The sequence below is a fragment of the Cupriavidus sp. SK-3 genome (genome assembly GCF_000611145.1).
GTDB lineage: Bacteria > Pseudomonadota > Gammaproteobacteria > Burkholderiales > Burkholderiaceae > Cupriavidus.
The window spans coordinates 25,853-82,209 of sequence record NZ_JFJV02000210.1; the positions used below are offsets into that span (position 1 = coordinate 25,853).

The 56,357-nt window shown below is 66.5% G+C and carries 55 protein-coding genes (1 of these 55 cut by a window edge); 24 read left to right on the plus strand and 31 right to left on the minus strand.

Translation table 11 applies throughout. From position 1 onward, the window contains the following. Positions 1-17 precede the first annotated feature (17 nt). Entirely contained in the window at positions 18-1,457 is a 1,440-nt protein-coding gene (tldD, locus tag CF70_RS20170) for a metalloprotease TldD (protein ID WP_035868794.1), read from the plus strand. A 36-nt stretch (positions 1,458-1,493) separates the two neighbouring features. Here the strand turns inward: tldD and CF70_RS20175 are convergent, their stop codons facing one another. Then, positions 1,494-2,549, minus strand: coding sequence for a class I SAM-dependent methyltransferase (locus CF70_RS20175; protein ID WP_035868528.1), 1,056 nt, complete (start codon positions 2,547-2,549; stop codon positions 1,494-1,496). Between the two features lie 216 nt (positions 2,550-2,765). On the opposite strand from CF70_RS20175, the gene CF70_RS38085 reads away from it, so the two are divergent. Together CF70_RS38085 and aroG are read left to right on the plus strand one after the other, a co-directional pair. Beyond that, positions 2,766-3,077, plus strand: coding sequence for a helix-turn-helix domain-containing protein (locus CF70_RS38085; protein ID WP_081862256.1), 312 nt, complete (start codon positions 2,766-2,768; stop codon positions 3,075-3,077). Between the two features lie 314 nt (positions 3,078-3,391). Further along, on the plus strand, positions 3,392-4,471 hold the full coding sequence (gene aroG, locus CF70_RS20185) for a 3-deoxy-7-phosphoheptulonate synthase AroG (protein WP_035868531.1): 1,080 nt from the start codon (positions 3,392-3,394) through the stop codon (positions 4,469-4,471). A 144-nt stretch (positions 4,472-4,615) separates the two neighbouring features. On the opposite strand, the gene CF70_RS20190 is transcribed toward aroG, so the two are convergent. Together CF70_RS20190 and CF70_RS20195 are read right to left on the minus strand one after the other, a co-directional pair. Further along, positions 4,616-5,014 (minus strand): c-type cytochrome, encoded by a 399-nt coding sequence (locus tag CF70_RS20190; RefSeq protein ID WP_035868534.1) that lies wholly within the window; start codon positions 5,012-5,014, stop codon positions 4,616-4,618. A gap of 12 nt (positions 5,015-5,026) precedes the next feature. Then, positions 5,027-5,374, minus strand: coding sequence for a c-type cytochrome (locus CF70_RS20195; RefSeq protein ID WP_035868537.1), 348 nt, complete (start codon positions 5,372-5,374; stop codon positions 5,027-5,029). Between the two features lie 409 nt (positions 5,375-5,783). Between CF70_RS20195 and CF70_RS20200 the strand changes: the two genes are divergently transcribed. Genes CF70_RS20200 through CF70_RS20210 form a run of 3 tightly spaced genes read left to right on the plus strand, consistent with a single transcriptional unit; the run spans position 5,784 to position 8,544 of the window. Continuing rightward, a complete protein-coding gene (locus tag CF70_RS20200) occupies positions 5,784-6,662 on the plus strand; it encodes an AAA family ATPase (RefSeq protein WP_035868540.1) in 879 nt (292 codons plus the stop codon). A gap of 39 nt (positions 6,663-6,701) precedes the next feature. Continuing rightward, entirely contained in the window at positions 6,702-7,316 is a 615-nt protein-coding gene (locus tag CF70_RS20205; protein ID WP_035868543.1) for a GNAT family N-acetyltransferase, read from the plus strand. Between the two features lie 52 nt (positions 7,317-7,368). Continuing rightward, positions 7,369-8,544 carry a vWA domain-containing protein gene (locus CF70_RS20210; RefSeq protein WP_035868545.1) on the plus strand — a complete coding sequence of 392 codons (1,176 nt, stop codon included), beginning with the start codon at positions 7,369-7,371 and terminating at the stop codon, positions 8,542-8,544. Positions 8,545-8,591: 47 nt separating this feature from the next. On the opposite strand, the gene CF70_RS20215 is transcribed toward CF70_RS20210, so the two are convergent. From CF70_RS20215 to gcvA, 3 genes are all read right to left on the minus strand, one after another. Beyond that, a complete protein-coding gene (locus CF70_RS20215) occupies positions 8,592-9,740 on the minus strand; it encodes a DUF1501 domain-containing protein (RefSeq protein WP_035868547.1) in 1,149 nt (382 codons plus the stop codon). Between the two features lie 5 nt (positions 9,741-9,745). Beyond that, positions 9,746-11,119 carry a DUF1800 domain-containing protein gene (locus CF70_RS20220; RefSeq protein ID WP_035868550.1) on the minus strand — a complete coding sequence of 458 codons (1,374 nt, stop codon included), beginning with the start codon at positions 11,117-11,119 and terminating at the stop codon, positions 9,746-9,748. A 406-nt stretch (positions 11,120-11,525) separates the two neighbouring features. Beyond that, a complete protein-coding gene (gcvA, locus tag CF70_RS20225; RefSeq protein WP_035868553.1) occupies positions 11,526-12,428 on the minus strand; it encodes a transcriptional regulator GcvA in 903 nt (300 codons plus the stop codon). A gap of 132 nt (positions 12,429-12,560) precedes the next feature. Here gcvA and CF70_RS20230 point away from each other — a divergent pair, with 132 nt between their 5' ends. The 3 genes from CF70_RS20230 (at position 12,561) to CF70_RS20240 (ending at position 15,553) form a co-directional block, all read left to right on the plus strand. Further along, entirely contained in the window at positions 12,561-13,547 is a 987-nt protein-coding gene (locus tag CF70_RS20230) for a tripartite tricarboxylate transporter substrate binding protein BugE (protein ID WP_035868556.1), read from the plus strand. 12 nt (positions 13,548-13,559) lie between these two features. Continuing rightward, on the plus strand, positions 13,560-14,432 hold the full coding sequence (locus CF70_RS20235) for an N-formylglutamate amidohydrolase (RefSeq protein WP_035868559.1): 873 nt from the start codon (positions 13,560-13,562) through the stop codon (positions 14,430-14,432). A gap of 293 nt (positions 14,433-14,725) precedes the next feature. Beyond that, complete coding sequence (locus CF70_RS20240) at positions 14,726-15,553, plus strand: BspC domain-containing protein (RefSeq protein ID WP_414629465.1); 828 nt, start codon at positions 14,726-14,728, stop codon at positions 15,551-15,553. Between the two features lie 78 nt (positions 15,554-15,631). On the opposite strand, the gene CF70_RS20245 is transcribed toward CF70_RS20240, so the two are convergent. Both CF70_RS20245 and yaaA read right to left on the minus strand, forming a co-directional pair. Continuing rightward, complete coding sequence (locus tag CF70_RS20245) at positions 15,632-16,774, minus strand: M14 family metallopeptidase (RefSeq protein ID WP_035868565.1); 1,143 nt, start codon at positions 16,772-16,774, stop codon at positions 15,632-15,634. Between the two features lie 111 nt (positions 16,775-16,885). Further along, a complete protein-coding gene (gene yaaA, locus CF70_RS20250; RefSeq protein ID WP_035868568.1) occupies positions 16,886-17,671 on the minus strand; it encodes a peroxide stress protein YaaA in 786 nt (261 codons plus the stop codon). Positions 17,672-17,710: 39 nt separating this feature from the next. On the opposite strand from yaaA, the gene CF70_RS20255 reads away from it, so the two are divergent. Beyond that, positions 17,711-18,250 (plus strand): putative toxin-antitoxin system toxin component, PIN family, encoded by a 540-nt coding sequence (locus tag CF70_RS20255; RefSeq protein WP_035868571.1) that lies wholly within the window; start codon positions 17,711-17,713, stop codon positions 18,248-18,250. A gap of 54 nt (positions 18,251-18,304) precedes the next feature. Further along, entirely contained in the window at positions 18,305-19,501 is a 1,197-nt protein-coding gene (locus CF70_RS20260) for a pyridoxal phosphate-dependent aminotransferase (protein ID WP_035868573.1), read from the plus strand. A gap of 143 nt (positions 19,502-19,644) precedes the next feature. Here CF70_RS20260 and CF70_RS20265 read toward each other — a convergent pair whose 3' ends face one another. Next, positions 19,645-20,286: a glutathione S-transferase gene (locus CF70_RS20265; RefSeq protein ID WP_035868577.1), complete on the minus strand. Its 642-nt coding sequence runs from the start codon at positions 20,284-20,286 to the stop codon at positions 19,645-19,647. 222 nt (positions 20,287-20,508) lie between these two features. Here CF70_RS20265 and CF70_RS20270 point away from each other — a divergent pair, with 222 nt between their 5' ends. From CF70_RS20270 to CF70_RS20290, 5 genes are all read left to right on the plus strand, one after another. Then, complete coding sequence (locus CF70_RS20270) at positions 20,509-22,032, plus strand: 3-hydroxyacyl-CoA dehydrogenase (protein WP_035868579.1); 1,524 nt, start codon at positions 20,509-20,511, stop codon at positions 22,030-22,032. Between the two features lie 93 nt (positions 22,033-22,125). After that, the gene (locus CF70_RS20275) at positions 22,126-22,905 is read left to right on the plus strand and encodes an oxepin-CoA hydrolase, alternative type (protein WP_035868581.1); all 780 of its coding nucleotides are present in this window, start codon (positions 22,126-22,128) and stop codon (positions 22,903-22,905) included. A 78-nt stretch (positions 22,906-22,983) separates the two neighbouring features. Beyond that, positions 22,984-23,718 carry a histidine phosphatase family protein gene (locus CF70_RS20280; protein WP_035868584.1) on the plus strand — a complete coding sequence of 245 codons (735 nt, stop codon included), beginning with the start codon at positions 22,984-22,986 and terminating at the stop codon, positions 23,716-23,718. Between the two features lie 66 nt (positions 23,719-23,784). Next, complete coding sequence (locus CF70_RS20285; RefSeq protein WP_035868587.1) at positions 23,785-24,861, plus strand: phosphotransferase; 1,077 nt, start codon at positions 23,785-23,787, stop codon at positions 24,859-24,861. 405 nt (positions 24,862-25,266) lie between these two features. After that, on the plus strand, positions 25,267-26,280 hold the full coding sequence (locus tag CF70_RS20290) for a Bug family tripartite tricarboxylate transporter substrate binding protein (RefSeq protein WP_035868589.1): 1,014 nt from the start codon (positions 25,267-25,269) through the stop codon (positions 26,278-26,280). Positions 26,281-26,379: 99 nt separating this feature from the next. On the opposite strand, the gene ggt is transcribed toward CF70_RS20290, so the two are convergent. After that, complete coding sequence (gene ggt, locus CF70_RS20295; RefSeq protein WP_035868592.1) at positions 26,380-28,242, minus strand: gamma-glutamyltransferase; 1,863 nt, start codon at positions 28,240-28,242, stop codon at positions 26,380-26,382. A gap of 266 nt (positions 28,243-28,508) precedes the next feature. Here ggt and CF70_RS20300 point away from each other — a divergent pair, with 266 nt between their 5' ends. From CF70_RS20300 to CF70_RS20310, 3 genes are all read left to right on the plus strand, one after another. Then, complete coding sequence (locus tag CF70_RS20300; RefSeq protein WP_035868595.1) at positions 28,509-30,275, plus strand: vWA domain-containing protein; 1,767 nt, start codon at positions 28,509-28,511, stop codon at positions 30,273-30,275. A gap of 92 nt (positions 30,276-30,367) precedes the next feature. Beyond that, positions 30,368-30,988, plus strand: coding sequence for an RNA polymerase sigma factor (locus CF70_RS20305; protein ID WP_051648690.1), 621 nt, complete (start codon positions 30,368-30,370; stop codon positions 30,986-30,988). Next, positions 30,985-32,427 carry a hypothetical protein gene (locus tag CF70_RS20310; protein ID WP_035868598.1) on the plus strand — a complete coding sequence of 481 codons (1,443 nt, stop codon included), beginning with the start codon at positions 30,985-30,987 and terminating at the stop codon, positions 32,425-32,427. Before CF70_RS20305 ends, CF70_RS20310 begins: the two co-directional genes overlap by 4 nt. A 52-nt stretch (positions 32,428-32,479) precedes the next feature. Here CF70_RS20310 and CF70_RS20315 read toward each other — a convergent pair whose 3' ends face one another. Further along, the gene (locus tag CF70_RS20315; RefSeq protein ID WP_035868799.1) at positions 32,480-33,415 is read right to left on the minus strand and encodes a LysR family transcriptional regulator; all 936 of its coding nucleotides are present in this window, start codon (positions 33,413-33,415) and stop codon (positions 32,480-32,482) included. 193 nt (positions 33,416-33,608) lie between these two features. Between CF70_RS20315 and CF70_RS20320 the strand changes: the two genes are divergently transcribed. Beyond that, positions 33,609-34,871, plus strand: coding sequence for an acyl-CoA dehydrogenase family protein (locus tag CF70_RS20320; RefSeq protein ID WP_035868603.1), 1,263 nt, complete (start codon positions 33,609-33,611; stop codon positions 34,869-34,871). Between the two features lie 159 nt (positions 34,872-35,030). Beyond that, positions 35,031-35,723 (plus strand): glutathione binding-like protein, encoded by a 693-nt coding sequence (locus CF70_RS20325; protein WP_035868606.1) that lies wholly within the window; start codon positions 35,031-35,033, stop codon positions 35,721-35,723. A gap of 42 nt (positions 35,724-35,765) precedes the next feature. Here the strand turns inward: CF70_RS20325 and CF70_RS20330 are convergent, their stop codons facing one another. Beyond that, positions 35,766-36,599: a hypothetical protein gene (locus tag CF70_RS20330; RefSeq protein ID WP_035868609.1), complete on the minus strand. Its 834-nt coding sequence runs from the start codon at positions 36,597-36,599 to the stop codon at positions 35,766-35,768. A gap of 468 nt (positions 36,600-37,067) precedes the next feature. Between CF70_RS20330 and CF70_RS20335 the strand changes: the two genes are divergently transcribed. Then, positions 37,068-37,454, plus strand: a complete 387-nt coding sequence (locus CF70_RS20335; RefSeq protein WP_035868611.1) for a helix-turn-helix domain-containing protein — start codon at positions 37,068-37,070, stop codon at positions 37,452-37,454. 45 nt (positions 37,455-37,499) lie between these two features. Here CF70_RS20335 and CF70_RS20340 read toward each other — a convergent pair whose 3' ends face one another. The 15 genes from CF70_RS20340 to CF70_RS38090 form a co-directional block, all read right to left on the minus strand. Next, on the minus strand, positions 37,500-38,519 hold the full coding sequence (locus tag CF70_RS20340; RefSeq protein WP_035868614.1) for a threonine ammonia-lyase: 1,020 nt from the start codon (positions 38,517-38,519) through the stop codon (positions 37,500-37,502). Between the two features lie 353 nt (positions 38,520-38,872). Further along, positions 38,873-39,502, minus strand: coding sequence for an urease accessory protein UreG (gene ureG / locus CF70_RS20345; RefSeq protein WP_035868617.1), 630 nt, complete (start codon positions 39,500-39,502; stop codon positions 38,873-38,875). 47 nt (positions 39,503-39,549) lie between these two features. Continuing rightward, a complete protein-coding gene (locus CF70_RS20350; protein WP_035868801.1) occupies positions 39,550-40,242 on the minus strand; it encodes an urease accessory protein UreF in 693 nt (230 codons plus the stop codon). A 30-nt stretch (positions 40,243-40,272) separates the two neighbouring features. Continuing rightward, positions 40,273-40,908, minus strand: coding sequence for an urease accessory protein UreE (gene ureE, locus CF70_RS20355; RefSeq protein WP_035868620.1), 636 nt, complete (start codon positions 40,906-40,908; stop codon positions 40,273-40,275). A 9-nt stretch (positions 40,909-40,917) separates the two neighbouring features. After that, complete coding sequence (ureC, locus tag CF70_RS20360; protein WP_035868623.1) at positions 40,918-42,636, minus strand: urease subunit alpha; 1,719 nt, start codon at positions 42,634-42,636, stop codon at positions 40,918-40,920. Beyond that, positions 42,636-42,941: an urease subunit beta gene (locus CF70_RS20365; RefSeq protein ID WP_035868626.1), complete on the minus strand. Its 306-nt coding sequence runs from the start codon at positions 42,939-42,941 to the stop codon at positions 42,636-42,638. The genes ureC and CF70_RS20365 overlap by 1 nt, the downstream gene beginning before the upstream one ends. 19 nt (positions 42,942-42,960) lie before the next feature. Continuing rightward, a complete protein-coding gene (locus CF70_RS20370; RefSeq protein WP_035868628.1) occupies positions 42,961-43,584 on the minus strand; it encodes a HupE/UreJ family protein in 624 nt (207 codons plus the stop codon). A 69-nt stretch (positions 43,585-43,653) separates the two neighbouring features. Continuing rightward, positions 43,654-43,956 (minus strand): urease subunit gamma, encoded by a 303-nt coding sequence (locus CF70_RS20375; protein ID WP_035868631.1) that lies wholly within the window; start codon positions 43,954-43,956, stop codon positions 43,654-43,656. 55 nt (positions 43,957-44,011) lie between these two features. Next, the gene (locus CF70_RS20380; protein ID WP_035868635.1) at positions 44,012-44,890 is read right to left on the minus strand and encodes an urease accessory protein UreD; all 879 of its coding nucleotides are present in this window, start codon (positions 44,888-44,890) and stop codon (positions 44,012-44,014) included. A gap of 250 nt (positions 44,891-45,140) precedes the next feature. Continuing rightward, positions 45,141-45,833, minus strand: a complete 693-nt coding sequence (gene urtE / locus CF70_RS20385) for an urea ABC transporter ATP-binding subunit UrtE (protein WP_035868638.1) — start codon at positions 45,831-45,833, stop codon at positions 45,141-45,143. 31 nt (positions 45,834-45,864) lie between these two features. Further along, on the minus strand, positions 45,865-46,713 hold the full coding sequence (gene urtD / locus CF70_RS20390; protein WP_035868640.1) for an urea ABC transporter ATP-binding protein UrtD: 849 nt from the start codon (positions 46,711-46,713) through the stop codon (positions 45,865-45,867). After that, a complete protein-coding gene (gene urtC / locus CF70_RS20395) occupies positions 46,710-47,915 on the minus strand; it encodes an urea ABC transporter permease subunit UrtC (RefSeq protein ID WP_035868643.1) in 1,206 nt (401 codons plus the stop codon). The genes urtD and urtC overlap by 4 nt, the downstream gene beginning before the upstream one ends. Continuing rightward, on the minus strand, positions 47,915-49,552 hold the full coding sequence (gene urtB / locus CF70_RS20400) for an urea ABC transporter permease subunit UrtB (protein WP_081862261.1): 1,638 nt from the start codon (positions 49,550-49,552) through the stop codon (positions 47,915-47,917). The genes urtC and urtB overlap by 1 nt, the downstream gene beginning before the upstream one ends. 190 nt (positions 49,553-49,742) lie before the next feature. Next, positions 49,743-51,008 carry an urea ABC transporter substrate-binding protein gene (gene urtA / locus CF70_RS20405; protein ID WP_035868649.1) on the minus strand — a complete coding sequence of 422 codons (1,266 nt, stop codon included), beginning with the start codon at positions 51,006-51,008 and terminating at the stop codon, positions 49,743-49,745. A gap of 166 nt (positions 51,009-51,174) precedes the next feature. Then, complete coding sequence (locus CF70_RS38090; RefSeq protein WP_035868652.1) at positions 51,175-51,534, minus strand: hypothetical protein; 360 nt, start codon at positions 51,532-51,534, stop codon at positions 51,175-51,177. Between CF70_RS38090 and CF70_RS39010 the strand changes: the two genes are divergently transcribed. Then, a complete protein-coding gene (locus CF70_RS39010) occupies positions 51,449-51,655 on the plus strand; it encodes a hypothetical protein (protein ID WP_414629467.1) in 207 nt (68 codons plus the stop codon). The genes CF70_RS38090 and CF70_RS39010 overlap by 86 nt on opposite strands. Before the next feature lie 84 nt (positions 51,656-51,739). Then, complete coding sequence (locus CF70_RS20415) at positions 51,740-53,041, plus strand: MFS transporter (RefSeq protein ID WP_035868657.1); 1,302 nt, start codon at positions 51,740-51,742, stop codon at positions 53,039-53,041. Between the two features lie 78 nt (positions 53,042-53,119). Here CF70_RS20415 and CF70_RS20420 read toward each other — a convergent pair whose 3' ends face one another. The 4 genes from CF70_RS20420 to CF70_RS20435 form a co-directional block, all read right to left on the minus strand. After that, positions 53,120-53,599, minus strand: coding sequence for a MaoC family dehydratase (locus CF70_RS20420; protein ID WP_035868658.1), 480 nt, complete (start codon positions 53,597-53,599; stop codon positions 53,120-53,122). Positions 53,600-53,675: 76 nt separating this feature from the next. Beyond that, positions 53,676-54,125 (minus strand): MaoC family dehydratase, encoded by a 450-nt coding sequence (locus tag CF70_RS20425; RefSeq protein ID WP_035868661.1) that lies wholly within the window; start codon positions 54,123-54,125, stop codon positions 53,676-53,678. A 109-nt stretch (positions 54,126-54,234) separates the two neighbouring features. Next, positions 54,235-55,353, minus strand: coding sequence for an acyl-CoA dehydrogenase family protein (locus CF70_RS20430; RefSeq protein ID WP_035868664.1), 1,119 nt, complete (start codon positions 55,351-55,353; stop codon positions 54,235-54,237). 13 nt (positions 55,354-55,366) lie between these two features. After that, positions 55,367-56,357: the 3' portion of an acyl-CoA dehydrogenase family protein gene (locus CF70_RS20435; protein WP_035868668.1), read on the minus strand. It continues 212 nt past the right edge of the window; 991 of the gene's 1,203 nt are visible here — the last part of the coding sequence; its start codon lies off the right edge, out of view — the gene reads right to left on this strand; its stop codon occupies positions 55,367-55,369.

A 56,357-nucleotide genomic window follows, 5' to 3' on the forward strand; every position in this document is an offset into this window, starting at 1 on the left:
ACGCCGGCGACCTCGGAATCCGCAACCTCGCCACCGCCCAGCAATTGCTGCTGGCTCCTTACGGCCTCGACGAAGTGAAGCTGCAGCGCGTGCTGGCGGACATCTTCACCCATAAGGTCGACTACGCCGACCTGTACTTCCAGTACACCCGCAACGAAGCGTGGAGCCTGGAAGAAGGCATCGTCAAGTCGGGCAGCTTCAGCATCGACCAGGGCGTGGGCGTACGCGCCGTGTCCGGCGACAAGACGGCCTTCGCCTACTCCGACGACATCAGCCTCGACGCCCTGCTGAAGGCCGGGGCCGCGACCCGCACCATCGGCCGCGCCGGCAGCGGCCGCGTCAAGGTGGCGGGCAAGATGGCCTCCCAGGGCGGGCGCAACCTGTACTCGCCCAACGACCCGCTCGATTCGATGGAAGCCGCCGACAAGGTAGCGCTGCTCGAACGCGTGGAACGCATGGCACGCGCCAAGGATCCGCGCGTGGTGCAGGTCATGGCGGGCCTGGCCGGTGAGTACGACGTGGTCCTGGTGGCGCGCAGCGACGGCGTCATCGCCGCCGACGTGCGGCCGCTGGTGCGGGTCTCCGTCACGGTGATCGCCGAGCAGAACGGGCGCCGCGAGATCGGCTCCTCCGGTGGTGGCGGCCGCTATGCCTACGGATATTTCAGCGACGAACTGCTGCAGAAGTATGTGGACGAAGCGGTGGCCTCGGCCCTGGTCAATCTCGAGGCACGCCCGACTCCCGCCGGCGCCATGACGGTCGTGCTCGGCCCGGGCTGGCCAGGCGTGCTGCTGCACGAAGCCATCGGCCACGGACTGGAAGGCGACTTCAACCGCAAGGGCTCGTCGGCATTCGCCGGCCGCATGGGCGAACGGGTGGCGGCCAAGGGCGTGACCGTGGTGGACGACGGCACGCTGGCCAACCGCCGCGGCTCGCTCAACCTCGACGACGAGGGCAACCCCACCCAGTGCACCACGCTGATCGAGGACGGCATCCTCAAGGGCTATATGCAGGACACGCTCAACGCGCGCCTGATGAAGATGCCTGTGACCGGCAACGCGCGCCGCGAAAGCTACGCCGCGCTGCCGATGCCGCGCATGACCAACACCTATATGCTCAACGGCAACCGGGATCCGCAGGAGATCATCGCCAGCGTCAAGCGCGGCCTCTACGCGGTCAACTTCGGCGGTGGGCAGGTCGATATCACCAACGGCAAGTTTGTCTTCTCCGCCAGCGAGGCCTACCTGATCGAGGATGGCAAGATCACCGCGCCGGTCAAGGGCGCCACGCTGGTCGGCAACGGTCCGGAATCGCTCAAGGACGTCACCATGATCGGCAACGACATGCGCCTGGACTCGGGCGTGGGCGTATGCGGCAAGGAAGGCCAGAGCGTGCCCGTGGGCGTGGGCCAGCCGACCCTGCGCATCGAAAACATGACGGTGGGCGGCACCGCCTGAGGCCAGGCTTGGCGCCGGGCGCGGCCGCTCTCCCCTTCAGGGCCGCGCCTCGTAGATCAGATTGAACGGCGTTTGCGCCGCCCGGCGGAAGCGCGAAAAACCGCCCTGCTGCACCACCGAGCGCATGCGCGCCTCGCCCGACTGGGCGCCCAGGCACAGGCCCACCTCCTGCGAACGCGACGCCGGCGTGCAGATGAAGGTCGAGGCAGAGTAGTACACCCGCCCGACCGGATTCAGGTTCTCCTCCAGCCGGTCGTTGGCGAAGGGCTCGACGATCATCCAGGTGCCGTCCGGGCGCAAGGTCTCGCGCACGTGGGCGGCCGCGCCAACCGGATCGCCCATATCGTGCAGGCAATCGAACACGGCCACGAGGTCGTAGTCCTTGCCGCCATACTCCTTGGCTTTTGCCACCTCGAAATGCACCCGGTCACGCAGGCCGGCGCGCTTCGCCGCCTCGGTGGCGAAGCGGATCGATGGCTCGTGGTAATCGAAGCCGTGGAATTCCGATGCGGGATAAGCCTGGGCCATGATGATGGTGGAGGCGCCATGCCCGCAGCCCACGTCGGCCACGCGCGCGCCCGCCTGCAGCCTGGCCTGCACCCCTTCGAGCGCCGGAATCCACTCCGAAGTCAGGTGCGCGGCATAGCCCGGCCGGAAGAAACGTTCCGTGCCGTGGAACAGCGACGGATCGTGCTCGTGCCAGCCAAGTCCGCGGCCGTTGCGAAAGGCATCCACCATCTTGGGGATCGCCTTGAACTGTGCCACCGCGATCTGGAAGGCGCCCGGAATAAAGGCGGAACTGCCCTCCTGGGCCAGCGCGAATGCCTGCTCCTCCGTCAGGCTGAACATCTCGCTCGCCGCGTCATAGGCGACATAGCCGCTGGCCGCCTGCGCGGACAGCCACTCACGCAGATAGCGTTCATCCGTGTGCGTCTTCTCGGCCAGCACCTGTACGGTCATCGGCTTCTCGGCCAGTGCCTTGTAAAGCCCCAGCGCATCGCCCAACACGATGGTCGCGGCATGCATGACCGCCCCCAAATCCTGGACGAACTGATCCATGAAGGCCTTCAGCCTCCCTTCGTCGATCGGCATGGTGTTGTACTCCCCCCAAATGACCCCGCCCGTGCCGGACAAGCCTGGCACGCCACGTTCGCCTGTCTTCCCCCGGGCAAACCTGTGCAGGGGCCGCCACCGCGCCGCTGCGCGCGCCGGCTGCGCCTATACTGGCCTCATCCATGTTGGTTCACGCACAGGAACGCGCCAATACGCAGCATTGCGTACCGCCGCGCTGGCCCTCTATCTGCCGCAATGCGTACATCGAGCCTTAGCCAGGACGTCCATGCGGTCTCCATGCTCGCCAGGCTGACCGTGCGCGAGCAGCAGGTGCTGCGCTGGCTGGCGCATGGCAAGACGGATCGCGAGATCGCCGCCATGCTCGGCATCAGTGCCCGCACCGTGCAAAAGCACCTGCAGCATGTGTACGTGAAGCTGGGGGTGGAGAATCGCACCGCCGCCGTAATGCGCGGGCTGGAGCTCGATCCGGGGCCCGCCACGGGGCGGCTCGAAAATGTGCCGGGGGTACTGCCGGACGCTTGCCAAGCCCCTGAAAACGCGCTATAAAGATGCTTCGTTGCCCGATGATCAACCGCCGCAGCCCGCAGATTTGGCAGGCTTGGCGCAATTTTCTGCCATCTCGTGACGCGTTGCCGCAAATAACCGACGCCAGTTGAGCCTGATCCCATCCATGTCCGCTAAGTTTTATTTTTACTTTTTTAGCGATCTCGCACCGCTGGCGGATGGAGAGGGACGATCGTAAGTGCCTCCAGAATTCAAAAAAAGCCGCCAGCGAACCTGGCGGCTTTTTTTATCCCGGCCCGCACCAAGCTCTAGCCCAGACACCCCAAACACACGACCCTACAAAATCCGGAGCCATCATGCTGAAGAACACCGACGACCTGCGCATTCGCGAACTTAAGGAATTGTTGCCGCCGGCGCACCTGATCCGCGAATTCGGCTGCTCCGAAAAGGCGTCCGACGTGATCTACGGCGCTCGCCAGGCCATGCACCGGATCCTGCACGGCATGGATGACCGCCTGATCGTCATCATCGGCCCCTGCTCCATCCACGACACCCGCGCCGCGCTCGAGTACGCCAAGCTGCTCAAGGTCCAGCGCGACCGTTTCGCCGGGGAACTGGAAGTGGTGATGCGGGTGTATTTCGAGAAGCCGCGCACCACGGTGGGCTGGAAGGGGCTGATCAACGATCCGCATATGGATGGCAGCTTCAAGATCAACGATGGCCTGCGCATCGCCCGCGAACTGCTGCTGAATATCAGCGAACTGGGCGTGCCGACCGGCACCGAATACCTCGACATGATCAGCCCGCAGTACATCGCGGACCTGGTCAGCTGGGGCGCCATCGGCGCGCGCACCACCGAGAGCCAGGTGCACCGTGAACTGGCCTCTGGGCTGTCGTGTCCGGTAGGCTTCAAGAACGGCACCGATGGCAACGTCAAGATCGCGGTCGATGCGATCAAGGCTGCCTCGCAGCCCCACCATTTCCTGTCGGTGACCAAGGGCGGCCACTCCGCCATTGTCTCGACATCCGGTAACGAGGATTGCCACATCATCCTGCGCGGCGGCAAGACGCCCAACTACGATGCCGCCAGCGTGCAGGAAGCTTGCGAAGCCATCTCCAAGGCCGGCCTGGCCGCGCGCCTGATGATCGATGCCTCGCACGCCAACAGCAGCAAGAAGCACGAGAACCAGATCCCGGTCTGCGAGGACATCGGCCGCCAGCTGGCAGCAGGCGACGAGCGCATCGTCGGCGTGATGGTGGAGTCGCACCTGGTAGGCGGCCGCCAGGATCACATCCAGGGCACGCCGGTGGAAGACCTCACCTATGGCCAGTCGGTCACCGATGCCTGCATCGGCTGGGATGACTCGGTGAAGGTGCTGGAAACGCTGGCCAATGCCGTGAAGGCACGGCGCCTGGCCGAGAGCACCGGCAACTGATCCGGCCCGGGACCTGGCCCCGGAGCGCCGAGGCGCTCCAGGGCGGGTCCCGCCCTCGTGTCACAAGCCGCAAGCAAGAAAAAAGCCGCAGGACATCAGCGGCTTTTTTTCTTCGTCGCGCGGCGCGTGCCGGCGGCGGGGTGCTTACTTCTTCAGAACCAGGCCACCCGGCAGCGACTCGATGTAGGCGGCGATGTCCTTCAGCTCTTCACGCGAAAAGGGGCGCGGCTTGCCGTCCTTGCCCGTCACGCCCGGGTTGGCATTGACCTGGCCAGCCATGATGGCGTTGGAGCGGCCCACCTGCGGGTTGGTGGTGATCTGGTAGGCAACCAGGGCGTGGTACAGGTAGTCGGCGTGCTGGCCAGCCAGCTTCGGGTAATCCGGGCTGATCGGGGCGTTCATGCCGGCACCGTGGCAGGCCACGCAGTTGCCCTTCTCCACCAGCGCCTTGCCGGCGGCCAGGTCGGCAGCCGAGGCCGTGATGGCCGAGGCGCCCAGCACGAGTGCGCCGATCGCGAGCGAAAGCGTCTTAAGCGTATTCATGAATGGGTCCTCTTACTTCTGGGTGTTGTTTTGCGAGCCGGAGTTCTGCTGCGCGTAGTAGGCAGCCACGTCGGCGATGTCCTGGTCAGTCAGGGTCGCGGCAATGCCACGCATGGTCGGGTGCTTGCGGTCGCCCTTCTGGTATTCCTTCAGCGCGTTCTCGATGTATTTGGCGTTCTGGCCACCGAGCAGGGGCACCTGGTACACCTCGGGGAAGGAGGCCCGATAGCCGGGAATACCATGGCAACCAATACACATCGCAACCTTGTTTTTGGCGGCGTCCACATTGCCCTTGACTTCCTGGGCTTGCGCAGCCGTTGCGGCCGCGCCCAGCACCACCATCGTGAGGAGCTTTTTCATTGTCGTAGCTGATTGGAAGTGTTAAACCCTGCGTGACCTGCCCGACCGGTCGGAAATGGCTTCAGAATGCGTCCGGCAGGATCGCATCGGCCTGCGGCCGGATGCGGCGCTGCCAGTGTGGGCCGCCAGCTTGGGCCGGACACCTGGACACTGCCAGGCATATCGGCGCTGTCTCCGCCTCATTCTGGAACCATCTCTTGTCGATCGCCGCCTCCCGGCAAGGACCGCGGGAGTGACGAGGCGGACAGAGCGGGGCGGTGGAGTCGTGGACGTGGGGGGCGCGTCAAACCGCCGCATTGTACAGCAGGCTGCACGTGACAGTCCAGCATGGAGCGGCGCGCCACACGCGAACCGGAAAGCTCTTTTATACTGGCCCATTCCGACACGCACAAACCCCTCAGGTTGCCTCATGTCCAACACCACCAACGCCAGCCAGAACCAGCAGTCCCGTTTCGAAGGCACGCAGCAGTACGTCGCCACCGATGACCTCAAGCTGGCCGTCAACGCGGCCCGCGCCCTGCAGCGCCCGCTCCTGATCAAGGGCGAGCCCGGCACCGGCAAGACCATGCTGGCCGAGGAGGTGGCGGCGGCGCTCGGCATGCCGCTGCTGCAGTGGCATATCAAGTCCACCACCAAGGCACAGCAAGGCCTGTACGAATATGACGCGGTGTCGCGCCTGCGCGACTCGCAACTGGGCGATGACCGCGTCCACGATATCCGCAACTACATCGTCAAGGGCGTGCTGTGGCAGGCGTTCGAGGCCGACCAGCAAGTGGTGCTGCTGATCGACGAGATCGACAAGGCCGACATCGAATTCCCCAACGACCTGCTGCGCGAAATCGACCGCATGGAGTTCTATGTGTACGAGACGCGCGAGCTGGTCAAGGCGCGCCACCGCCCGCTGGTGATCATCACGTCGAACAACGAGAAGGAACTGCCCGACGCCTTCCTGCGCCGCTGCTTCTTCCACTACATCAAGTTCCCTGACGCCGAGACCATGCAGCGCATCGTCGACGTGCACTATCCCGGCATCAAGCGCGACCTGGTGGCCGCCGCGCTCGAGTCCTTCTATGAAATGCGCAACCTGCCGGGCCTGAAGAAGAAGCCCTCCACCTCCGAGCTGATCGACTGGCTCAAGCTGCTGATGGCCGAGGACATCCCGCCCGAAGCACTCAAGAGCCCGGACAAGAAGGCCGCGATCCCGCCGCTGCACGGCGCGCTGCTGAAGAACGAACAGGACGTGCACCTGTTCGAGCGCCTGGTGTTCATGAACCGCGCCAATCGCTGAACACAGCCAAGCACCGCAACGGCATCGGACCACCAAGCCATGGCACGTTTTATCGAACCCATCACCCTGCGCGGCCGGCACGCCTTGCTGGAACCGCTGCGCCCCGAGCATGAAGCGGAGGTACAGGCCGCGGTCGCGGACGGCGAACTGTGGAAGCTGTGGTACACCTCGGTGCCGGCGCCTGACCAGGTCCGCGCCTGGCTCGACACCGCGCTGCAGATGCGCGAGCAACAGGGCGCGATGCCGTTCGTGATCCGCGAGATCCGCGACGGCGTGCCGGGCGCGGTGGTGGGCGCGACCCGCTACTTCAACGTCGACGGCACGCACCGGCGCCTCGAGATCGGCCATACCTGGCACGCGCAGCGCGTGCAGCGCAGCGCAGTCAATACCGAATGCAAGCTGATGCTGCTCACGCACGCGTTCGAGCAGCTGGCGTGCATCGCGGTGGAATTCCGCACGCACTGGATGAACCATCAGAGCCGCACCGCCATCGCCCGTCTCGGCGCCAAGCAGGACGGCGTGCTGCGCAACCACCAGCGCATGCCCGACGGCTCTCTGCGCGACACCGTGGTGTTCTCCATCATCGCCAGCGAATGGCCGACCGTGAAGCGCCACCTGCAATACCGCCTGGACCTGCCGGGGCGCGCATCGTGAACACGCCCGCGAACCACCGCCCCCGCTCCGGAAAACTCTAAGCGAGACCACCATGCTGATCGATTTCTTCTTCTCGCTGCGCCACGCCAAGCTGCCGGTGTCGGTCAAGGAATACCTGACCATGCTGGAAGCCCTCAAGTCCGAGGTCATCACGCCGTCGATCGACGAGTTCTACTACTTGTCGCGCATGACGCTGGTCAAGGACGAGAAGCACTTCGACAAGTTCGACCAGACCTTCGCGGCCTACTTCAAGGGCGTGGAAAGCCTGGTCGACTGGAAATCCGACATTCCGCTGGACTGGCTGCAGAAGACGCTGGAGCGCGAGCTGTCGGCCGAGGAAAAGGCCAAGATCGAAGCCATGGGCGGGCTCGACAAGCTGATGGAGCGGCTCAAGCAGCTGCTCGACGAGCAGAAGGAAAAACACGAGGGCGGCAACAAGTGGATAGGCACGGGCGGCACCTCGCCGTTCGGGCATGGCGGCTATAACCCGGAAGGCATTCGCATCGGCGGCCCCTCCAAGGGCAACCGCACCGCCATCAAGGTGTGGGAGACGCGGGCGTACAAGGATTACGACGATCAGGTCGAACTCGGCACGCGCAATATCAAGGTGGCGCTGCGCCGCCTGCGCCGGTTCGCCCGCGAAGGCGCCGAGACCGAACTGGACCTGGACGACACCATCCACTCGACCGCGGCCAACGCGGGCCTGCTTGATATCAAGCTGCGGCCGGAGCGCCACAACAAGGTCAAGGTACTGATGCTGATGGATGTGGGCGGTTCGATGGACGACCACATCAAGCGCGTGGAGGAATTGTTCTCGGCGACAAAGACCGAGTTCAAGCACCTTGAGTACTACTACTTCCACAACTGCGTGTATGACTACGTGTGGAAGAACAATCGCCGCCGCCATGCGGAGAAGATCGCTACCTGGGACCTGATCCACAAGTACACGCCGGACTACAAGGTGATCTTTGTCGGCGACGCCACCATGAGTCCGTATGAAATCCTGCAGCCCGGCGGGTCGGTGGAGTACAACAATCCGGAAGCGGGCGCGGTCTGGCTCAACCGGCTGATCGAGCAGTTCCCGCGCTTTGTGTGGCTTAACCCTGAACCGGAAGGGCTGTGGCAGTATCGGCAATCGGTGACGGTGATCAACCAGATCATGAAGTCGCGGATGTATCCCGTCACGCTCGCCGGCCTGGAGCAGGCGATGCGCCTGCTCTCCAAGTAGCCGGAAATATCCGGCATCAACCGGACCCGGACTGCCGCCCGCCTGACTCAGGCGCGCAGCAGTCCGCCCAGCATTCCCCCCTGCCCGCCCCCGCGCCCGAACAGCGTGCGCGCCACGCGCTCGCTATCCAGCCCGAAGCTCTGTGCCACAGCCGCGGCGATCAATCCGTCCAGTTCCGTCGTGGGTGCCAGGTCGCGTCCCTGGTAGAGCTCGCCCGGCGACAGGCCGGGCCAGTCGGCCAGCACCCGCCCGCCTTTGACCGCGCCGCCCATCAGCATCGCCGCCGCCGCCGTGCCGTGATCGGTGCCGCCGGTACCGTTGGCGGCAGCGGTGCGTCCGAACTCGGTAGCCACCAATACCGTGGTGCGCTCCCATGACGGGCCCAGCCCGTCGCGCAGCGCCGCCAGCATCGCGTCCAGCGCCTTGAGCCGGGCGGCCAGCCGCGGCACCTGCGCGCTGTGCGTATCCCAGCCGCCGGTCTCGATCATGGCGATGCGGGGCCCGTCCGCCCGCGCCAGGAAGCCGGCGGCAAGGCGTCCCAGGCTGGCCGGGTCCTGGCGCGCGCCGGCATCGCCGGCGAGTCCGCGGGCCTGCATCGCGGCGTTCCAGAGCGGATGCAGTTGCGCATCCATCTCGTAGAGCTGCCCGACACGCGCCAGCAGGTCATCCGGCGCGGCCGGCAAGGCCGATGGCGCATAGGAGCTGACATCGGCCGTCCCGCGCAAGGCTGCCGGGACGGTCGGCGCGAAGGCGATCGCGTTATCGGTCCGCTTCGGCAGCATGCCCACCAGCCGGTTCAGCCAGCCGTCCTTGACCTGGTAGGGCGCATTGCCGCCGGTCTCCAGCACATTCTGGCCGTCGAAGTGCGAGCGCTCGCGGTAAGGCGATGCCACCGCCTGCACGAAAAGCGCCTGCCCGGCGGCATAGAGACGCGCCGTCTCCGCCAGCGCGGGATGCAGCGCGAATGTGCCGTCGAGCCGCGTGGCCTGCGTGGCGTCGATGGCGAGCGCGCCGCGCAGGCGGGCGTAGCCGGGATCGGCGTAGGGGATCACGGTGTTCAGGCCGTCGGCGGCGCCGCGCTGGATGACGAAGACAAAACGCCGGTCGGAATCCACGCTGGCCAGCGTGAGGCGTGGCAGTGCAAGCATGGCGCCCGCGCCGGCGGTGACGCGCAGGAAATCTCGGCGGGAAAACATGACGATCACCTCCTTTGGAAATCGGGCGAGACCAGCAGCAAGGCCAGCGCGGTCTGGGCGCTTTCGGCGCGTGCGATGGCGCCGGCGGTTGGTGCGGACAACGAACCGGCGAGCAGCCGGGGACCAAGCTCGCGCGCATCGAGCCGGTCGCCGACGCGCGCGGCCAGGCGCTGTGCCAGTTCCACCCGCCGCACCAGCGCGTCGGGCGCGGCCCAGCTCGCGGCGATGTCGTCGTAGCCCGCGGGCGATCCCGGCCGCCAGACCGGCTGGCCAAGCTGGGTCAGCATTGGCGCGAAATGCTGCGCGCCCGCTTCGCGCAGCCCCAGCCCGCGCAGCGAGGACACGGCCCACTCCCACGGCGTCTTGAACTTGGCCGGCGCACTGGCCCACGCCTCGGGTGATTCCACCAGCGCGCGATACACCTCGGACAGCGCGCCGCCGCTGCGCAGGTATGCATCTGACAAACGTGTCACCAGTGCCGGCGGCGGCGTATCGGCGACGAAGTGCCGCGCCAGCTTGGTGGCGAGGTGGTTCGCGGTGGCTTCGCTGTGCGCGAGATCGTGCAGCACCGCCAGTGCCTGCGCCTCGCCTTGCTGCGCGTAGGTGCGGCCCAGGATGGTCCGGGCGCCGGGCTCATGCAGGCGAGGCCGGAATTCGAAGTGCCCTGGCTCGCCTTCTGCGCGGGCACCGAGGCCACCAATGCTCCAGCCAGTCAGCGCGCGCGCGAACTCGGTGACGTCGGCCTGCTGGTAGCCGCTGCGCACACCCAGCGTATGCAACTCCAGGATTTCGCGCGCCAGGTTTTCGTTCAGCCCGAGTTGCCGTCCGGGCGCGCGCTGGGCGGCCACGCTGTCCGGCCCGATCGAGCGCACCTGATCCAGGAAGACTTGCATGGCGGGATGGCGCTCCACGGCCACCAGCATGTCCTCGAAGCGTCCAAGCACGTGCGGGCGGATCGCCTCGGCCTCGAATGCGCCGGCCAGCGCGGCTACCGCCGGCTTCTCGACCGAGACCGCGAAGTGATTGGACCAGAAGTGCACCAGCCGCTCGACGAACGGCGCAGGCGTAACCAGCGCGCTCGTCACGCGTGCGTCCACGGCATTTCGGTAGGCCTCGCGCGTCTCACGCTGCAACTGCTGGCGAGCGGCGGCTTTGACGTCAGCCTGCGACTGGCGGACCTCGCGCTGCTGGGCACCATACGCGCCGGCCAGCGCCGCCGTGTCGGGCTGCGCGCTCCAGGGCACCGGTCTTGCCTGGTAGCGCTCGAACTGGTCGAGCAGCCAGCCACGTGGATCGGCGGGCAGGGATTCGTCGGGGCGCGCGCCCAGCCCGAAGCGGTTGACCGCGATGGCCGCGGTTGTCATGGCGGTGGTGGTCATGCGTTGCTCTCCCGGAAGTCCGCGTCTTGCGCCCGGGCGGCGTGGCGACCTGCCGCCCTGCTGGTTGCTGCTTTGTCGCTCAATGGCTGTGGTCCCGCGTTGCCGGTTCATCCTCCGTGAATGCCGCGCCTGCCCGCGCCGCGTCAGCAGGCAAAGACCGGCGCGCGATGGTGGTGGCAGGCCGCGCCGGCAAGATCGCGCAGCCGGACGGCGTAGCGTCGACAATCCGTACGAGGCTGGCCGTGGGCAAAACAGGGAAGGGAAATGTCGACCCGCACATGAGATTCTCCAGTCCAGGCCCCGGCGCCACTAGCCCCCGGGGTCGTCATGTCTGACCTATCTCTTAAACGCCGCCGGCCGGAAATTCGTTTGCGGAAAAACGTAAGTCTTGATTACAAAGGGTCCGTCATGCCACCACGTCGACCCCTTCCATCACCCACTGGCGGAAGGTTTGCAGGGCAGGCAGATGCTGTTTCTGCTCCGGATAGCAAAGGTAGTAGCCCTTCTTGCTCAGCACCCGTGCCGGATGCGCCACCACCAGCACGCCGGTGGCAAGCTCTTCCTCGATCAGGCAGCGCGGGATCAGCGCGACGCCAAGCCCGGACATCGCCGCCTGGGTAAGCAGCGAGAACTGGTCGAAGCGCGCGCCGCTCCAGGCCTTGCGCGTGGCGACGCCAAGCTCGGCGAACCAGTCAGGCCAGGCTTCGGGCACCGTGGTGTGATGCAGCAGGGGAAAGCGCAGCAGGGACGAAGGCGTGCGCACCATCCCTTCGGGCTCGCCCGCCAGCAGGGCGGGCCGGCACACCGGCAGGACTTCGCGGCCGGTCATGTAGTCGGCCAGGCTGCCCGGCCACATGCCGTCGCCGAAACGGATGGCGGCGTCGAGGTCGGGCTGGGAAAAATCGTAGCCCTGCGCATGCGGCACGAACTCCAGGCTGACATCGGGATGTTTCTCGAAAAACTGCGGCAGGCGCGGGATGAGCCACTTGGCGCCAAGCGTGGGCATGCTGGCAATGTGCAAGGTACCGCCGCGGCCCTGCCGGGCGATCAGTTCCACCGTGGCGGCTTCGATCTCGGTCAGGCTGGGCCGGATACGGTCCAGGTAGCGCTGGCCGGCATCCGTGAGCATCAGGCGCTGGCGCACGCGCTCGAACAGCTCCACGCCGAGAAAGGCTTCCAGGCTGCGCACTTGCTTGCTCACCGCACCCTGCGTGACGTGGAGCTCCCGCGCCGCGGCGGTAAAACTGTTGTAGCGGGCGGCGGCCTCGAAGGCCTGCAATTCAGTCAGCGACGGACACAAGCGCCGCATAGATAACCCCTTACTTCACTACCAAACGGAATGATCCCGCGATTTTAATTCGTTTGCGGTGTCGTTGCCCAAACAAGCAGAATCGCGAAAGCCCTTTTTCTCCCCTCTCTCCCTCCATTCAGGAACCGAACCATGCAACGCCGTAACATGCTCCGCCTCCTTGCCGCCGCCACTGGCGCCGCCGCCGCTGGCCTGTCGCTTTCGGCCGCGGCCCAGGGCGGCTACCCGACCAAGCCGATCTCGCTGATCGTGCCGTTCCCCGCAGGCGGCACCACCGACATCGTCGCGCGCATCGTGGCCGACAAGCTCGGCCAGCAACTGGGCCAGACCGTGGTGGTGGACAACCGCGGCGGCGCCGGCGGCAGCATCGGTACCGGCTACCTGGCCAAGGCCGCGCCGGACGGCTACACCCTGGGCATCGCCACGGCTTCCACGCATGGCATCAACCCCGCCGTGTACCCGCGCCTGTCCTACGATGCCAACAAGGACTTCACCACCATCACCAACCTGGCTTCGGTGCCTAACGTGATGAGCATCAACCCGGCTGTGAAGGCCAACGACATGAAGGCCTTCATCGCCCTGGCCAAGAGCCAGCCGAACAAGATGGCCTACGGCTCGGCCGGCAACGGCAGCGTTTCGCACATGATGGGCGAACTGTTCAAGATGAGCAGCAAGACCGAACTCCTGCACGTGCCGTACAAGGGCGTGGGCCCCGCGCTGAACGACGCGCTGGCCAACCAGGTGCAGGTGCTGTTCGACAACCTGCCCTCGTCGCTGCCCTTTATCGAAGGCGGCAAGCTGCGCGCCCTGGCCGTAGCCTCGCCCAAGCGCGTGCCGGCCCTGCCCAATGTGCCGACCTTTGCCGAGCTCGGCCTGCCCGAAGTCAACGATGCCGCCTGGTTCGGCCTGATCGCGCCGGCCGGCCTGCCCGCCGACGTGCAGACCAAGCTGCACAACGCCGCCGTCAAGGTACTGGCGATGCCCGAAGTAAAGGCTAAGCTGGAGAAGCTGGGTGCGGTGCCGGTTGGCAATACACCGGCCGAGTTCGCCGCGCAGATCAAATCCGAAGTCGCGAAGAACAAACGCATCGCCGCCGCAGCGAAGATCACCCTGGATTAACCGACACCCATCATGACGGAAGCAGACCGAAAGACCGGGCTCAGCCCTTACCTCTTGCAACTGCCGCAAGGCGAGCGCAGCCCGCTCTTTCTCGATTCCCCGCACAGCGCCACCAGCTACCCGGCTGATTTCCGGCCGGCCGCCGGCCTGCCCCTGGCGCTGCTGCGCCAGGCCGAAGACACCTTCGTCGACGAGTTGTACGCCGACGCTCCCGCACGCGGCATTGCGCTGCTGTGCGCGGGCTTCCCGCGCAGCTACCTCGATGCCAACCGCGGCATCGAGGAAATCGACGAGGCCCTGCTGGACGCGCCCTGGCCCGGCCCGCGCCAGGAAACTTCCAAGACCCGACTCGGCAAGGGGCTGGTGTGGCGCGTGCTGGATACCGGCGAAGCCATCTACGACCGCAAGCTGAGCGTGGCCGAGGTGCAGGCGCGCATTGCACAGTACTACCTGCCCTACTACGCCCAACTGCAGAAGCTGGCCGACCAGGCTATCGCCAGCCATGGCAGCGCGTGGCACATCAACTGCCACTCGATGCCCAGCGAAGCGGCGCAGTACGCCACCGAGCATCCGGGACTGCAGCATCCCGACTTCGTGGTCGGCGACCGCGACGGCACCACCTGCGATACGCGCTTCACGGACCGCGTCGAAGGCGTGCTCAAGGAGATGGGCTACGACGTCTGGCGCAACCACCCCTATAAGGGCGTGGAGATCGTGCGCGTGGTGGGGCAGCCGGCACAGAAGCGCCACAGCCTGCAGCTCGAGATCAACCGCAAGCTGTACATGGATGAAGTCGGCCTCGTGCACAACGCCGGGTTCGGCAAGCTGAAGGCCGATCTCAACGCGCTGCTGGACGAGCTCAAGGCCTTCGTCAAGGCCGCTTGAGCGCACCGGAAACCATGCGGCCCGCCGTGCAATGCAGGGCAGGCCGCACCGCCACCGCAGCTCGCGCCAAATCCCGCACCGCCGCTCCCCCCGCGGGCCTTTTCCCCCCCCCCCCCGCCGCCCCCGCGGCGGTCTTTGCCGCCGCGCCGAAGGCTGCACTCGGCCGCAAGGCCGGCAGCAACCCGCTTCGGGTGGAACCCTTACGCCGGGAGATTTCGGAACTTTGCTGCATGGGTTTCCTCTATCATGGCAGACCTTTGCCAACCCCTTATGCTCCAAAGCAAGACGATCCCGTGATCCGACGACTCTCTGACCTCATCAGCAGCCGGCTGTGCTCGCTCGCTGCTGCAGTGGCAGGTGCGATCGCCCTGGTGGGCTGCGCCGATACTCCGCTCAATGATCGCGACGCCGTGGCAACGCCCGGCATCGCCACCCAGGCCGCCAAACCCGCACCCCCTGCCCCGCCCGTGGCTGCCGCCACTGCGGCACCGCCCACCAAGACCGTGACGCTACCCGCGCAAGGCCGCGTGAGCCTGGCCGAGTACCGTGCGCAGATGCGCCAGCAACTGATGCAAACCGAGAATGCGAGCGCGGATGTGGCCGATTGCGCCGCGCACGCCAGCTGGGTGGTGCCCCGCTCGGCCACCTACGACGCACTGAAGATCCCCACCGGCGCGCTCGGCGCCGGCCAGGCCACCGTGGAACCCTGGGATGGCCGCTTCTCGCAAGGCAAGCAGGCGGTTCCGGTCAGCGCCGTGGTGACCTTTACCGCCACCGCCCACAAGCGCCGTGCCGAAGCCCAGTGGGAACCGGTCAAGGTGCGCTGCGGCTATGCCGACGGCATGATGCTGGCCTACGAACTGCTCGATGGCAGCGGCACCATCATCAGCGAACCGGCCGCCGCGCCCGCCGTACGCAGCAGCGCGACTACGCGCCAGGCCACCAGCAGCAAAGCCCACAAGGGCAGCAAGGCAAGCAAGTCGGGCTCGGGCAAGGCTACCACCAGCACCAAGTCCACCAAGGCAACCTCTTCCAAAGCCGGCAGCAGTAGCAGCAGCGCCAAGCCGGCCAGCAAGAGCAGCAAGAGCAGCAGCAAGTCGACCACCAAAAAGACGAATTAATGCCAGCGCGCATCAAGGCGAACTGATGCGCCCCGCCAGATAGCCGCCCGGCGGGCGGCTATCTGGCCATCCGTGCGTTCAGCCCAGTTGCTCCAGGATGGCCTGCAGCATTGCCGCGCCCAGCAAAGCGCTGCGCGCGCCGTTCCAGCCCACCGCCGGATCGGGCTGATCGGCATTGTCCTTGAACGGCATCTCCAGCGTCAGCGACAGGCAGCCAAAGGTATGGCCGATGTACTTCGAGGCCAGCTTGAGCGCGTCCGCGTTGTACTTGCTGGCGGCATAGCCGTGGACGTCCTGGAAGTCCGGCGTCGCGCGCTTGAACGCGTCGATGAAACGCAACTGTTCGGCACGCTGTGCTTCGGTGAAGCCGGGCAGCATCTCGCTGCCGGCGACGAAGTTATAGGGCAGGCCCTCGTCGCCGTGGATATCGAAGAACATGTCGCAGCCGGTGGCCTCGATGGCGCGGCGCACGTGATACACCTCGGGGCTCGTCTGCTGGCTGGGAGCCATCCATTCGCGATTGAGGTTGGCCCCGGCCGCATTGGTGCGCAGGTTGCCGCGCGCCGAGCCATCGGGATTCATATTGGGCACGATGTGGAAGACGGCGCGCTCCAGCAGGCGGCGCGCCACCGGGTCCCCGGCCCACAGGCCCGTGCCCGTCAGGCGTTGCAGCACGCCCTCGCAGAACCACTCCGCCATGGTTTCGCCGGGATGCTGGCGCGCGATCATCCAGATGGTCTTCTTGCCGTCGCCGGGCATACCCACCGTGACCGCGGTCATGTCGCGGCCGTCCACGGTGCTGCCCAAGTGCGACAGGCGCGCCAGCGGCGAGCGCTGGCAACCGGCAAGCAGCGACAGGTGGCGGTCGTCGGAATAGGGCTCGAAGTAGGCCAGCCAGACGCTGTCGTGCTCGGGCGTGAAAGCCACCGTCATGGTGCTGCCATCGAAGATGGTCGGCACGCGGAACCAGTGCGCGCGGTCGTACGAGGCCACGGCTTCGTAGCCGCGCCAGCCATCGGGGTAGGTACAGTCGCCGGCATTGAGGAACCGCAGGCGGCAGGCCTGCCCTGCCGCGCCCTGCAAGCGGAAATGGAACCACTGGCGAAATTCGGCGTGCGAGTCGGCGCGGATGCGCAGGCGGATGTCGTCGGCCTGGGCGAGCGACTCGACTTCGATGGCGCCCGCATCGAAGCTGGCGGAGATATGCAGGGCTCTGGTCATGGCGTGGAATCTCGCAGGGTTCGCGCCGGGATACCGTTTTCTCGGCAAGCCCTGGCGCTGGGTTCGGGGGCAGGCCGGCACCAGGCCGGCCGGCGTTGGTCGGTTTGCGCTTCAGTCTTCCAGGCGCCGGCGGAATACCCAGCGCGCGTCGTCGGAGGCTGCCGCGTCGAAGGCGTAGCCATGCTCGGCGAAACGCTTGAGCTTTGCCGGTTCGGTGATGCGGTGGGTCACTGCATAGCGGGCCATATAGCCGCGTGCCCGCTTGGCGTGGAAGGAAATGATCTTGTAGCGGCCACCCTTCCAGTCCTCGAATACCGGCGTAACGATCCTGGCCGCGAGCACCTTGGGCCGCACCACCTTGAAATACTCTTCGGAGGCCAGGTTGACCAGGGTGGGGCTACCCTCGCTCTTCTGCTCCCTGAAGTCCTCCTGCAGCAAGCGGGTGACGTCGTCGCCCCAGAAGGCATAAAGATCCTTGCCCGCCGCATTGTCCAGCCGCGTGCCCATTTCCAGCCGGTAGGGCTGCATCCAGTCAAGCGGCCGCAAGACGCCGTACAGCCCGGAAAGAATACGCAGGTGCTTCTGCGCGAAGGCGAGATCTTCGCTGGACAGGGTGGACGCGTCCAGGCCGTCGTACACGTCGCCATTGAAGGCGAGCACGGCCTGCTTGCTGTTGGCCGCGGTGAACTCCGGCGACCAGTCCCCGTAGCGGACGGCATTGAGCACCGCGAGCTTGTCGGAGATGTCCATCAGCGCGCCGATATCCTGCGGCGCGAGCTTGCGCAGGCGCTCGATCAACACCGCCGAGCGGTCGATGAAACGGGGCAGCGTATGGGTCTTCAGACGCGGGGGCGTCTCGTAGTCGAGCGACTTGGCAGGGGACAGGACGATGAGCATGGCAAAATCGCGGCAAACACAAAGGCCAGATTGTAACGAATGCACCCTGAATCCACCGCAGTACCCGCCAATTCCCCGCCAGCCGAGCCTGCCTTTGCCGCCCTGCCCGCGCCGCGGGTCGTGCTCGACTCCAATATCTGGGTCGACCTGCTGGTCTTTGCCGACCCCCATGTCGAACCCATCCGGGCCGCGCTGCACAGCGGCGCCATCACTGCGGTAATCCGGCCCGACTGCCGCGAGGAACTGCGCCGTGTGCTGGCTTATCCGCAATTTGCCCATTTCGGTGTCGACATTCCCGCCGCCATGGCCACGGTGGACCGGTTGACCACCGCCTTCGCCATCCCGGAGGAAACCGAGACGCTGGCGGCGCGCCTGCCGCGCTGCCGCGACACCGACGACCAGAAGTTCATCGAACTGGCGCACTTTGCCCAGGCGGCCTGCCTGGTGTCCAAAGACAAGGCTGTGCTCAAGCTGAAGAGCCGGCTGCGCCGCCAGAGCGGCGTGGACATCCTGCTACCCCAGGCCTTCGCCGGGTGGCTGGCGGCACGCCATGCGCAGGCGCAGGCCGATCCCCGCTAGAATGCCAGCAACGTTTCCCGTCCATCCAGACCGTCCAGCCTGACGCAGCTTCCCATGCCCACCACCAATCCGAGCGCCCCGTCCGGCGCCAGCACCCTCGCCCCGCTCACCCCGCCGACGTCGCGCCTGCCCAACGTCGGCACCACCATCTTCACCGTGATGTCGGCGCTGGCCGCCGAGCGCAACGCGGTGAACCTGGGCCAGGGCTTCCCGGATTTCGACTGCGATCCGAAGATCGTCGATGCGGTCGCGCACGCCATGCGCTCGGGCCTCAACCAGTACCCGCCGATGGCGGGCGTGCCCAAGCTGCGCCAGGCCATCGCCGACAAGATCGGCAAGCTGTACGGCCATGCCTACGACTGGGACAGCGAAATCACGGTCACAGCCGGCGCCACCCAGGGCATCCTCACCAGCATCCTGTGCGCGGTGCATCCGGGCGATGAGGTGATCGTGCTGGAGCCCTGCTACGACAGCTACATCCCCGCCATCGAACTGGCCGGCGGCAAGGTGGTATCGGTCGCGCTGGACGCGCCGCACTTCCGCATCCCCTTCGACCGCCTCGCCGCTGCCATCACGCCGCGCACGCGGATGCTGCTGATCAACACCCCGCACAACCCCACCGGCACCATCTGGCGTGCGGGCGACATGGAGCGCCTGGCCGAACTGCTGGCAGGCACCGATATCCTGCTGCTGTCCGACGAGGTCTACGAGCACATGGTGTTCGACGGCCAGCTTCACCAGTCGGTATCGCGCCATCCCGAACTGGCACGGCGCAGCTTCGTGGTGTCGAGCTTCGGCAAGACGTATCACGTCACCGGCTGGAAGGTGGGCTATGTGGCCGCGCCGGCGGCGCTGTCCGCGGAATTCCGCAAGGTGCACCAGTTCAACGTGTTTACGGTGAATACGCCGGTGCAGTACGGGCTGGCCGATTACATGGCGGACCCCGCGCCTTACCTGGACCTGCCGGCTTACTACCAGGCCAAGCGCGACTTCTTCCGCACCGGGCTGGCCACCACGCGCTTCAAGCTGCTGCCGTCGGATGGCACCTACTTCCAGTGCGTGGACTACTCGGCCATTTCCGATATGAGCGAGGCGGATTTCTCGATGTGGCTGACGCGCGAGATCGGGGTGGCGGCGATCCCGGTGTCGGCGTTCTATTCGCAGCCGCGCGAGTCTGGCCTGGTGCGGTTCTGCTTTGCCAAGAAGGAGGAGACGCTGGCGTTGGCTCTGGCGAGGTTGAAGGCGTTGTAAGAGAGAGCGCGCGCCTGCGGGACTGCGTGCGGCGCTGGTAACCCAGGCAGAACGGTCCTGCGAGCCGCTCCCGCCCCTGACGCAAGATCATCAACGCAAAACGCCCGCGGATCGCGGGCGTTTTGCCTGGAGCAAACCCTGACTTACTTCCGCCCGCTCAGCATCAGCTCCGTGTTCGCCTTGCGATCCGCGTTCACCTTCTGCACGGTGGGCCGCTCGCCCATCCGCTTGAGGTAATCCCTGACCGGCAGGTCGGACAGCATGTCCGTACCGTAGATGATCTTGGTGCACGACGAAATCAGCGGGAGGTGCACCACCGCGGCGCAGTCCGCCAGCGTGAAGGTCTCGCCAGCCAGGTAAGGCGAGAACTTCGCCAGCTTGGCGAACGCGGGAATATATCGCTCCAGCAGCTTCTTCTGGCGCTCCTTCACACCATCGCTCACCTTGCCGCCAAAGAACGCTTCCGGATACAGCTCGCGCGCGGTCAGTTCCAGGTAAAGCTCGAGGAAGATCACCAGTTCGCGTACCTTCGCGGCCTGGTAAGGGTCCGCCGGCAGCAACGGCGATTGCGGATAGGTCGACTCGATATAGGCGTCCAGCACTTCGGACTCGCATAGCGGGCCGTGATCGGTGATCATGTAGGGCACTTTGCCCAAGGGCGAGGCTTCGAGATCGGTCTTGCCGATCCAGGCCAGTTCTTCCTCGAACGGCAGGTTCTTCTCCAGCAAGGCCAGCTTGACCTTGTTGTAGTAGTTGCTGGCGGCAAAGCCACAAAGTTTCAGCATGTCGTCTCTCTCCTCGTTAATTGCGACCCGCAGGGGGGAATCGCGATGGAATCAGGGGCGTCGTGTCCTGCGCATACCTGATCAACAGGCATTGTGAGCCATGACAGACTCTGGTGGTCCGTTCTGGCCGATCAGCGCACGCCGCTTGCATCGCCCCACTGTCGCGGATGATGCAAAAAACGTACGATCGTGCTAATTTAACCACACTTTTCTGGAAGCACTATGAGCACTTTCACCATCGACACCCTCGGCATCGTCGGCACGGGCGCCATGGGCCGTGGCATTGCGCAGATCGCCGCGCAAGCCGGCCTGACCGTCAGCCTGTACGACACCAACGCGCAAGCCGTGGCGGCGGCCCGGCAACACCTGCAGGACACCTTCGCCAAGCTGGCCGAAAAGGGCAAGATGAGTGCAGAGGACGGCGCAGCGGCGCTGGCCCGCGTGCTGCCCTGCGCCACGCTGGATGACCTGACCGGCTGCGACATGGTGCTCGAGGCCATCGTCGAGAAGCTGGAAGTCAAGCGTGACCTGGTGGCAAAGCTGGAAGCCATCCTGCGCCCGGATGCGGTGATTGCCTCCAACACCTCTTCGCTGTCGATCACCGCGATCGCGGTCGGTGCCAGGCATCCGGGCCGCATCGCCGGCTACCACTTCTTCAACCCGGTGCCGCTGATGAAGGTGGTCGAGGTCATCGACGGCCTGTCGGGCGACCCCGCCGTGGGCGATGCGCTGATGGCGCTGTCGCGCCGGCTCGGCCACACGCCGGTGCGCTGCAAGGACATGCCCGGCTTTATCGTCAATCATGCCGGCCGCGGCATGAATATCGAAGGCCTGAAGGTGGCGCAGGAAGGCGTGGCCGACTTCGCCGACATCGACGCCATCATGCGCGAGCAGGCCGGCTTCCGCATGGGCCCCTTCGAACTGATGGACCTGACCGGGCTGGACGTTTCGCACCCGGTGATGGAATCCATCTACAACCAGTTCTACCAAGAGCCGCGCTACCGCCCGTCGCCCATCACGGCGATCCGCTCGGTGGGCGGCCTGATCGGCCGCAAGGCCGGCGCCGGCTTCTACAAATACGCGGATGGCCAGAAGCAGGTGCCCGCCGCTGTCGCGGTGCCGGCCGCGCGCCCCGCCAGCATCTGGGTGAGCCGCGCCGACGAGCGCGGCCATGACATGGCCGTCAAGCTGATCCTCGCGCTGGGCATGACGCCGGAAGCCGGCAACCATCCCTCCGGCGAGGCCCTGATCGTGGTCACGCCGCTGGGCCTGGACGCCACCACCTGCGCGCTGCAGGAAGGCCTGGACCCGGCCCGCGTGGTCGCCATCGACACCCTGCTGCCGTTCGAAGCCACCAAGCGCCGCACGCTGATGACCACGCCCGCCACCTCGGCCGCCATGCGCGAGGCCGCGCACGGCCTGTTCGGCAGCGATGGCGTGCCCGTCACCGTGATCCGCGACTCGGCCGGCTTCGTGGCCCAGCGCATTGTCAGCTGCATCGTCAATATCGCCAGCGACATCGCGCAGCAGCGCATTGCCACGCCGGTCGACATCGATCTCGCCGTCAACCTCGGCCTGGGCTACCCCAAGGGCCCGCTGGCGCTGGGCGACGTGATCGGCCCGCACCTGGTGCTGACGGTGCTGCGCAACCTGGAACGCCTGACCGGCGACATGCGCTACCGCCCCAGCCCGTGGCTGTGGCGCCGCGCCGGCCTCGGCCTGTCGCTGCTGGCCGAAGAGCAGTAAGAACCGCGACCGCAGGCTTGCCTTGGCCTGCGGTCGTTTCGTATCCGCCCCCCGCTTCTGCATTGTTGCATTCGCTTCTTCCCACAGGCCGCCATGACCGCACAGCTGCTATCCGAACGCGTCGACTCCACTCTGGTGCTGACCATCTCGAACCCCGAGGCACGCAACGCGCTGCACCCGGACATCTACGCGGCATCGCAGGAAGCACTTGAACTTGCCTCGCGCGATCAGGAAATCCGCGCGGTGGTGATCACCGGCGCCGACGGCGTGTTCTGTGCCGGCGGCAACCTCAACCGCCTGCTGGGCAACCGCGCCAAGCCGCCCGAGGTGCAGGCCGAGAGCATCGAAGTCCTCAATCACTGGATCGAAACGCTGCACGCCTTTCCCAAGCCCATCATCGCGGCGGTGGAAGGCCCTGCCGCGGGCGCTGGCTTCTCGCTGGTGCTCGCATGCGATTTCGTGGTGGCCGCCAGCGATGCGAAGTTCGTCATGGCCTACGTCAATGTCGGGCTGACGCCTGACGGTGGCGGCTCGTATGAACTGGCCCGCGCCCTGCCCCGCCAGCTCGCCTCCGAACTGATGATGGAAGGCAAGCCCATCGATGCCGCGCGCCTGGCCCATTTCGGGCTGGTCAACCGCGTGGTGCCGGCCGGCCAGGCGCTCACCGAAGCGCTGCGCCTGGGCGAAACGCTGGCCGCGCGCTCGCCGCATGCCGTGGGCCGCATCAAGGCGCTGATCAATCACGCCGGCACCGCCAGCCTGACCGGGCACCTGACCGAAGAGCGCGACAACTTCGTGGCCGCGCTGCATCACAAGGATGCGGGCGAAGGCATTGGCGCCTTCCTGGAAAAGCGCAAGCCGAACTATCGCTGAGCGGCCGACCTGGCCACGCAATACCACGCCGACCATGCCCGCGCAGACGGGCGCATCGGCCAAGCACCGGAGACTTGCATGGAATTGCCGCCCTCGCCCCGCCGCCGCGTCTACCTGATGCGCCACGGCGCCGTGACCTACTTCGACGCGACCGGCCGGCCGGCGCTGCCCGAGCTGGTCCCGCTCAACGAAACCGGCCGGGCGCAGGCCAGCGCCGCCGGCCGCGCCTTTGCCGCGGAGAACATCCGCTTCGACCGCATCATCGTCAGCGGGCTGCCGCGCACGGTGGAAACCGCCGAACGCGTACTGGCCGAACTGCCCGGGACGGAAGACGCCACGCTGGAAACCTGGCCCGAGCTGCAGGAGATCCGTGGCGGCAAGCTGCAGGGCATCAGCGACGACAAGCTGCGCGATGCCTTTATCGGCGCCTTCGAAGGCGAAGTGCGGGAAGACAAGCGCTTTCTCGACGGCGAAAGCGTCGGCGAATTCCTTGACCGCGTGCTGCCCGCGGTGCGCCACCTGCGCGAGGATCCCAACTGGGACACCGTCCTGCTCGTCCTGCATGGCGGCACCAATCGCGCCATCCTGTCCCACGCCATCACCTGCGGCCGCCGCGTGTTCTACGGCAGCCTGATGCAAACCGCCGGCTGCATCAACGTGCTGGACGTGGGCGATGATCCGCTGGACTGGGTGGTGCGCATGATGAACTACTCGCCGCCCACGCCGGTGCACAGCGGCACACGCCATACCACCATGGAAGTGCTGCTGCACCAGTACCTGCGCTTTCGCGACCTGCGGGGGCCGGCCAGCTAGCCACGCCGCAGCCAGACAGTTTCGAATCTCGGAAAACCCGGAACATACCGAAAAAACGGAGACAGCATGAGCACCAACGTTTCGAACTTCGAAGGCACCCGCGAGGTAGCCGAGCAGCAACGCTTCGACATGGCCGCGCTGGAGGTGTGGATGCGCGAGCATGTGGCGGGTTTTGCCGGCCCGCTCACCATCGAGCAGTTCAAGGGCGGCCAGTCCAACCCTACCTTCAAGCTGATCACGCCGGGCCAGACCTATGTGATGCGCGCCAAGCCCGGCCCCAAGTCCAAGCTGCTGCCCTCGGCCCATGCCATCGAACGCGAGTACCGCGTGATGGCCGCGCTGGCAGGCACCGACGTGCCGGTCGCCAGGATGTACGCGCTATGCGAGGACGAAGCCGTGATCGGCCGCGCCTTCTACATCATGGAATTCGTCGCCGGCCGCGTGCTGTGGGACCAGTCCCTGCCCGACATGACGCCGGCCGAGCGTGGCGCCATCTACGACGAGATGAATCGTGTCATCGCCGCGCTGCACACGGTCGACTACAAGGCCATCGGCCTGGGCGACTACGGCAAGCCGGGCAACTACTTCTCGCGCCAGATCGAGCGCTGGACCAAACAATACAAGCTGTCCGAGACCGAGAGCATCCCCGCCATGGACTCGCTGATGGCCTGGCTGCCTGATCATATTCCGCAGGAAGACGCCGATCTCACTTCGATCGTGCATGGCGACTACCGGCTGGACAACCTGATGTTCCATCCCACCGAGCCGCGCGTGCTGGCGGTGCTCGACTGGGAACTCTCCACGCTGGGGCATCCGATGGCCGACTTCGGCTATCACTGCATGAGCTGGCATATCGCGCCGGGCCAGTTCCGCGGCATTGCCGGGCTGGACCACGCAGGGCTCGGCATTCCCGACGAGGCGGCTTACCGCAGGACTTACGAGCAGCGCACCGGCCGGCCGATCACGGGCGACTGGAATTTCTACCTGGCGTTCAGCATGTTCCGGATCGCGGGGATCCTGCAGGGGATCATGAAGCGCGTGGTCGACGGGACGGCTTCGTCGGCGCAGGCCCTGGATGCGGGGAAACGGGCCCGGCCCATGGCGGAAATGGGGTGGGAGTATGCAAAGATGGCGAAGCAATAAGCGCTCATTGCTGCGCACGGCTTGAACGGGAAGACCTCTTCGCTTGCTGAAGAGGTCTTTTTTTTAAGCCCTGGTTATCGTATCAGATGATGTGATGAGGCCATTTTCGATTTAACTCGCGGGGCTGCAATGGGTGCCGGCGAACGGATGGCAAGCAGCATTGCGAACGCCCGCCCTCGCCCCCGGTCCTTCTCCCGCAAGCGGCGGAAGGGAGAAAACCAGTCACCGTCATCCATATTTCAGCTGCCAGGAAGATCGGTCTTGGCAATGAAGTTGCGCTTAAGGCCTTTAGCGTCAACGCGCAAAAACCCTTCCACAAGAATGCCCTGGACCCACCCAAGACTTCGAGCTATTATCCAACACATACGACAACATACAACACAATATAAATCCGGAGACAACAAGATGCCGACGACCCGCCGCACCTTTCTTTCCCGACTCTCCACGCTTGGCGCGACAGCCACCCTGGGCAGCCTCGGCGCCGCCGGCGCCCTGATCGCCCCCCGCGCCGCGCAGGCCGCCACCGACTGGCCCACCCGCCCGATCAAGCTGGTAGTCCCCTATTCCGCCGGCGGCTCCTCCGACATCATCGCCCGCCTGATCAGCCGCCAGTTGGGCGAAGCGCTCGGCCAACCCGTCGTGGTCGACAACCGTCCCGGCGCCAACGGCAATATCGGCGCCGCGATGGTCGCGCAGGCCGGCACCGACAACCACACCCTGCTGCTCTGCGATATCGGCGCGCTGGCCATCAGCCCGTCCGTCTACACCAAGCTCTCCTTCGATCCGGGCAAGGACCTGAAGGGCGTCGCCATGCTGGCTTACTCGCCGCATTTGCTGGTAGTCCACCCCTCGGTGCAGGTCAGCAACCTGAAGGAACTGGTGGACCTCTCCAAGCGCACTCAGCTCAACTTCGCGGTGACGGCCATCGGCAGCGCGCCGCACCTGGCTGGCGTGGCGGTGGCGCAGTCGACCGGCGCCAAGTGGCAATACGTGCCCTACAAGGGAGGCTCCCAGGCCGTGGCCGACACTGTGGCGGGCACCGCCCAGGTGCTGATGAACGGCATGTTGGCAACGCTGCCGCAGGTCCAGGCGGGCAAGCTGAAGGTGATCGCGATATCCAAGAAGACGCGCATGCCGCTGATGGGACAAGTGCCGACCATCGCCGAGCAAGGCGTGCCCGGCTTCGAATCAGGCACCTGGCAAGGCGTGATGGCGCCGGCCGGCATGCCCGACGCCCTGGTGGCGCGCATCAGCAGCGAACTGATCCGCATCATCCGCCTGCCCGAAGTGCGCGCGCAACTGGCTGGCCAGGGTGCCGAAGTGGTGACCATGACGCCGCCGGAAACGAATAAGTTCTTCGTCGGCGAGCGTGCGCGCTGGGCGGCGGTGGTGAAACAGGCTGACGTGCGACTCGACTAAGCCAGCCGCGCGCCGGACAAAAAATGGCCGACTCGGAAGTCGGCCATTTTCTTGCGGGAGCGCCGGCAGAGCACGCTCCATGCCGACCCGGTGAATCGCCTAGTCGCCCAGCGCAACCCCTTCGCGACGCGGGTCGGCGCCGCCGGCCCAGGCCCACGTGCCGTCGGGACGCTGGCGGCGCATGATGGCCTGCGTGCCGCTGGTCATCTCGATCTGCGCCACTTCATGCCCACGGTCTTTCAGGCCTTGCACCAGGGCCGGGCTGACCAGTCCGACTTCCAGTTCCGTTGGCCCGTTGCGGCTGCCGAAGTTGGGCATGTTGATGGCCGCCTGCACGTCCATGTTCCAGTCCAGCAGGCCCACCAGCGTCTTGGATACGTACTCGATGATCTGCGAACCGCCCGGCGAGCCCACCGTGGCGACCAGCTTGCCGGTCTCGCGGTCGAACACCAGCGTCGGCGCCATCGACGAGCGCGGGCGCTTGCCGGCCTGCACCCGGTTGGCGACCGGCTTGCCGTTCTCGCTCGGCACGAAGGAGAAGTCGGTAAGCTGGTTATTGAGCATGAAGCCGCGCACCATCAGGTGCGAACCGAAATAGCTCTCCACGGTGGTGGTCATGGAAATCGCACCGCCGGTATTGTCAACGGCAACGATCTGCGAAGTGGACACGCGCGGCGGCGAACGGTCCGGTGCCAGCGCCAGCGTGTTTCCAGGCGGCGTGCCAGCCTCCGCCTTGTCCATGCTCTCCTCGCCGATCAGGCTCGCGCGTTGCGCCAGGTAGTCACGATTCAGCAGCCCCGCAACGTTGACCGGCACGAAATCCGAGTCCGCCACATAGAGGCCGCGGTCGGCATAGGCCAGGCGTCCGGCTTCGGAAAGCAGATGCACCGCTTCGATACCGGGCTCGACACCGGCACGCGTGCTTGCCTGCTTGGGCTTCATCGCGGCGAGCGCGTATTTCGGGTCTTTCGCCTCCAGCGCCTGCAAGGTCCCGAGCATCTGCGCGATCGCGATGCCGCCCGACGACGGCGGCGGCATGCCGCAGATCTTCCAGCGCTTGTAGTCGCTGCAGATGGGTGCGCGCTCCTTGGCGCTGTAATCCCTCAGATCCGCCAGCGACAGCGAACCGGCGTTGGCGCTGCCGTTGACCTGCCTGACGATTTCGCTGGCGATGGGGCCGGTATAGAGCGCATTCGGCCCGCGGCGGGCAATGTCGCGCAGGGTCTTGGCCAACGCCGGATTCTTCAACAGGGTGCCGACCGGCTTGGCCTTGCCGTCGGGCGTCAGGAAGTAGGCCGCCATCTCGGGCGAATTCGGCAGGAATTTGTCCGCGGCGATCTGCGTATAGAGGCGCTGCGAAATCGGGAAGCCCTGCTCCGCCAGCGCGATAGCCGGCTCGAACAGCTTGGCCCAGGGCAGCTTGCCGTGCTGGCGATGCGCCATTTCCAGTGCGCGCAACACGCCAGGCGTACCCACCGAGCGGCCGCCGATCTGCCCTTCGCTGAAGCTCATGGGCTTGCCATCGGGGCGCAGGAAGAGCTTCTCGTCGGCGCCGGCGGGCGCGGTCTCGCGGCCGTCATAGGCCTGCACGCGCTTGCCGTCCCAGTACATGATGAAAGCGCCGCCGCCGATGCCGGTGGCCTGCGGCTCCACCAGCGTCAGCACGGCCTGCATGGCGATCGCGGCATCGATCGCGGTACCGCCCGCGCGCAGGATCTTGCGGCCGGCTTCGGTAGCCAAGGGATTGGCGGCCGCGGCCATATGCTTGTCGGCATAGGTGGTGGTCATGCCCTGCCGGTAGCCGGACGACACTTCCGGTGCTGGCGGCATCACCGTGGCGGCTGGCGCCGCGGCCACGGGAGGCGCGCTGGTCTGCGTCGAGCAGGCGCCTAGCAGCGCAAGCGCCGCGGCGGCGGCGAGCGGGCCGCGCCATAGCGCCGATGAATATGCCTGGGATGCCATGCGATCGTCCTCCTGGGGGGCGGAAAAAAAGCCATTGTATGGCGTGCGAGCGCTACTGCGGCACCCTTGATGCACACCTCCGGGACAGCACCAATGGACCATGCCAGGCAAACGTGGGCCGGCCTGTGCCGCATGGCGCGAACCGCGCTCGCCGCCTCCTTTTGATCTTTTTCCATCCGACTTGACCCCACCAGCCCGTCTGCTTCGTTTCACTGACAGCGCCCTGCCGCCGGCATCGCCGGCGCGGCCCTTCAGGAGAAAAAGAAATGCTCAAGCGCCTGGGAGTCCTGGCCACTGCCGTTGTACTGGCTGCATGCGGCGGCCATTCCGCGACCGACCCGACCTCGCCCACGCGAGGCGGCAATGCCGAGCCGGCCGCGAACCAGCCGGTCTCGCCACCATCCATGCCCGCCCAGTCCGTACCGGCGAGCAAGACCGACGCCGCCACGCACGCCAGGGAGACAGCCGCCGGAGCCGTCGCCGATGCGCGCGCCATGCGCGCCCAGCCGCCGGCGCCCCTGACCCTGATGGCCCGCCCCATGCCCTACCCACAGCCCCAGGCCGAGCCGGATCGCGAGCGCTATGGCGCCATCGACGAGAACGGCGTGCAACTGGTCGCGCAGGCGCCCGTTTCCACCTTCAGCATCGATGTCGACTCCGGCAGCTACAGCAATGTGCGCCGCCTGCTCAACGCCGGCCGCTTGCCGCCGGCCGATGCGGTGCGAGTCGAGGAGATGGTCAACTATTTCCCCTACGACTACGCGCAACCGCGCGATGGCCGTCCCTTCGCCGTGCACGCCGACGCCGCACCCGCGCCGTGGCACGCGCACAACGTGCTGCTGCGCATCGGCATCAAGGCGGCCGACGCGGCCCGCGACAGCCTGCCGGCGGCCAACCTGGTCTTCCTGGTCGATGTGTCGGGCTCGATGTACTCGGCCGACAAGCTGCCACTGCTGAAATCCTCGCTCAAGCTGCTGACGAATGTCCTGCGCCCGCAGGACCGCATCACCCTGGTCACTTACGCCAGCGGCACGCGCGTCGTCCTGCCGCCCACGCCCGGCAGCGACAAGGCCGTCATCGCGGCGGCGATCGACTCACTGGTCGCGGGCGGCTCGACCGCCGGCGCGAGCGGCATCGCGCTGGCCTACCAGGCCGCGCAGCAGAGCTTTATGGCGGGTGGCATCAATCGCGTACTGCTCGCCACCGACGGCGATTTCAACGTGGGCATTACCGACTTCCGCCAACTCAAGTCGCTGGTCGCCGAGAAGCGCAAGTCGGGCGTCTCGCTGTCCACGCTGGGCTTTGGCACCGGCAACTACAACGACCAGCTGATGGAGCAGCTCGCCGATGCGGGCGACGGCGCCTACTCCTATATCGACAACCTGATGGAAGGCCAGAAGGTGCTGGTGGAGGAGTTCAGTTCCACGCTCGCCACGGTGGCGCGCGACGTCAAGATCCAGGTCGAATTCAACCCCGCCACGGTCAGGGAATACCGCCTGATCGGCTACGAGAACCGTGCGCTCAAGCGCGAGGATTTCAACAACGACAAGGTCGATGCGGGCGACATCGGCGCCGGGCACACCGTGACCGCGCTCTATGAGCTGACCCTGACGGACCAGCCCGGCCTGCTTGACCCGCTGCGCTACCAGCCGGCCAGCCCCACCGCCAGGCCGGGCAAGGGCGCCGCCGGCGAACTGGCCCACATCAAGCTGCGCTACAAGCTGCCGCAGGCCCAGGCCAGCGAGTTGATGGACCTGCCCGTGCAGGCCGCTTCGGTGCGGCCGCTGGCGCAGGCCGACGATGCCTTCCGCTTTGCCACGGCGGTAGCGGGCTTTGGCCAGGTGCTGCGCGGCGGCAACCATGTCGGCGGCTGGACCTACGCCGACGCGCGGGCCCTGGCGCTGGGCGCGCGCGGCACCGACCGCTTCGGCTATCGCGGCGAGTTTATCAAGCTGATCGACCTGGCCCAGTCCTTGTCGACGAGCGCGCCGCTGGCGCAGGACGACGGGCCTGCCAGGGGGCAGCCACGCTGAAGCCGCCATCGGCCGGGCTGCCCGCGCGCGCCGCCCGGCACGGACATCCCGGCCCGCACGATAGCGGGCGGGGCTGTCATATACTGCCGCGCATGCATGCCTCCACGCCTGGCGCCCCGCCGCCCACCCCACCCTCCGGACTGTCCGCGCTGCCTGACACCGACCTGATGCTGCTGGTCGCCAACGGCCTGATCGAGCAGCCGGTGGCCGAGCTGTTTCGCCGCCACAACGCGGCGCTATACAACTATGTGGCCTGGCTCTGCCAGGGCAATGCCGGCGAGGCCGAGGACGTGACGCAGAAGACCTGGGTCAAGCTGATGACCCGCTGCGGCGATTACCAGCCCAGCGCGGCCCTGCGCACCTTCCTGTTCCAGATCGCGCGCAATACCTGGCTGGACCAGTTGCGCGGCGCCTACGAGCGCCAGCGCGACACGCTCGACGAGGGCCACCTCGCCCTGCCGTCCGACGACCTGAGCCCCGAGGCCGAGGCACAGCTGCGGCAGAACCTGCAAGGCGTGCGGCAAGCGTTGCTGGCGCTGCCGGCGGCGCAGCGCGAAGTGATCGTGCTGCGCTTTTTCAGCGAGATGAGCGTCGAGGAAATCGCCCTGACGCTGGGCGAGAAGTTCGAGACCATCAAGAGCCGGCTGCGCTATGCCTTCGCGCGGCTGCGCGATAGCCTGGCGGCCACGGCGTCGCAGGAGCGGCTGCCATGAGCGCGGACGAACGATTCATTGCCGGCGAAGACCGGCTCGCGGCACTGCTGCGCGAGGTGCCCGCCTTCGTGCCGCCAGCCTCGCTGGAGGCTGCGGTGATGGCCGCCGCACGTGCCGAGCAAGCGGCCCGGCAGATGGCCCGGCAAGCGGCTGCGCCATCGCCGCGCGCCGCTTTGCCGGCCAGGGTCCGGGCCTACGCCGAGCAAGCCGACAACCCCGCCGTCGATGACGAACTGGCGTTTGCGCCGCCAGCCGGGCTGGAGGCATCGGTCATGGCGGAAGCCGCGCGGCTGCAGGTAGCACAGGCCGCCCGCCGCGGCGCCGTACTGGAGGAGGTCCGGCGCGGCGACGCGCCGCAGAGCGTGCTTGGCGCGCCGGTTAGCGCTGCGGCACAGGCCTGGCTGCGCGAACAGGCACAGGCCGCGCAACAGGCTTCCGGCGAACAGGCGGCGGCCAAGCCGGAGCGCGCACGCCGTACCCGGCGCTGGTGGCCCGCGCTGGGCGTGCTCGCCGGCGCCCTCGGCGTGGGTGTCTTGTCGCTGCAGATCGTGTTGCGCCAGCTTGACCTGCGCGACGGCGGAATCACGCTGCCGGCCAAAGCGCCCGCGACGGAAAGCGCAAAGCGTGCGCCTGCCGCGCCGGCAATGCACGCCGAGGCAGGCAAGCCGGCAGCGGCACCAGCGCAAGCCGCGTCCGCCAGGCAGCCTGCATCGCCACAGGCGGATGCCAAGGCGCCACCAGCCCCGGCAGCCGCACCCGGGCCATCGGCAGCCCAGGCGCCAGCAGCCAGCCCGGCCGCAACGGCCAACGCACAGCCCAGTCGCGCACCCGCTGCCGAGGCGCAGGCCGGGGCCGCTCCGCGCGAGTCCGACATGCTGGCGGAACACCGCCCGGCTGCTGCCAGGGAAAGCGCGCCCGCCGCGGCAGGCTCGCTTTCCGCCGGGGCGCCACCTGCTGCCGCGCCGGTGATTCGAGCGCCGGCACCGATGGCATCGATGGCACCCATGCCGCCGATGGCGTCCGTCGCGCCTCCGGCCCCGGTCGCGCCTATCGCGCCGCCGGCGCCGGCTCCCGCCATCGAACCACCGCGCTTTGCGCTGCGAGCCAGCCCGGCACCGCAGGCCGAGACGGCGCGCGCACCTGCGGCCAGGGGACAAAAACTGGCGGCATGGACGATGAGCCTGCGGGAAGAACCTCAGTTGGCAGTAGAGCGCCTGATGTCGGATGCGCCAGGCACCGGATCGGCCGCCGGCGCGCCGCTTGCGCTGCGCATCACAGCGGCGGCACCCGCAAGCCCAGAGGTCCGGGCCTGGGTCGAACGGCTATGGCAAGCCGTGCCGGCCGAACGCCGCCCGCCGCTGCCTTACGCGGTACAGGCTGACAGCACGCTGCCCCCAGCCACCGTGCGCATCGAGCGGCAGACCGATAACGCGCCTTGACGGGCAACGCCGCGCGGCGGGCCACGCCACCTGCCACCTTCAGCAAAGGGAGTCAGGCCTGCGCCGCCTCGCCAAGGCCACCGCCCAGCGAGGTGATCACGGCCATCAACTGTTCTCTCAGCCAGCGATTGGCCCCATCGTTCTCGCCGCCCGCGTGCCAGTAAAGGTGCAACTCCAGTGAGGGCACCTTGAAGGGCAGCGACAGCAGCCGGTTGGCATAGGGTTCGTTGGCGATGCGCGCGTAGCGCAGCGGCAGCGTGGCCAGCAGGTCGGTGCAACTCACCACGCGGCAAGCCGCGGCGTAGTGCTGGCAGCGCAGCCGCACCCGGCGCGTCAATCCCATCCGGTGCAGCGCCTGGTCCTCCAGGCCGGCACCACGCCGGCGCGAAGACACATGCACGTGCTCGGCGGCCAGGTAGCGGTCCAGCGTCAGTTCCTTCTTCACCAGCGGATGATCGCGGCGGGCCAGCACCACCATCGGGTCGGCCATGAAGGGCGCGTGGTGGATCGCGGGCGACACCGGCAGCAGGATATCGATGGCGGCGTCGAGCGTGCCGGCCAGCAGTTCGGACTCCATCTCGCGCCGGTCGAAGCGGATCGCCGCGATTTCCACCTGCGGCGCGACTGCGGTCACCCGCGCCATCAGAGGCGGCAGCAGGGTCGACTCCAATGCATCGCGCATGCCGATGGTGAATCGCCGCACGGTGGCCGCCGGATCGAAATGCGGCGTATCTTGCAGGGTACGCGCGAACGATTGCAGCGCGGTGCGCACCTCGGCGGCCAGCGAGCGCGCCAGCGGCGTGGGCGCCATGCCCTGCCCGCGCCGCTCGAACAGCGGATCGTCGAACAGGTTGCGCAAGCGCCCCAGCGCATGGCTGACCGCGGGCTGGGTCAGGTTAAGCTGGCGCGCGGCGGCCGTGATGCTGCCTTCGCTATAGATAGCGTCGAACACCACGAAGAGATTCAGGTCGATCCGGGATAGCTGCATGGCAGCCATTCTGGCATGGAATGCACCGCGTTGATACTGGCAAATCCAGAAAATTCATTTTTCTAATTACCTGGATTACGGTACAGTCCTCCTCAGTCGGCGCGAACCGCGTCCGCCGGTGCCGGAAACGGCGCGCAGCAACCCGCTGCGGCCCCACCGGAAACCGGCCTCATTCTGAGGTGGAGGAGACAACATGCAATTCGAGTACACGCCCAAGGTCAAGGAAATGCAGGCCCGCCTGCTGGCCTTCTTCGACAAGCACATCTATCCGAACGAAAAGCGCTTCTACGCGGAGATCCAGGCCAACCGCCAGGCCGGCAACGCCTGGGTGCCGACCAAGGTGATCGAGGAACTCAAGCCGCTGGCCCGCGAAGCCGGCCTGTGGAACCTGTTCCTGCCCCACTCCAAGCGCGCCCCGGAAGGCCTGTCCAATCTCGAATACGCGCCGCTGTGCGAAATCATGGGCCGGGTGCCCTGGTCGGCCGAAGTCTTCAACTGCGCCGCGCCCGACACCGGCAACATGGAAACGCTGGAGCGCTACGCTTCGGAGGCACTCAAGGACAAGTGGCTGGAACCGCTGCTGCGCGGCGAGATCCGCTCGGCCTTCCTGATGACCGAGCCGGCCGTGGCCTCGTCGGACGCGACCAATATCTGCTGCAGCATCCGCCGCGACGGCGACGATTACGTGATCAACGGCACCAAGTGGTGGTCGTCGGGCGCAGGCGACCCCCGCTGCCACGTCTACATTGTGATGGGCAAGACCGATCCGGAGGCGGGCCGCCATGAGCAGCAATCGATGATCGTGGTGCCGGCCGATACGCCGGGCATCACCATCAAGCGCTTCCTGCCGGTGTTCGGCTACGACGACGCGCCGCACGGCCACATGGAAATCGAACTGAAGGACGTGCGCGTGCCGGCCGCCAACATCCTGCTGGGCGAAGGCCGCGGTTTCGAGATCGCCCAGGGCCGTCTCGGCCCGGGCCGCATCCACCACTGCATGCGCAGCATCGGCGTGGCCGAGCGTGCGCTGGAACTGCTGTGCAAGCGCGCCCTGTCGCGCGTCGCCTTCGGCAAGCCGGTGGCCGCCCAGGGCGTGACGCGCGAGCGCATCGCCGAAGCCCGCTGCGAGATCGAAATGGCTCGCCTGCTGACGCTCAAGGCCGCCTACATGATGGACACCGCGGGCAACAAGGTGGCCAAGGCCGAGATCGCCATGATCAAGGTAGTGGCGCCGAACATGGCGCTGAAGGTGATCGACTGGGCCATCCAGGTGCACGGCGCCGCCGGTGTCTCGGACGATTTCCCGCTGGCGACGTGGTGGGCGCACCAGCGTACCCTGCGCCTGGCCGACGGCCCGGACGAGGTGCACCGCAATGCCATCGCCAAGCTGGAACTGGCCAAGCACATGGGTGTGAGTTCGGACGAAATCAACATGCCGGTCACGCGCGGTTTCTAAGCCGCAACCCGTACCGTTGCCGGCCCTGCCGGCAACATGGAAAACGCGCAGCCTGTCTGCGCGTTTTTTTCTTCTGTGCTTAAATCGCGCGGGTCACCACGTGCCACGTCAGTGGTTGACGTGGCGGTCACCCCCCTTCGCAGCCAGGAGCCCCATCCGATGATCGACGTCTACAGCTGGCCTACGCCCAACGGCCACAAGGTTCACATCATGCTCGAGGAGTGCGGCCTCGAGTACAAGGTCCACCCCATCAATATCGGCGCCGGCGACCAGTTCGAGGCCGACTTCCTCAAGATCAGCCCGAACAACAAGATCCCGGCCATCGTTGATCCCGACGGTCCCGACGGCCAGCCCATCTCGCTGTTCGAGTCGGGCGCCATCCTGCTGTACCTGGCCGGCAAGACCGGCAAGTTCCTGCCCGAAGATGTGCGCGGCAAGTACGAAGCGCTGCAATGGCTGATGTTCCAGATGGGCGGCGTGGGCCCGATGCTGGGCCAGGCGCACCATTTCCGCATGTACGCGCCCGAGAAGATCGAATACGCCATCAATCGCTACACCAACGAGGCCCGCCGGCTCTATGGCGTCATCGACAAGCAATTGTCGGAGCATGCCTGGCTGGCGGGCGATGCGTACTCCGTGGCCGACATCGCCACCTTCCCCTGGCTGCGCAGCTGGCAGAACCAGGGCGTGGAAATGGACGACTACCCGCACCTCAAGCGCTGGTTCAACGAAATCGCCGAGCGCCCGGCGGTCAAGCGCGGGGTGGAAGTACTGGCCATGGAGCGCAAACCCATCCGCGATGAGAAGGCGCGGGAAGTCCTCTTCGGCGCCACGCAATACCAGCGCCGCTGAGCATCCGCCGGAAGCGGCCCAGGGGACCGCGCACGCGGGGCGTCAATGCAGACAGACGGACCGCATTGCGGACTCGCCCACCACATGTGCCGGCGCCTGCAGGCAGCACAGCAGGCTCGCCACGGGATGGAGCGCATCGATCCGGTACGCTTCATCGGGATCCGGCGCGAAGACCATGCCGGGCTGCAGGTAGGCCACCTCGCGCTCGGCATGCGGCCAGGGCGAATGCCACTGCAGGCACAGCGTCCCCTCATGGCAGGCCGCCCAGTTCAGCCCGACCGCGCGCAGGCGCATCGCCCATTCCGGCTCGCCCTCCCCCAGCGAGACAAAGGCCGCGTTGACCCGCAACACGCCAGGCGCGGAACGCGACTGGCCTTCGGCCATCCCTGGCGCGAAGCGTCCCGAGCGCACCGACGCGCCGCTCACCTCGATCGTCTCGGCGCCGGGCGTAGCCCGCCAGCGCTCCGCCTGGCCCGTGGCAAACGCATCGTAGCTGCTGGTGATACCCGCCCCCACCAGCCCGACGGCATTGGGATCCAGGATGGCGCGGATCATGACGGCATCCTGCAGCACCGCCAGGTCCAGTCGCTCGGCCTGACGCAGCGCGTACAAGCCGCCGGCTGACAACAGCACGGGGGCGCCGCCCACCGGCGTCAGCTTGATGGTGCCGTACAGGCAGGCCCACCACTCGGCACGGGCGGCGACGATGCCTGACTGCATCGCGCCCTCCGGCAGGAAGATGTAGTCGCCGCTGCTGCCCAGCCCGGCGGCCTCCGGCACCACCCTCACCTGCAGACCGACGCGCAACTGCGAAGCGCTTCCGCCCGTCAGTATTTCGCCGCGCATCTGCGCGTCGAACAACGAAAAAATACGCATGGCACTTCCTTCTCCGCGTAGTGGAAAAATGCAGCGCCGCGCTTCCCCGTGGGTTGGAGTCCCCGATGTCCTGATGCCCCAGGCTTTGGTTGCCTGGTTTCTTGGTTTTCTGGGTTTCTGGTTTTCTGGTCTTGCCGCTGCCTTGCCGCCCGGTATCGGCTCGCACAGGTGCCCGGCTGCGTTCGTAACACTCGGAAAAGCTTTTACCGAGCACTCGCGGGCATCATCCAGAGGTTTTCCGGACGCATGCCGCCTGCAGCAGGGGCCAACGCTTTCGCCAATGGCAACCGCGACAAAAAACAGCCGGAACATCTTCAAACGAAGGGCGAAACCGCACGTTCCAGCCCATCGACCATGCCGGCACGCCAAGTGTCGCGCCCAGTAACCTATAGTGCGTCCTACTATAAAGCGTCGCCACAAAGAGGTCAATAACTTAGCCTCGATCCGTTCTCCATTACGCATAGAGCCATGGTCGGTGATCCTCTCAAGCTGTTTGGACTGCACCTTGCGGAGTTGCGCAAACAGCGTGGCTGGTCGCAGGAGAAGCTTGCTCTCGAAAGCGGAATGGCGCGCTCCTACCTGAGCGGTATCGAGCGCGGGATGCGCAACGTTTCCCTGATCAATATCTGCGCGCTGGCAGGCACGCTCGGCGTAAGCGCCAGCGAAATGCTCAACTTCAGCAGCGGTGAGGGCCAGAGCGGCGCCCTCGTGCTGGAGCAGAAGTGCGCCGAGTTCAATATCACGCCGGCGCAACGTGTCACCGTGCGCCATATGGCACTGATGACCGACTCCGAGCAGGATGTGATCGCATCGGTGGCGCGCACAATCGCCGTCCGGGCTATGCAGCAGACCTAGCGGCCCGGCGCCCTGAGCGCCCCGGGCCGCGCACGGCAGCCAGGCTCAGCAGGCGGCGGCCGGCGCATCCACTGCCAGCAGTTCGGCAAAGCGTGCCGCGTCGAGGTTGGCCCCGCACACGATCAGCGCCACCCGCTTCCCCGCCAGGGTTTCGCGCAGCGGCCCCAGCAACGCCGCGGTAGACACCGCCGTAGCCGGCTCCGTGGCCAGCTTCATGTCGCGGTAGAGGATGCGCATGGCGTCACGTATCGCCGCGTCGGATACCCGCACCATGCCGTCGACAAACTGACGGCACACACCGTAGCTGTAATCGAGCGCATACGGCGCGCCCAGGCTGTCGGCAATTGTCCTGACGCGCTCCAGGGCCTGCGGCCGCCCGGCCTCGAAGCTGCGGTTCATGGCATCGGCGCCATCCGGCTCGGCGCCATAGACCCGGCAGGCCGGATTGATCTGCTTGACCGCCGCGGCGATGCCGCCGCACAGCCCGCCGCCGCCCACCGGCACCACCACCGCATCCAGCCCGCTCACCTGGCGCATCAGTTCCAGCCCCACGGTTGCGGTGCCCTGTGCGATCAGCGGGCCGTCGTACGGGTGCACCATGGTGCGCCCCTCCTGCTCGACCAGTTGCAGCGCGCGGTCGAAGGCCGCGTGTACGTCCGGTAACAACAGCACCTCGGCCCCGGCCTCGCGGCAGGCGGCTATGCGCGCCGGACTGGCGCTGGCCGGCATCGCCAGCTTGGCGCCGACGCCAGCCACCTTTGCCGCATGGGCTACCGCCATGGCATGGTTACCCGCACTGGCCGCCACCACGCCACGCGCGCGCGTGGCGCCGTCCATGCGCTCGATACTGTTGAGCGCGCCGCGCAGCTTGAAGGTGCCGGTGATCTGGAACAGTTCCAGCTTGAGCCATACCTCGGTGGCGGGATCGAGCTGCTGCATGGCGCCGGTCTGCCAGCGCCACACGGGCGTCTCCAGCACCTTGCCCTGGAGCCGGCGCGCGGTCTCCTGGATGTCAGGCAGGCTGGGATAGCGGGCGTGCGCGCGCAGGTCGGAAAGATCGGACATCGGGTGTTCTCCATCGAATCGGTTGGTCGCGTGCAGGCCCCATGGCCGTGCACGGCAAGGGAGGGACCACGGGCCACCGAGCACCAGCCAAAGCCGCAGCTCAGCGACCCCGGATAATTCGAATAATGGAGAACGAGAAGGAGGAGGACAGGCAGGACGTGGGCTGCCCGGCGCCCGCGCATGCAGCGGCGCCACCGGTAGCGGTGTCGCGGCAATGCGAAGAAGGGGCGGGCGATGTCGACGTCATGGACCGGCCAGTATGCCACAAGCGCTGGCCACCGCAAACACGGAGCAGGGCCGTGCTTACATGCGGTACGCGCCGTCGTCGAAGACGCGATTGCGGCGGCCGCGCGTTACACGCCCAGCATGCCCTGGCGCTCGATAAAGGCGATCACCTGGTCCAGCCCCTGCCCCGACTTCACGCTGCCCATCACGAACGGGCGTACGCCGCGCATCTTGCGCGCATCGCTTTCCATGATGTCCAGGTTGGCGCCCACATAGGGGGCCAGGTCGGTCTTGTTGATCACCAGCAGGTCCGACTTGGTGATGCCGGGGCCGCCCTTGCGCGGGATCTTCTCGCCGCCGGCCACGTCGATCACGTAGATGGTCAGGTCCGACAACTCCGGGCTGAAGGTGGCGGCAAGATTGTCGCCGCCGGACTCGATGAAGACGATATCGGCATCGGGAAACTTCGCCAGCATGCGGTCGACCGCCTCCAGGTTGATCGAGGCATCTTCGCGGATCGCGGTATGCGGGCAGCCGCCCGTTTCCACGCCCATAATGCGCTCGGCCGGCAAGGCGCCGGAGATGGTGAGCAGCCGCTGGTCTTCCTTGGTGTAGATATCGTTGGTGATGGCGACCAGGTCATAGCGCTCGCGCATGGCCTTGCACAGCATCTCCAGCAAGGTGGTCTTGCCGGAACCGACGGGACCGCCCACGCCGACGCGCAGCGGGGGATTCTTCTTGGTACGGGCCTGGGTCATGATGAGAGTCTTGTCCTGGTAATCGTCTGGTTGCCGCCGTGGCCCGCTCAGGAACGGAACAGCCGGGAGTATTGCGTTTCGTGCCGCGCGGACAGCAGGCCCAGCATCGGGGAAAAAGTAGACAGCATTGGCGGCTCGGCATCGGCGCGGCGCACCGCCTCGTCGACGGTTGCGAGCACCGCGGGATGCAGCCGGCGCAGGATGTGCTGCCCCGCCACCTGGCCCAGCGGCACCGCCTTGAGGGCGGCGGACACCTGGTTCTCGGCCCAGCTGAAGCAATAGGCCGTCAGCCCGTCGCGCTCGCCCACGTCCAGCGCCACGCAAGCCGCGGCGAAGGCGGTCGGCAGGCATACCGGCGACAGCACCGCGAGCTGCGCGCGCAACGCGGCATCGCCCCACTCCATCTGCGCCACCAGCCGGGCCAGCGACCAGCCCATCTGCTCGGTCTCCAGCCGCAGCTCCGCGCTCTCGCGCGTGGCGTGGAACCAGTTGTTCCATTCCGCCAAGCGCGTCGCGTCCAGCGTGCGCCAATGGCGATGAAGCAGCAGCCACACCGGTGCTTCGCACTGCGACTGCACATCCAGCAGGTTGCTGCGCACCCATTGCTCCGCGCTGCCGGCATCGCGCACGATGCCGCAGTCGATGGCCGCCTCCAGCCCTTGCGAATAGCTGAAGCCGCCGATCGGCAGCGCGGGGGAGGCCAGGTGCAGCAGGGAGATGAGTTGGGAGAGTTGGGTCAGTTGGGTCATGGAACGACTGCGCGCCGAAGGTCAGTGCTTGTGCCCGCAATGCTCGTCATGGACATGCGGCGCAAGATCGTGGTCGTGCTTATGACCATGTTCATGGCTGTGCGCATGCCCGTGGTCATGCCCATGCTCATGCTCATGCCCGTGATGCTCATGAAACACCGCCTGCGCCGCGGCGTAGTCCTCGGCGAAGGTGGCATCGTGACCGTGCTTGTGCCCGCCGCCGTAGGCGCCCGCTTCCGGCTCGAACGGCAGCTCGGCGCGTTCGGCCCGCACGCCAAGCCGTGCCAGCATGTCCGCCAGCACCGGGTCGTACTCCAGCCGCAGGTAGTCGCGCCCCACTTCCACCGGCGTGTGCCGGTTGCCCAGGTGATAGGCCGCGCGCATCAGCGCCTGCGGATCACTGGCGCCCACCTGCAGCACGGACTCCGGCGCGGCGAGCACCTCGACGAAGACACCGCTCTCGGTGACCAGCAGATCGCCGCCGCGCAGCACGGTGCCACGCGGCAGAAACAAGGCGACTTCCTCGCCGCTATCGAGGGTGGCGCGCAGGCGGCTCTTGCTGCGCTCGGCGAAAGGCAGCACCAGCTTGGGCGCGCGGCGCACCAGCACGGCGGCGATGCCGTGCGGGGTGCTGAGGTGTTTATCGATCTTTTGCAAAGGGGGCCTTCAAAAGAGGAAATAGCGCTGCGCCATCGGCAGTACGGTAGCCGGCTCGCAGATCAGCAACTGGCCGTCGGCCACCACCTGGTACGTCTCGGGATCCACCGTGACGTTCGGCTGCCAGTCATTGTGCACCATGTCGCGCTTGCTGACGGTGCGCGTACCGCGTACCGCCGAAAGCACCTTCTCCAGTCCGTAGCGGCCGCCCACATCGGCAGCCAGCGCGGCCTGCGAGACAAAGGTCAGCGAAGACTTGTGCAGGGCCCGGCCGGCAGCGGCGAACATTGGCCGGTAGTGCACCGGCTGCGGCGTCGGGATCGATGCATTGGGATCTCCCATGGCTGCCGCGGCGATCATCCCGCCCTTGAGGATCAGGCTCGGCTTGACGCCGAAGAAGGCCGGCTTCCACAGCACGAGGTCGGCCCACTTCCCCACCTCGATCGAGCCCACCTCATGCGCGATGCCGTGCGTGAGCGCGGGGTTGATGGTGTACTTGGCGATGTAGCGCCTGACGCGGAAGTTGTCATGCCCGCCGCGCGCATCGCCGGGATCGCCGGGCAGCTTGCCGCGCTGTGCGGCCATCTTGTGCGCGGTCTGCCAGGTGCGGATGATGACCTCGCCAACCCGGCCCATGGCCTGCGAGTCGCTGGAGATCATCGAGAAGGCGCCGAGATCATGCAGGATGTCCTCGGCGGCAATCGTCTCGCGGCGGATGCGGCTTTCCGCGAAAGCGATGTCCTCGGCGATCGACGGGTCCAGGTGATGGCACACCATCAGCATGTCGAGGTGTTCGTCGAGCGTGTTGACGGTGTAGGGCCGCGTCGGGTTGGTCGACGACGGCAATACGTTGGGCTCGCCGCACACCTTGATGATGTCGGGTGCGTGGCCGCCGCCCGCGCCTTCGGTGTGGTACGTGTGAATGGTGCGGCCCTTGAACGCAGCCACGGTAGCCTCGACGAAACCGGCCTCGTTGAGCGTATCGGTATGAATCGCCACCTGCGTATCGGTGGCATCCGCCACGCCCAGGCAGGTGTCGATCGCTGCCGGCGTGGTGCCCCAGTCTTCATGCAGCTTGAGCCCGATGGCGCCGGCCTCGACCTGCTCCATCAGCGGCCCCGGCTGGCTGGCGTTGCCCTTGCCGAGCAGGCCGATATTCATCGGATAGGCTTCGACCGCCTGCAGCATGCGCTCCATGAACCAGGGGCCAGGCGTGACGGTGGTGGCAAACGTACCCGTCGCAGGGCCGGTGCCGCCGCCGATCATCGTGGTGACGCCGCTCATCAGCGCTTCTTCGATCTGCTGCGGGCAGATGAAGTGGATATGGCTGTCGATGCCGCCGGCGGTGACGATCATGCCCTCGCCCGCGATCACTTCGGTGCCGGGACCGACGACGATGGTCACGCCGGGCTGGATGTCCGGATTTCCCGCCTTGCCGATCGATGCAATGCGGCCGTCCTTGAGACCGATGTCGGCCTTGACGATGCCCCAGTGATCGACGATCAGCGCATTGGTGATGACGGTGTCGACGCAGTCCTTCGCCATGCGCTGGCTCTGCCCCATGCCGTCGCGGATCACCTTGCCGCCGCCGAATTTCACTTCCTCGCCGTAGATGGTGAAGTCCTTCTCCACCTCGATGATGAGCCCTGTGTCGGCCAGCCGCAGGCGGTCGCCGGTGGTGGGGCCGAACATCTCGGCATAAGCCTGCCTGGAGATTTTCACGCTCATCACAGCGCTCCCATGATCTTGCCGTTGAAGCCGTAGACGATGCGCGCGCCGGCCAGCGCCACCAGTTCCACCGTGCGGCTCTGGCCCGGCTCGAAGCGCACCGCGGTGCCGGCGGCGATATTCAGCCGGAAGCCGCGAGCGGCCTCGCGGTTGAAATCCAGCGCGGGATTGGTCTCGTAGAAATGGAAGTGCGAGCCGACCTGGACCGGACGGTCGCCGGTGTTGGCCACCGTCACGCTCACCGTGGGGCGGCCGGCATTGAGTTCGATCTCGCCCTCTGCGGGCATCAGTTCACCGGGAATCATGCTGGTTTCCTTGTCGAGATCAGGCGACCATCAGGCCGACGCCATAGAGCGCCACGCCGGCGCCCGCCAGCCGTGCCAGCCAACCGGCCTGGCGGCGCAGCGCGCCGCCCAGGCCGATGCCGGCCAGATGCAGCGTCATGGTGGCGACAGCGAAGCCGCCCACATAGGCCGCCACCGCGGGCAACGCGCCCGCCGTGGCCGGCAGCTCGGCGCCGTGCGCGTAGCCATGAAAGACGGCGAAGCCACCGACGATGGCCATGCCCGCCCACGCCGGCAGCCTGGCCCGCAGCGCCACCAGCAAGCCGATCACCAGCAGCGATGCGGCAATCATCGGCTCCACCAGCGGTAGTCCGAGGCCGCTCAGCCCGAGCACCGCGCCGGCCAGCATCAATGCAACGAACACAAAGGGCATGTGCAGCGCCTCGCGGGGCGAGCGCGCACCCAGCGCGCTCCACACGCCCACGCCAGCCATGGCGAGCAAGTGGTCCATGCCGGTGAAGGGATGCAGCAGGCCCGCCCACAGGCTGGCGCCGACCGTGGCGGCATCGTGGCCGGGATGGGCGAAGGCCGCGGCACTGGCAAGCGCCAGCGGGACACCCGCCATGGCGGCCCTGGCGGCGCGCGAGCGATTGGAACGGTTCATGTCTTGACCTCGTGTTTTTGTTCGGTGGTTCGGCAGGCCTGGCGGGCGCAAGCAAAGCGCTCGCCCGTCTCAGACGATCGGATGATGCACAGTGACCAGCTTGGTGCCATCGGGGAAGGTGGCTTCCACCTGGATCTCGGGGATGAGTTCAGCTACCCCCTCCATCACGTCTTCGCGCGTGAGCACCGTAGTGCCTTCGTGCATCAGCTCGGCCACGGTGCGGCCATCGCGCGCGCCTTCCATGATGGCCGCCGTGATCAGGGCCACCGCCTCGGGATAGTTGAGCTTGAGCCCGCGCGCGCGGCGGCGCTCGGCCAGCAGCGCGGCGGTGAAGATCAACAGCTTGTCCTTCTCTCGCGGAGTCAGTTCCATCTTGGTATTCCCGTTGTTTCCTGTCTTGTATGTCCGCTGCGCGACCGGCAAACACCTATGTCGCCCACAGCCTCAGCGGCCTGGCAGCAACGCCGTGGATGGGCTCGCGCAATGCGCTCCATGCGCTCACCATCAGATGCCTGACCGCCTCCATCTGCGCGCCCAGCACGCGCAGCAGCAGCATGGACTGGCCGTCCTGCCCGAACCGCGTCACGCCGGCACGCAGGTCCGGCCCATACGGCAGTTGTTCGGCGAGCGCTTCGGCCAGCTCCTGCGTGGCGCCCTCGCCTACCGCCCACAGCGTGCCCATGACATTGAGGCCATCCAGCCCGGCCACTGCATGCCGCAGTGCGGAGCCGGCATCCAGTTGCGCGCTTTCGATCCACAGCGGGCGCGCGCCGCCATTCACCATGGTCTCCATGGCCAGCGACCCGCGCGCCCACGTTTCGCCGCTGGCCTGGCGGCCCAGCACGACTGCATCCCAGCCGATCGCGCTGGCGCCGGGCGCTACCGTCACAGTGGTGGCAAGGCGCGCGTGTGCGTCGTCGAATACGATGTTTTCCTGCGGCAGCCAGTCCATCCGCGCGCCGGCTTGCAGCGTCAGCGTGACGCGTTGCGCGGCCTCGCGGCCGAGCGACTTGTACCACTTGGTGGCGCCGGGCGTCGCCAGCACCGCATGGGCACCCGCCTCCACCGTCACATCGATCTCCAGGCTGTCGCCGCCGGCCACGCCAGCGGGCGGATGCAGGATCACCACATGGCAGATCGCTCCCCCTGCGCCCTCGGGATAGAGTGGTTTTTGCACCAGCAAGGGTCCCCGGTGGCGGCGCTCGGCCAGCACGCTGCGTTCGCCGCGCGCGGCGAACCGCAGGCGCAGGGAGGCCTCCCATGCGGGCGGCACGGCAAGGGTCGAAGGAAAGTCTGGATGACGCATGGGCGATGGAAAGGCGGACGCTGCCGGTGATGCGTGGCGCGCTCGATGCGGGCATCATAGCGCGGGGTTGGTGCGGCTGGAAGTGGTATGGGCGGAGCATGGCATGTGGCAGATTGGAGTGCTCCTGGCTACTGCTCGCGCCAGCCCGCTCCCCCGCGAGCGGGAGAGCGGAGCACGCCAGAGGAACGCCAACCCGGCGGCGCTTCCTGTTCAGCCACGCCGCTCTCGCCGGACAAACCCGCGACCACGCTTACACCGCGATCAGCTCCCGCACTCCCTCCTCTTCCATCCTTGCCCCTTCCCCTCTCGCCACCACCTCGCCGCGGCTCATCACGACATAGTGATCCGCCAGATGCCGGGCAAACTCGTAATACTGCTCCACCAGCAGCACCGTCATGCCGAACTCGTCCACCAGCAGCCGCAGCGCGCGGCCGATGTCCTGGATGATGGAAGGCTGGATGCCCTCGGTCGGCTCGTCCAGGATCAGCAGTTCCGGCTCGCTCATCAGCGCGCGGCCGATGGCCAGTTGCTGCTGCTGGCCACCCGAGAGATCGCCGCCCCGGCGCTGGCGCATGCTGCGCAACACCGGGAACAACTGGTAGATCCGGTCAGGCACACCGGCCGGGCGCTTCAGGCTGGCGGCGCCGATCAGCAGGTTCTCCTCCACCGTCAGGCGCGGGAAGATTTCGCGGCCCTGCGGCACGTAGGCGAGCCCGGATGCCACGCGCTCGTACGGCGGCTTCTTTTCCAGCGCGTGGCCCGCCCAGCTGATGCTGCCGCTCCGGGTAGGCACCACGCCCATCAGGCATTTGAGCAGGGTGCTCTTGCCCACGCCGTTACGGCCCAGCAAGGTCGTCAGCTTGCCTTGCGGCACCTCGAAGGTGACGTTGCGCAGGATGTGGCTGCCGCCGTAGAACTGGTTGAGTGCATTGACCTGCAACATGGTTTGGTTCCCTTTATCTACGCGTGCGCGCTTACCGGCCCAGATAGGATTCGATCACGCGCTCCTCGCGCTTGACGGCGTCGAGCGTGCCTTCGGCCAGCACGCTGCCTTCTGCCAGCACCGTGACCTTGCCGTCATCGCCGGCCAGCGCCGCGACAAATTCCATATCGTGCTCCACCACCATCATCGAGCAGGTGCCGCGCAGGCTGTTCAGCAACTGGGCCAGTTGCATGGTTTCTTCATCGGTCATGCCGGCCACCGGCTCGTCGAGCAACAGCAACTGCGGCTGCTGCATCAGCAGCATGCCGATCTCCAGCCGCTGCTTCTGCCCGTGCGACAGCAAACCGGCCGGGCGATACGCTTCATCTTCCAGCCCCGTCAACGCCAGCGTTTCCTCGATGCGGCGATGCCCTTGCGCACCCAGGCGCGCCCGCAAGGAAGAGAACCAGCGCTTGTCGCCCTTCATCGCCAGCTCCAGGTTCTCCCACACCTCGTGCTGCTCGAACACGGTGGGCTTCTGGAACTTGCGGCCAATCCCGGTCTGCGCGATCCTGGGCTCGGTCATGCGCATCAGGTCGATGCTTTGCCCGAGGAAGACGCGGCCGCTCACATTGGCATTGCGCGGCCCGGTCTTGCCGGTGATCACGTCCATCATCGTGGTCTTTCCCGCGCCATTGGGACCGATCACGCAGCGCAGTTCGCCGTGGTCGATCGACAGCGTAAGCTGGTTGAGCGCTCGGAAGCCATCGAACTGCACCGTCACGTCTTCCAGGTATAGGATGGGACCGTGCGAGACATCGATGACGCCGGGCTCCAGCACGCGGCCGAGACCGGTGGTGCCCCCGCTTTCCGCCTGCTGCGCTCCGAGTGCGGCGTTCATGCTTCACCTCCGCTGCGGGTAACGTTGGCCGGCGCGCCGGCCGATGTGCCGTGCGCCACCGGGGTCCGGGCACGCATGCCGCGCACGCGCTTGATCAGGCCGATCACGCCGTCCGGCAGGTACAGCGTGACCAGCACGAACATCGCGCCCAGCAGGAACAGCCAGTATTCGGCGAAATAGGCCGTGAACATGGTCTTGGCGCCGTTGACGAGGAAGGCGCCGATGATCGGGCCGATCAGCGTGCCGCGTCCGCCCACGGCCACCCACACCGCCATCTCGATGGAGTTGGCCGGCGACATCTCGCCCGGGTTGATGATGCCCACCTGCGGCACGTAGAGCGCGCCGGCAATGCCGCATAGCACCGCCGAGAACGTCCACACGAAGAGCTTGTAGCCAAGCGGGTTGTAGCCGGAGAACATCACGCGCATCTCCGCATCGCGCACCGCCGTCACCACGCGGCCGAGCTTGGAGGTGACGATGTAGCGGCAGGCGATAAAGCCGGCCAGCAAGGCAAAGAATGTCAGCACGAACAGCGCGGTACGGGTTTCAGGCGCGGCCACGGCAAAACCGGCGATGCGCTTGAAATCGGTGAAGCCGTTGTTGCCGCCGAAGCCGGTCTCGTTGCGGAAGAACAGCAGCATCGCGGCATAGGTCATGGCCTGCGTGATGATGGACAGGTACACGCCCTTGATGCGCGAGCGGAAGGCGAAGAAGCCGAACAGCCACGCCAGCACGCCGGGCACCAGCACCACCAGCAGCATGGCGTAGCCAAGATGTTCGGTGCCATGCCAGAACCACGGCAATTCCTTCCAGTCGAGGAAGACCATGAAGTCCGGCAGGTCGCTCTTGTAGACGCCTTCGCGGCCGATGGCGCGCATCAGGTACATGCCCATGGCATAGCCGCCGAGCGCGAAGAACAGCCCGTGGCCCAGGCTGAGGATGCCGCAGTAGCCCCACACCAGGTCCAGCGCGATCGCTGCCAGCGCAAAGCACATGATCTTGCCGATCAGCGTCAGCGCGTAGGCCGACAGATGCATCGGATGGCCTTCGGGCAGCAGCAGCGCGCACACCGGCACGCCGATGCCCACCAGCAGCGCGATCGCCAGCAGCGCCGCCCAGCTGCGGCCCGAGAACAGAGGCTGGCGTTCCGGCACCGCCAGCCGGAATCCGGTCGCGGATTGTTTCGATATTGACGTCTGCATCATGCCTCCGCGCTGCGCCCTTTGAGCGCGAACAGTCCTTGCGGGCGCTTCTGGATGAAGAGCACGATCAGCACCAGGACAAAGATCTTGGCCAGCACCGCGCCGTAGAACGGCTCGATGAACTTGTTGATAAGGCCCAGCCCGAAGGCGCCGATGATGGTGCCCGCCAGTTGCCCCACGCCGCCCAGCACCACCACCATGAAGGAATCGATGATGTAGGCTTGCCCAAGGTCGGGCCCCACATTGCCGATCTGCGACAAGGCGCAGCCACCGAGCCCGGCAATGCCCGCGCCGAAAGCGAAGGCGTAGCTATCCACCTTCCAGGTGCGCACGCCCACGCACGCCGCCATGGTGCGGTTCTGCGTGGTGGCGCGCACGAACAGGCCCAGGCGGGTGCGGTTGAGCACGGCCCATGCCACCGCCACCACCGCCAGCGCGAACACGATGATGATCATGCGGTTGTAGGGCAGCACCATGCCCGGCAGCCATTCGATGCCACCGCTCATCCAGGAGGGATTGGCCACTTCCACGTTCTGCGCGCCGAACAGCGTGCGCACCGCCTGCATCAGCAGCAGGCTCACGCCAAACGTCGCCAGCAGCGTTTCCAGCGGACGGCCATAGAGATGGCGCAGCACCAGCCGCTCCAGCACGAAGCCAACCACGGCCGATGCCAGGAACGATGCGGGCAGCGCAAACAGCAGGTACCAGTCGAAGGCACCGGCAAAATGCGCGCGGAATACGCCTTGCACCAAATACGTGGCGTACGCGCCGATCATCAGGAATTCGCCGTGCGCCATATTGATGACGCCGATCAGGCCATAGGTGATGGCCAGCCCCAGCGCGGCCAGCAGCAGCACGCTGCCCAGGCTCAGGCCGGCGAAGAGGTTGCCGATGAGTTCGGCGCGGCGCTGGTCGCCACGCAGGACGTCGAGCGCCTGCTGGGCGGCGCCACGCAGTTCGGCGTCGGGCTCGCGGTATTTGCCGGCTTCGTCGCGCTCCAGCAGTGGCTGCAGCTTCTGCCGGCTTTGCGGATTGCTGTCGCGGCCAAGAATACGGATGGCTTCCAGCCGCTCGTCGCGATTGCCTTCGGCCAGCACGATATTGGCCCAGATCACATCGAGCTTGGCGCGCAGGCCGGCATCGGCCTCGGCCTTGCGCGCGGCTTCCACCACCGGGCGCGAGGCGCTGCCGGGCTGGTCCAGCAGCGTGTTGACGGCCTGCGTGCGCACCGCCGCATCGGGCGATTGCAGCAGCGTGCTGCTGGCGGCACTGTCCACCATCGCGCGCAGGCTGTTGTTGAGGGTCAGCGCCTCAAGCACATCGGGCTTGACCGCGACCGGCTTGCCGCTGATGGCGTCCACCAGCTTGTCGCCATCCTGGCGCACCATGCCGACACCGGGCGCGTATTGCAGCGTATCGTCCTGCAGCGCCTTGAGAATGGGACCCGCCTCCGCCACCGGCGCCTTGGTGAGCGCGGTGATGGCGGCAGTCTTGGCATCGAAGTCGTCTTCGGCCAGTGGCTTCAGGTCAGCCTGCGTCAGCGGCGCGGCCCACAGCGGGCACGCGGCGAGCAGCAGCAACGCCGCCAGCATGGCGCGCAACCGTGAAGCGAAAGAGAACGATAAGGGTCGGTGCATGAGGTTTGCGATCGCGCGCAGGAAGCGCGCGACCACCTTGGTCGGCGTGACGGGTTTTGCTTTGCGCCGCGGCCCTGAAGCGGCCCGCGGCAGTGAAACAAAGTTGGTTTGCTCCCCTCTCCCGCGGGCGGGGAGCAAACACCGGACAGCTTGCGGGCGCAGTCTTCTCAACGCAGGCCCGCCTGCCGTCTTACATCACCTTGTCCGGCTTGGCTTCGTTACCCGCGATGAACGGGCTCCACGGCTGCGCGCGCACGGCCTTCGGCGTCTTCCACACCACCGTGAACTGGCCATCGCCCTTGACCTCGCCGATCATCACCGGCTTGTACAGATGATGGTTCTCGCCCATGGTCAGGGTGAAGCCGTCCGGCGCCTTGAAGGTCTGGCCATACATCGCGGCGCGTACCTTGTCGGTATCGGTGGTGCCGGCCTTCTTCACCGCTTGCGCCCACATATGGATGCCCACGTAGGTGGCTTCCATCGGGTCGTTCGTCACGCGCTTGTCGCCGCCCGGCAGGTTGTTGGCCTTGACCCATGCCGCCCATTGCTTCTTGAAGGCTTCGTTTTCCGGGTTCTTGACCGACATGAAGTAGTTCCATGCGGCCAGGTGGCCCACCAGCGGCTTGGTGTCGATGCCGCGCAGCTCTTCCTCGCCGACGGAGAACGCCACCACCGGCACATCCTTGGCCTTCAGGCCGGCGTTACCCAGTTCCTTGTAGAAAGGCACGTTGGAGTCGCCGTTGATGGTGGAGATCACCGCGGTCTTGCCGCCTTGCGAGAACTTCTTGATATTGGCGACGATGGTCTGGTAATCGCTGTGGCCAAACGGCGTGTAGACCTCTTCGATATCCTTGTCCGCCACGCCCTTGCTCTTCAGGAAGGCGCGCAGGATCTTGTTGGTGGTTCGCGGGTAGACGTAGTCGGTGCCCAGCAGGAAGAAGCGCTTGGCGCCGCCGCCTTCCTTGCTCATCAGGTACTCCACGGCGGGAATGGCCTGCTGGTTGGGTGCGGCGCCGGTATAGAAGACGTTCTTGGACATCTCCTCGCCTTCATACTGCACCGGGTAGAACAGCAGCGAGTTCAGCTCTTCATAGACGGGCAGCACCGACTTGCGCGAAACCGAGGTCCAGCAGCCGAAGGTGACGGCCACCTTGTCCTTGGTGACCAGCTGGCGCGCCTTCTCGGCGAACAACGGCCAGTTGGAAGCGGGATCGACCACGACCGGCTCAAGCTTGCGGCCAAGCACGCCGCCGCTCTTGTTGATCTCATCGATGGTCATCAATGCCACGTCCTTGAGCGAAGTCTCGGAAATGGCCATGGTGCCGGACAGCGAATGCAGGATACCGACCTTGATCGGTTCCTTGGACTGCGCCAATGCCAGCGGGCTGACACCTGCCGTTGCGAAGAATGCCGCGGCGGCTACCGCCGACAGCTTCAGCATGTCACGTCTTTTCATTGCAGCTCCCAGATTGTCGTGTTGGATAAGGAACAACGCACCCCGGGTACACCTTCTGCAACTAGCATGCCATGGCATACAAGCTTGTATACATGGCTGCACACACCGCCTGGCGAGCCTCCGGCGGCGGCCACGCGCAATGCCGCACCACGATAGTGCGGATACGTCACGCACCAAGCCAGTGCGGCGTCAGCGCCTGAATCAGATTGGGGCATCTGCCGGCGCGCATGCTGCAGCGTGACTTGCCCGAATCCGGAATCGGCTCTATGGTGGCCGTTCGCTTGCGCGCCATGCCCTTGCCGCATATTGCGCAGACAAGCAGAAAACAGCACGACGGAGACAACCCATTGAACGCGTCAGCGGCGCCAGGGAACCAGATCGTCATCATCGGCGCGGGTGTGGCCGGCATGTGCACGGGCATCCGGCTCAGGCAAGCCGGCATCGATACCTTCGTCGTCTTCGGGAATGCCGGCACGGTGGGCGGCAGCTGGCGCGACAGCACCGGTCCGGGCCGCGGCTGCGACATTCCCCCCCGCCTGCACCGCTTCTCCTTCGCACCAAAGCCTGGACTGGTCCAGCGCAGACTTGCCACAGTCGGAAATCCCCGAGCGCTTCGGCCCGCTCGGGCACGTCCGCTACGGCACTGATCGCGCAGCACCTGGATTGAACGGAACCATCAAGCGGGCTTTTTGAACATCCCATCGCAACCAGCAACGCCTCCAGGCAAACCGATGACCACACTTCCGTCATACCAGCCACGCAGCGCCTGGGCCATGGCCTCGATGCTGACCTGGCTTTCGCTGATCAACTTCCTCGACAAGATCGTGCTGGGCATGGTGGCCGTGCCGCTGATGGCGGACCTGAAGCTGCCGCCGGCGGAGTTCGGCCTGATCGCCAGCAGCTTCTTCTGGCTGTTCTCGCTGTCCACCGTGCTGGTGGGATTTCTGTCCAATCGCGTGGCCACGCGCTGGCTGCTGCTGGCGATGGGCCTGTCGTGGGCCTTGCTGCAAATACCGCTGGCGCTGGCCACCTCGGCCATGACCATTCTCTTGTGCCGCATGCTGCTTGGCGCGGCCGAGGGCCCGGCCTTCCCGATCTCCGTGCATGCGTTATTCAAATGGTTTCCCGACCACAAGCGCAATCTGCCGGTGGCGGTGGTCAACCAGGGCGCGACGGCGGGCCTGCTGCTGGCGGGGTTGCTGATCCCGCTGGTGACGATACATTGGGGATGGCGCGCCAACTTCATGATCCTCGCCGCCATCGGCGCGGCATGGAGTGCGATGTGGCTCTGCGTGGGACGCGAGGGGCCGCTGGCGCAGGCGAGCGACCGGCGCCCCGGCGCCGCGGCCATGCCCGTGCGTCTGCCCTATCGCCGCATCTTCCGCGACCCGACCGTGCTTTCCTGCCTGGCCATTGGCTTCTGCGCGTACTGGGCGCTGGCGCTGGGGCTGACCTGGCTGCCGGCCTACCTGGAGAAGGGCCTCGGCTTCGACCCGGTCACCACCGGGCGCTGGTATGCGGCCATTGTGGCCTCCGCCATGCCTGTCACGCTGATCCTTAGCTGGCTGTCGCAGCGCATGTTGCGCGGCGGCGCGTCGTCGCGGCTGGCGCGCGGCGTGATCATCTCGGTCGCCGCGCTGGTGGGCGGCGGCGTGTACCTGGTGATCGCGTCGGTAACGCTGGCCCCCGTCCCGAAGACCTTGCTGATTGCCGTGGCGGCATGCCTGCCCCCCGTGGGCTTCGCGCTGACGCCGGCGATGCTGGCGCAGATCGTACCGGAGGCCCAGCGCGGGAGCGTGCTGTCCATCCACACGGCGCTGATCACGCTGGCGGGCATCCTGGCCCCGGCCGTGGTGGGGCAACTGGTGCAGCGCCACGGCATGATCGGTGGCTTCGAAGTGGGATTCACGATCAACGCCATGCTGCTGATGGTGGCCGGCGTGATCGGCCTGTGCTGGCTGAATCCCGAGCGCTCGGCCAAGGCCCTGGCGGCGGCCACGCATGACATGACGGCGGCGCGCTCGCCCGCCTGAGCCCGGCCCCCGCTCAGCGGGGCAAACCCCGCCAGGCAGCGGCCGCCGCGCACCCTTTGGGGCGGTGGCCTGCAGTGATTACGAATAACGCCGGCTGATCGACTCCGCGACGCACACCGGCCGCTCGCTGCCTTCGCGCTCGACGGTGACTTCCCAGTTCGACTGAGCGCCGACCAGCGCGGGCGCGTTCGGCAGCGGCTCCAGTCGCTCCACCGACAGCAGCTTCACGCGGGCGCGCAGGCGGCTGCCCACCGGTACCGGCGCGGTAAAGCGCACACGGTTCAGGCCATAGTTGACGCCCATCTTGACGCCCGGCATGTCGATCGCGTTGTGCATGAAGGCCGGCAGCAGCGACAGGGTCAGGAAGCCGTGCGCTACCGGGCCGCCAAACGGAGACTCGCGCCGGGCGCGCTCCACGTCGACATGGATCCATTGATGATCGCCAGTGGCTTCGGCGAACAGGTTGACCTGCTGCTGGGTGATTTCAATCCAGTCGCTGACGGCCACTTCCTGGCCCTGCAGGCTTTCCAGTTCTTCGAGCGAAGCGATGGTACGCATGGTGTCTCCTAGTTGTTGTGATGGCCGGGATGGCCGGAATTCAATCGAGGTGCGTGCTGCCCTGGTGCAAGCGCTTTCACGCTGGGCGGCGGCCGTACATACCCATGCCCTTGACGGTGCAGACCAGTTCGCCGCGCTGATTGGTGGCTTCCCACTGGGTGTGCACCACGCCGCGATCGGGCTTGGACGACGAGGCGCGCGCATCCAGCACGACCAGCGATACGCTCAGCATGTCACCCGCGTAAACCGGCTTGAGCCAGCGGATTTCGTCCACACCCGGCGAGCCCATGCTGGCCGCCTTGCTGGTCATGTTGTCCACCAGCAGGCGCATCATGATCGAGCAGGTCATCCAGCCGCTGGAGATCAGGCCCTTGTAGATGCTCTTCTGCGCGGCATCCTTGTCGATATGGAAGGGCTGCGGATCATACTGGCGGGCAAAGGTGAGGATCTCTTCCTCTGTCACCAGGTGGGATCCCAGATCGCGCTTGCTGCCGGCGATAAAGTCTTCGAAATAGAGGGTGGGCATGAATGGCTCCGTCAACGAAAGCTATGGCCACGTCCATGAATACAAGGACAATACATAACAAAAAAACCGCGCCTGGAACAACCGGCGCGGTTCTTTTACTCAACCTGGATCAGACCGTTTCCAGGAAACCGGGCTGTGTCGCAAAGCGGCCCAGGTGGTGATCGACATCCCCGAAGGTCGTGTTGATCAGCGTCAGGCGCTTGAACATATGCGCCGCCGGCAGTTCGTCGGTGACGCCCATGCCGCCGTGGATCTGCACCGCTTCCTGGCCGACCGAGCGAGCCGCCTGGCCCACGCGTGCCTTGGCCGCGGAAGCGAAGCGCCTGCGCTCTTCCGGGCTGGCCTCGTCGAACTTGGCGGCGGCCAGCAGCGTGATCGAGCGCGATTGCTCGGCGTGGATGAACATCTCCACCATCCGATGCTGCAGCGCCTGGAACCGCGCGATCGGCACGCCGAACTGCTGGCGGGTCTTGGCGTATTCCAGCGTCGCCGCATTGAGGGCATCCATCACGCCCACTGCTTCCGAGCACAGCAGCACGGCGGCGTAGTCGGCCGCCTGCTCGATCAGCGCAAACGCGGCGCCTTCGGTGCCCAGCAGTTCGCCCGGCGCGTCCTTGAAGGTGATATCGGCAGCGCGCAGGTTGTCGATGGTGCGGTAGTCGGTGATGCTGACGCCAGCTGCCTTCGGGTCCACCAGGAACAGCGAAATGCCATTGGTATCGGCATCGGCGCCGCTGGTGCGAGCCGAGACAACCAGCTTGCCGGCTTGCGCGCCGTGAATGGTCACGACCTTGCGGCCGTTGAGCTTGCCGCCCTTGGCCGTCACGCGCACGTCGTTGAGCGCATAGCGTGCATGCGGCTCATTGAAGGCAACCGCCAGCTTCAGCGCACCGGCGGCGACCTGCTCCAGCAGCGCGTCCTGGCCGCCGGCCAGCTTGAGCGCGTATGCGGCAACCACGGTGGCGAAGTACGGCTCGACCACCAGGCCGCGGCCCAGTTCCTGCATCACCACCATCATGTCGACGGGCGTGCCCGAGAAGCCGCCCTGCGCTTCCGGCACCGGCAGCGCGGTCAGGCCGAGCTCGACCAGAGCGCCCCAGGCGGCATCGCTATGGCCGGCTTCGGCCTTGATGCCCTTCTTGCGGGTTTCGAAATCGTAGTCTTTGTCGATGAAGCGGTGGACGGCGTCAGCCAGTTGCTTCTGTTCGTCGCTGAGATTGAAGTTCATATCGCGTGTCTCCTCACAGCCCCAGGATCATCTGGCTGATGATGTTCTTCTGAATTTCGTTGGACCCGCCGTAGATGGAGGTCTTGCGATAGTTGAAGTAGTAAGCGGCCAGCGGCGCGGCATCGTCATAGCCGGTCACCGCGTGCTCATGTTCGCATTCCAGGTAGGCGGTGTCGAACGGCTGGGCGTAGGGACCGACGGCCTCCACCATCAGTTCGGTCAGCATCTGCTGGATTTCCGTGCCCTTGATCTTGAGCATCGAGGCCTCGGGGCCGGGGCCCTTGCCGGCGCTCTCGCTCGACACCACGCGCAGCACGGTCAGCTCCAGCGCCATCAGCTCGATTTCCAGCGCGGCAACCTTGGCGCCGAACAGCGGATCTTCCAGCAACGGGCGGCCGTTCTTCTGCTGTTGCTTGGCAACGCGCTTGAGGAAGCCCAGTTCGCGCTTGGAGTTGCCCACGCGGGCAATGCCGGTGCGCTCATGGCCGAGCAGGTACTTGGCATAGGTCCAGCCGCGGTTCTCCTCGCCCACGCGGTTTTCCACCGGCACCTGGACGTTGTCGAAGAACACTTCGTTCACTTCATGCTCTTCGTCGAGCATGATGATCGGGCGCACGGTGATGCCCGGCGTCTTCATGTCGATCAGCAGGAACGAGATGCCCTCTTGCTTCTTGGCTTCGGGATCGGTGCGGACCAGGCAGAAGATCATGTCGGCGTGCTGGCCGAGCGTGGTCCAGGTCTTCTGGCCGTTGACGATGTAGTGCTTGCCGTCCGAGGTCAGTTCGGCGCGGGTCTTCAGCGACGCGAGGTCGGAACCCGAACCCGGCTCGGAATAACCCTGGCACCACCAGTCGGTGCAATCCAGGATGCGCGGGAGGTAGTACGACTTCTGCTCCTCGCTGCCGTACTTCATGATCACGGGCGCGACCATGGCCACGCCGAAGGGCAGCACACCGGGCGCGCCGACGCGGGCATTTTCCTCGTCCCAGATATGGCGCTGCGTG

Coding starts and splice junctions, on each gene's coding strand:
- yaaA (WP_035868568.1), bottom strand. CDS start 17,671: ATGCTCATCGTCCTGTCCCCTGCCAAGTCGCTCGACTACGAGACGCCC.
- CF70_RS20425 (WP_035868661.1), bottom strand. CDS start 54,125: ATGCCCACCCTCTATTTCGAAGACTTTATCGCCGGCAGCAAGCGCGAT.
- CF70_RS20270 (WP_035868579.1), top strand. CDS start 20,509: ATGAGCACTTTCACCATCGACACCCTCGGCATCGTCGGCACGGGCGCC.
- CF70_RS20260 (WP_035868573.1), top strand. CDS start 18,305: ATGCCCACCACCAATCCGAGCGCCCCGTCCGGCGCCAGCACCCTCGCC.
- CF70_RS20265 (WP_035868577.1), bottom strand. CDS start 20,286: ATGCTGAAACTTTGTGGCTTTGCCGCCAGCAACTACTACAACAAGGTC.
- ureG (WP_035868617.1), bottom strand. CDS start 39,502: ATGACCCAGGCCCGTACCAAGAAGAATCCCCCGCTGCGCGTCGGCGTG.
- CF70_RS38090 (WP_035868652.1), bottom strand. CDS start 51,534: ATGTCGCAGCCGCGGCCCGGACCGGTGCTGTCGCGCCAGCTGCCGCCC.
- CF70_RS20310 (WP_035868598.1), top strand. CDS start 30,985: ATGAGCGCGGACGAACGATTCATTGCCGGCGAAGACCGGCTCGCGGCA.
- CF70_RS20340 (WP_035868614.1), bottom strand. CDS start 38,519: ATGTCCGATCTTTCCGACCTGCGCGCGCACGCCCGCTATCCCAGCCTG.
- CF70_RS20330 (WP_035868609.1), bottom strand. CDS start 36,599: ATGCGTATTTTTTCGTTGTTCGACGCGCAGATGCGCGGCGAAATACTG.
- CF70_RS20430 (WP_035868664.1), bottom strand. CDS start 55,353: ATGAACTTCAATCTCAGCGACGAACAGAAGCAACTGGCTGACGCCGTC.
- CF70_RS20300 (WP_035868595.1), top strand. CDS start 28,509: ATGCTCAAGCGCCTGGGAGTCCTGGCCACTGCCGTTGTACTGGCTGCA.
- CF70_RS20205 (WP_035868543.1), top strand. CDS start 6,702: ATGGCACGTTTTATCGAACCCATCACCCTGCGCGGCCGGCACGCCTTG.
- CF70_RS20380 (WP_035868635.1), bottom strand. CDS start 44,890: ATGCGTCATCCAGACTTTCCTTCGACCCTTGCCGTGCCGCCCGCATGG.
- CF70_RS20215 (WP_035868547.1), bottom strand. CDS start 9,740: ATGTTTTCCCGCCGAGATTTCCTGCGCGTCACCGCCGGCGCGGGCGCC.
- CF70_RS20195 (WP_035868537.1), bottom strand. CDS start 5,374: ATGAAAAAGCTCCTCACGATGGTGGTGCTGGGCGCGGCCGCAACGGCT.
- CF70_RS20245 (WP_035868565.1), bottom strand. CDS start 16,774: ATGACCAGAGCCCTGCATATCTCCGCCAGCTTCGATGCGGGCGCCATC.
- CF70_RS20210 (WP_035868545.1), top strand. CDS start 7,369: ATGCTGATCGATTTCTTCTTCTCGCTGCGCCACGCCAAGCTGCCGGTG.
- urtA (WP_035868649.1), bottom strand. CDS start 51,008: ATGAAAAGACGTGACATGCTGAAGCTGTCGGCGGTAGCCGCCGCGGCA.
- CF70_RS20375 (WP_035868631.1), bottom strand. CDS start 43,956: ATGGAACTGACTCCGCGAGAGAAGGACAAGCTGTTGATCTTCACCGCC.
- CF70_RS20235 (WP_035868559.1), top strand. CDS start 13,560: ATGACGGAAGCAGACCGAAAGACCGGGCTCAGCCCTTACCTCTTGCAA.
- aroG (WP_035868531.1), top strand. CDS start 3,392: ATGCTGAAGAACACCGACGACCTGCGCATTCGCGAACTTAAGGAATTG.
- CF70_RS20365 (WP_035868626.1), bottom strand. CDS start 42,941: ATGATTCCCGGTGAACTGATGCCCGCAGAGGGCGAGATCGAACTCAAT.
- ggt (WP_035868592.1), bottom strand. CDS start 28,242: ATGGCATCCCAGGCATATTCATCGGCGCTATGGCGCGGCCCGCTCGCC.
- ureC (WP_035868623.1), bottom strand. CDS start 42,636: ATGAGCGTGAAAATCTCCAGGCAGGCTTATGCCGAGATGTTCGGCCCC.
- CF70_RS20415 (WP_035868657.1), top strand. CDS start 51,740: ATGACCACACTTCCGTCATACCAGCCACGCAGCGCCTGGGCCATGGCC.
- CF70_RS20280 (WP_035868584.1), top strand. CDS start 22,984: ATGGAATTGCCGCCCTCGCCCCGCCGCCGCGTCTACCTGATGCGCCAC.
- CF70_RS20305 (WP_051648690.1), top strand. CDS start 30,368: ATGCATGCCTCCACGCCTGGCGCCCCGCCGCCCACCCCACCCTCCGGA.
- CF70_RS20255 (WP_035868571.1), top strand. CDS start 17,711: ATGCACCCTGAATCCACCGCAGTACCCGCCAATTCCCCGCCAGCCGAG.
- CF70_RS20275 (WP_035868581.1), top strand. CDS start 22,126: ATGACCGCACAGCTGCTATCCGAACGCGTCGACTCCACTCTGGTGCTG.
- urtC (WP_035868643.1), bottom strand. CDS start 47,915: ATGCAGACGTCAATATCGAAACAATCCGCGACCGGATTCCGGCTGGCG.
- CF70_RS20285 (WP_035868587.1), top strand. CDS start 23,785: ATGAGCACCAACGTTTCGAACTTCGAAGGCACCCGCGAGGTAGCCGAG.
- CF70_RS20335 (WP_035868611.1), top strand. CDS start 37,068: ATGGTCGGTGATCCTCTCAAGCTGTTTGGACTGCACCTTGCGGAGTTG.
- CF70_RS20420 (WP_035868658.1), bottom strand. CDS start 53,599: ATGCGTACCATCGCTTCGCTCGAAGAACTGGAAAGCCTGCAGGGCCAG.
- urtB (WP_081862261.1), bottom strand. CDS start 49,552: ATGCACCGACCCTTATCGTTCTCTTTCGCTTCACGGTTGCGCGCCATG.
- CF70_RS20190 (WP_035868534.1), bottom strand. CDS start 5,014: ATGAATACGCTTAAGACGCTTTCGCTCGCGATCGGCGCACTCGTGCTG.
- CF70_RS20320 (WP_035868603.1), top strand. CDS start 33,609: ATGCAATTCGAGTACACGCCCAAGGTCAAGGAAATGCAGGCCCGCCTG.
- CF70_RS20290 (WP_035868589.1), top strand. CDS start 25,267: ATGCCGACGACCCGCCGCACCTTTCTTTCCCGACTCTCCACGCTTGGC.
- CF70_RS20200 (WP_035868540.1), top strand. CDS start 5,784: ATGTCCAACACCACCAACGCCAGCCAGAACCAGCAGTCCCGTTTCGAA.
- urtD (WP_035868640.1), bottom strand. CDS start 46,713: ATGAACGCCGCACTCGGAGCGCAGCAGGCGGAAAGCGGGGGCACCACC.
- CF70_RS20220 (WP_035868550.1), bottom strand. CDS start 11,119: ATGACCACCACCGCCATGACAACCGCGGCCATCGCGGTCAACCGCTTC.
- gcvA (WP_035868553.1), bottom strand. CDS start 12,428: ATGCGGCGCTTGTGTCCGTCGCTGACTGAATTGCAGGCCTTCGAGGCC.
- urtE (WP_035868638.1), bottom strand. CDS start 45,833: ATGTTGCAGGTCAATGCACTCAACCAGTTCTACGGCGGCAGCCACATC.
- CF70_RS20315 (WP_035868799.1), bottom strand. CDS start 33,415: ATGCAGCTATCCCGGATCGACCTGAATCTCTTCGTGGTGTTCGACGCT.
- CF70_RS20370 (WP_035868628.1), bottom strand. CDS start 43,584: ATGAACCGTTCCAATCGCTCGCGCGCCGCCAGGGCCGCCATGGCGGGT.
- CF70_RS38085 (WP_081862256.1), top strand. CDS start 2,766: ATGCGTACATCGAGCCTTAGCCAGGACGTCCATGCGGTCTCCATGCTC.
- CF70_RS20175 (WP_035868528.1), bottom strand. CDS start 2,549: ATGCCGATCGACGAAGGGAGGCTGAAGGCCTTCATGGATCAGTTCGTC.
- CF70_RS20325 (WP_035868606.1), top strand. CDS start 35,031: ATGATCGACGTCTACAGCTGGCCTACGCCCAACGGCCACAAGGTTCAC.
- CF70_RS20230 (WP_035868556.1), top strand. CDS start 12,561: ATGCAACGCCGTAACATGCTCCGCCTCCTTGCCGCCGCCACTGGCGCC.